The sequence below is a fragment of the Campylobacter sp. IFREMER_LSEM_CL908 genome (genome assembly GCF_025771545.1).
In the GTDB taxonomy this organism is placed as follows: domain Bacteria; phylum Campylobacterota; class Campylobacteria; order Campylobacterales; family Campylobacteraceae; genus Campylobacter_D; species Campylobacter_D lari_D.
Map to the genome: position 1 here is coordinate 1 of NZ_JAKMQK010000008.1, position 57,671 is coordinate 57,671.

General features: G+C 29.5%; 53 protein-coding genes, 6 tRNA genes, 1 other RNA gene and 2 pseudogenes (1 of these 62 running past the window's edge). 30 read left to right on the plus strand and 32 right to left on the minus strand.

The annotated features are described in order from the left end of the window. Positions 1 to 81: 81 nt before the first annotated feature. The 16 genes from L8U04_RS04175 to tig all read right to left on the minus strand — a co-directional run bounded on the left by L8U04_RS04175 (position 82) and on the right by tig (position 11,235). Positions 82 to 822, minus strand: coding sequence for a hypothetical protein (locus L8U04_RS04175; RefSeq protein WP_263709506.1), 741 nt, complete (start codon positions 820 to 822; stop codon positions 82 to 84). A gap of 199 nt (positions 823 to 1,021) precedes the next feature. Continuing rightward, positions 1,022 to 1,106 (minus strand) — tRNA-Leu (locus L8U04_RS04180). Positions 1,107 to 1,111: 5 nt separating this feature from the next. Next, positions 1,112 to 1,188 (minus strand) — tRNA-Arg (locus L8U04_RS04185). Between the two features lie 26 nt (positions 1,189 to 1,214). Further along, positions 1,215 to 1,291: transfer RNA gene (locus tag L8U04_RS04190), tRNA-Arg, on the minus strand. Between the two features lie 3 nt (positions 1,292 to 1,294). Continuing rightward, a tRNA-His gene (locus tag L8U04_RS04195) sits at positions 1,295 to 1,371 on the minus strand. Between the two features lie 12 nt (positions 1,372 to 1,383). Next, positions 1,384 to 1,461 (minus strand) — tRNA-Pro (locus L8U04_RS04200). Between the two features lie 88 nt (positions 1,462 to 1,549). Beyond that, complete coding sequence (locus L8U04_RS04205; RefSeq protein WP_263666675.1) at positions 1,550 to 2,272, minus strand: TerC family protein; 723 nt, start codon at positions 2,270 to 2,272, stop codon at positions 1,550 to 1,552. Positions 2,273 to 2,315: 43 nt separating this feature from the next. Beyond that, positions 2,316 to 2,888, minus strand: a complete 573-nt coding sequence (gene purN / locus L8U04_RS04210) for a phosphoribosylglycinamide formyltransferase (protein ID WP_263666674.1) — start codon at positions 2,886 to 2,888, stop codon at positions 2,316 to 2,318. Beyond that, on the minus strand, positions 2,879 to 4,225 hold the full coding sequence (locus tag L8U04_RS04215) for an NAD(P)H-hydrate dehydratase (protein WP_263709507.1): 1,347 nt from the start codon (positions 4,223 to 4,225) through the stop codon (positions 2,879 to 2,881). The genes purN and L8U04_RS04215 overlap by 10 nt, the downstream gene beginning before the upstream one ends. Continuing rightward, the gene (gene rmuC / locus L8U04_RS04220; RefSeq protein WP_263666672.1) at positions 4,209 to 5,549 is read right to left on the minus strand and encodes a DNA recombination protein RmuC; all 1,341 of its coding nucleotides are present in this window, start codon (positions 5,547 to 5,549) and stop codon (positions 4,209 to 4,211) included. The genes L8U04_RS04215 and rmuC overlap by 17 nt, the downstream gene beginning before the upstream one ends. A gap of 2 nt (positions 5,550 to 5,551) precedes the next feature. Then, positions 5,552 to 6,238, minus strand: coding sequence for an NYN domain-containing protein (locus L8U04_RS04225; protein WP_133318989.1), 687 nt, complete (start codon positions 6,236 to 6,238; stop codon positions 5,552 to 5,554). A gap of 8 nt (positions 6,239 to 6,246) precedes the next feature. After that, a complete protein-coding gene (locus L8U04_RS04230; RefSeq protein ID WP_263709508.1) occupies positions 6,247 to 7,755 on the minus strand; it encodes a YifB family Mg chelatase-like AAA ATPase in 1,509 nt (502 codons plus the stop codon). Further along, on the minus strand, positions 7,752 to 8,276 hold the full coding sequence (gene def / locus L8U04_RS04235) for a peptide deformylase (RefSeq protein ID WP_220566472.1): 525 nt from the start codon (positions 8,274 to 8,276) through the stop codon (positions 7,752 to 7,754). Before def ends, L8U04_RS04230 begins: the two co-directional genes overlap by 4 nt. Continuing rightward, a complete protein-coding gene (locus tag L8U04_RS04240) occupies positions 8,273 to 9,313 on the minus strand; it encodes a GGDEF domain-containing protein (RefSeq protein WP_133318992.1) in 1,041 nt (346 codons plus the stop codon). Before L8U04_RS04240 ends, def begins: the two co-directional genes overlap by 4 nt. A gap of 12 nt (positions 9,314 to 9,325) precedes the next feature. Then, complete coding sequence (clpP, locus tag L8U04_RS04245) at positions 9,326 to 9,916, minus strand: ATP-dependent Clp endopeptidase proteolytic subunit ClpP (RefSeq protein WP_263709510.1); 591 nt, start codon at positions 9,914 to 9,916, stop codon at positions 9,326 to 9,328. Further along, positions 9,916 to 11,235 carry a trigger factor gene (gene tig / locus L8U04_RS04250; RefSeq protein ID WP_263709511.1) on the minus strand — a complete coding sequence of 440 codons (1,320 nt, stop codon included), beginning with the start codon at positions 11,233 to 11,235 and terminating at the stop codon, positions 9,916 to 9,918. The genes clpP and tig overlap by 1 nt, the downstream gene beginning before the upstream one ends. A gap of 109 nt (positions 11,236 to 11,344) precedes the next feature. Here tig and folE point away from each other — a divergent pair, with 109 nt between their 5' ends. The 10 genes from folE (at position 11,345) to L8U04_RS04300 (ending at position 20,040) form a co-directional block, all read left to right on the plus strand. Then, entirely contained in the window at positions 11,345 to 11,917 is a 573-nt protein-coding gene (gene folE / locus L8U04_RS04255) for a GTP cyclohydrolase I FolE (RefSeq protein WP_133318995.1), read from the plus strand. Next, positions 11,917 to 13,224 carry a flagellar protein export ATPase FliI gene (gene fliI, locus L8U04_RS04260; RefSeq protein WP_220566469.1) on the plus strand — a complete coding sequence of 436 codons (1,308 nt, stop codon included), beginning with the start codon at positions 11,917 to 11,919 and terminating at the stop codon, positions 13,222 to 13,224. The genes folE and fliI overlap by 1 nt, the downstream gene beginning before the upstream one ends. Before the next feature lie 56 nt (positions 13,225 to 13,280). Then, positions 13,281 to 13,769, plus strand: coding sequence for a hypothetical protein (locus L8U04_RS04265; RefSeq protein ID WP_133318996.1), 489 nt, complete (start codon positions 13,281 to 13,283; stop codon positions 13,767 to 13,769). 53 nt (positions 13,770 to 13,822) lie between these two features. Then, entirely contained in the window at positions 13,823 to 14,002 is a 180-nt protein-coding gene (locus tag L8U04_RS04270; RefSeq protein ID WP_133318997.1) for a putative motility protein, read from the plus strand. A gap of 79 nt (positions 14,003 to 14,081) precedes the next feature. Next, positions 14,082 to 15,227: a hypothetical protein gene (locus tag L8U04_RS04275; RefSeq protein WP_133319187.1), complete on the plus strand. Its 1,146-nt coding sequence runs from the start codon at positions 14,082 to 14,084 to the stop codon at positions 15,225 to 15,227. 126 nt (positions 15,228 to 15,353) lie between these two features. Then, the gene (locus tag L8U04_RS04280) at positions 15,354 to 16,532 is read left to right on the plus strand and encodes a NifS family cysteine desulfurase (RefSeq protein WP_263709512.1); all 1,179 of its coding nucleotides are present in this window, start codon (positions 15,354 to 15,356) and stop codon (positions 16,530 to 16,532) included. A gap of 10 nt (positions 16,533 to 16,542) precedes the next feature. Beyond that, complete coding sequence (locus L8U04_RS04285; protein ID WP_220566466.1) at positions 16,543 to 17,514, plus strand: iron-sulfur cluster assembly scaffold protein; 972 nt, start codon at positions 16,543 to 16,545, stop codon at positions 17,512 to 17,514. An 85-nt stretch (positions 17,515 to 17,599) separates the two neighbouring features. Further along, entirely contained in the window at positions 17,600 to 18,760 is a 1,161-nt protein-coding gene (gene nhaA, locus L8U04_RS04290) for a Na+/H+ antiporter NhaA (protein WP_133319000.1), read from the plus strand. After that, a complete protein-coding gene (gene nhaA, locus L8U04_RS04295) occupies positions 18,757 to 19,911 on the plus strand; it encodes a Na+/H+ antiporter NhaA (protein WP_263659575.1) in 1,155 nt (384 codons plus the stop codon). Before nhaA (L8U04_RS04290) ends, nhaA (L8U04_RS04295) begins: the two co-directional genes overlap by 4 nt. A 54-nt stretch (positions 19,912 to 19,965) precedes the next feature. Next, a tRNA-Glu gene (locus L8U04_RS04300) sits at positions 19,966 to 20,040 on the plus strand. 190 nt (positions 20,041 to 20,230) lie between these two features. On the opposite strand, the gene L8U04_RS04305 is transcribed toward L8U04_RS04300, so the two are convergent. From L8U04_RS04305 to L8U04_RS04330, 6 genes are read right to left on the minus strand one after another with little or no spacing between them, the layout of a single operon-like run. After that, positions 20,231 to 20,857, minus strand: a complete 627-nt coding sequence (locus L8U04_RS04305; RefSeq protein ID WP_133319002.1) for a trimeric intracellular cation channel family protein — start codon at positions 20,855 to 20,857, stop codon at positions 20,231 to 20,233. Between the two features lie 29 nt (positions 20,858 to 20,886). Then, the gene (locus L8U04_RS04310) at positions 20,887 to 21,930 is read right to left on the minus strand and encodes a Cj0069 family protein (protein ID WP_133319003.1); all 1,044 of its coding nucleotides are present in this window, start codon (positions 21,928 to 21,930) and stop codon (positions 20,887 to 20,889) included. 54 nt (positions 21,931 to 21,984) lie between these two features. Then, positions 21,985 to 23,073, minus strand: a complete 1,089-nt coding sequence (gene aroC / locus L8U04_RS04315; protein WP_263709513.1) for a chorismate synthase — start codon at positions 23,071 to 23,073, stop codon at positions 21,985 to 21,987. Further along, positions 23,070 to 23,738 (minus strand): ribonuclease III, encoded by a 669-nt coding sequence (gene rnc / locus L8U04_RS04320; protein ID WP_220566461.1) that lies wholly within the window; start codon positions 23,736 to 23,738, stop codon positions 23,070 to 23,072. The genes aroC and rnc overlap by 4 nt, the downstream gene beginning before the upstream one ends. Next, positions 23,731 to 24,171 carry a ribonuclease HI gene (rnhA, locus tag L8U04_RS04325; RefSeq protein WP_133319006.1) on the minus strand — a complete coding sequence of 147 codons (441 nt, stop codon included), beginning with the start codon at positions 24,169 to 24,171 and terminating at the stop codon, positions 23,731 to 23,733. The genes rnc and rnhA overlap by 8 nt, the downstream gene beginning before the upstream one ends. Continuing rightward, on the minus strand, positions 24,168 to 25,130 hold the full coding sequence (locus L8U04_RS04330; RefSeq protein WP_263709514.1) for a hypothetical protein: 963 nt from the start codon (positions 25,128 to 25,130) through the stop codon (positions 24,168 to 24,170). Before L8U04_RS04330 ends, rnhA begins: the two co-directional genes overlap by 4 nt. A gap of 74 nt (positions 25,131 to 25,204) precedes the next feature. Between L8U04_RS04330 and dnaG the strand changes: the two genes are divergently transcribed. After that, complete coding sequence (gene dnaG, locus L8U04_RS04335; RefSeq protein WP_263709515.1) at positions 25,205 to 26,992, plus strand: DNA primase; 1,788 nt, start codon at positions 25,205 to 25,207, stop codon at positions 26,990 to 26,992. A gap of 65 nt (positions 26,993 to 27,057) precedes the next feature. Then, entirely contained in the window at positions 27,058 to 28,041 is a 984-nt protein-coding gene (locus L8U04_RS04340; protein WP_214135261.1) for an MnmA/TRMU family protein, read from the plus strand. 25 nt (positions 28,042 to 28,066) lie between these two features. On the opposite strand, the pseudogene L8U04_RS08350 reads toward L8U04_RS04340, so the two are convergent. Both L8U04_RS08350 and L8U04_RS08355 read right to left on the minus strand, forming a co-directional pair. Beyond that, a pseudogene (locus tag L8U04_RS08350) lies at positions 28,067 to 28,447 on the minus strand (methyl-accepting chemotaxis protein); the annotation flags it as partial. A gap of 1,077 nt (positions 28,448 to 29,524) precedes the next feature. Further along, positions 29,525 to 30,148 (minus strand): annotated as a pseudogene (locus tag L8U04_RS08355) (hypothetical protein); the annotation flags it as partial. Between the two features lie 355 nt (positions 30,149 to 30,503). Between L8U04_RS08355 and L8U04_RS04350 the strand changes: the two are divergent. Beyond that, positions 30,504 to 31,187 (plus strand): hypothetical protein, encoded by a 684-nt coding sequence (locus L8U04_RS04350; RefSeq protein ID WP_263709516.1) that lies wholly within the window; start codon positions 30,504 to 30,506, stop codon positions 31,185 to 31,187. A 16-nt stretch (positions 31,188 to 31,203) separates the two neighbouring features. On the opposite strand, the gene pbpC is transcribed toward L8U04_RS04350, so the two are convergent. Both pbpC and L8U04_RS04360 read right to left on the minus strand, forming a co-directional pair. After that, positions 31,204 to 33,408 (minus strand): penicillin-binding protein 1C, encoded by a 2,205-nt coding sequence (pbpC, locus tag L8U04_RS04355; protein ID WP_263709518.1) that lies wholly within the window; start codon positions 33,406 to 33,408, stop codon positions 31,204 to 31,206. After that, complete coding sequence (locus L8U04_RS04360) at positions 33,405 to 38,690, minus strand: alpha-2-macroglobulin family protein (protein ID WP_263709519.1); 5,286 nt, start codon at positions 38,688 to 38,690, stop codon at positions 33,405 to 33,407. The genes pbpC and L8U04_RS04360 overlap by 4 nt, the downstream gene beginning before the upstream one ends. A 101-nt stretch (positions 38,691 to 38,791) precedes the next feature. Between L8U04_RS04360 and L8U04_RS04365 the strand changes: the two genes are divergently transcribed. Together L8U04_RS04365 and L8U04_RS04370 are read left to right on the plus strand one after the other, a co-directional pair. Then, on the plus strand, positions 38,792 to 39,154 hold the full coding sequence (locus L8U04_RS04365; protein ID WP_263661615.1) for a hypothetical protein: 363 nt from the start codon (positions 38,792 to 38,794) through the stop codon (positions 39,152 to 39,154). A gap of 31 nt (positions 39,155 to 39,185) precedes the next feature. Beyond that, positions 39,186 to 39,500, plus strand: coding sequence for a hypothetical protein (locus tag L8U04_RS04370; protein WP_263659567.1), 315 nt, complete (start codon positions 39,186 to 39,188; stop codon positions 39,498 to 39,500). Here the strand turns inward: L8U04_RS04370 and L8U04_RS04375 are convergent. Both L8U04_RS04375 and L8U04_RS04380 read right to left on the minus strand, forming a co-directional pair. Next, a complete protein-coding gene (locus L8U04_RS04375; RefSeq protein WP_133319016.1) occupies positions 39,497 to 41,368 on the minus strand; it encodes a mechanosensitive ion channel family protein in 1,872 nt (623 codons plus the stop codon). The two genes, L8U04_RS04370 and L8U04_RS04375, sit on opposite strands and share 4 nt — an antisense overlap. Further along, positions 41,365 to 42,003: a carbonic anhydrase gene (locus L8U04_RS04380; RefSeq protein ID WP_133319017.1), complete on the minus strand. Its 639-nt coding sequence runs from the start codon at positions 42,001 to 42,003 to the stop codon at positions 41,365 to 41,367. The genes L8U04_RS04375 and L8U04_RS04380 overlap by 4 nt, the downstream gene beginning before the upstream one ends. Positions 42,004 to 42,163: 160 nt before the next feature. Here L8U04_RS04380 and L8U04_RS04385 point away from each other — a divergent pair, with 160 nt between their 5' ends. The 10 genes from L8U04_RS04385 to L8U04_RS04430 all read left to right on the plus strand — a co-directional run bounded on the left by L8U04_RS04385 (position 42,164) and on the right by L8U04_RS04430 (position 49,316). Beyond that, the gene (locus L8U04_RS04385) at positions 42,164 to 42,865 is read left to right on the plus strand and encodes a Bax inhibitor-1/YccA family protein (RefSeq protein ID WP_039629164.1); all 702 of its coding nucleotides are present in this window, start codon (positions 42,164 to 42,166) and stop codon (positions 42,863 to 42,865) included. A gap of 102 nt (positions 42,866 to 42,967) precedes the next feature. Next, positions 42,968 to 43,312, plus strand: a complete 345-nt coding sequence (gene secG / locus L8U04_RS04390) for a preprotein translocase subunit SecG (RefSeq protein WP_133319019.1) — start codon at positions 42,968 to 42,970, stop codon at positions 43,310 to 43,312. Between the two features lie 14 nt (positions 43,313 to 43,326). Continuing rightward, positions 43,327 to 43,884: a ribosome recycling factor gene (gene frr, locus L8U04_RS04395; RefSeq protein WP_039668941.1), complete on the plus strand. Its 558-nt coding sequence runs from the start codon at positions 43,327 to 43,329 to the stop codon at positions 43,882 to 43,884. Positions 43,885 to 43,886: 2 nt separating this feature from the next. Further along, entirely contained in the window at positions 43,887 to 44,495 is a 609-nt protein-coding gene (gene pyrE / locus L8U04_RS04400) for an orotate phosphoribosyltransferase (protein ID WP_133319020.1), read from the plus strand. Further along, entirely contained in the window at positions 44,495 to 44,911 is a 417-nt protein-coding gene (locus L8U04_RS04405; RefSeq protein ID WP_263664901.1) for an RDD family protein, read from the plus strand. Before pyrE ends, L8U04_RS04405 begins: the two co-directional genes overlap by 1 nt. Then, positions 44,908 to 45,930 carry a ribonucleotide-diphosphate reductase subunit beta gene (locus L8U04_RS04410; protein ID WP_133319022.1) on the plus strand — a complete coding sequence of 341 codons (1,023 nt, stop codon included), beginning with the start codon at positions 44,908 to 44,910 and terminating at the stop codon, positions 45,928 to 45,930. The genes L8U04_RS04405 and L8U04_RS04410 overlap by 4 nt, the downstream gene beginning before the upstream one ends. Before the next feature lie 169 nt (positions 45,931 to 46,099). Further along, positions 46,100 to 46,222 (plus strand): dihydroneopterin aldolase, encoded by a 123-nt coding sequence (locus L8U04_RS04415; protein ID WP_318529485.1) that lies wholly within the window; start codon positions 46,100 to 46,102, stop codon positions 46,220 to 46,222. A gap of 10 nt (positions 46,223 to 46,232) precedes the next feature. Continuing rightward, positions 46,233 to 47,750: a disulfide bond formation protein B gene (locus L8U04_RS04420; RefSeq protein ID WP_263709521.1), complete on the plus strand. Its 1,518-nt coding sequence runs from the start codon at positions 46,233 to 46,235 to the stop codon at positions 47,748 to 47,750. Positions 47,751 to 47,840: 90 nt separating this feature from the next. Beyond that, positions 47,841 to 48,470: a protein-L-isoaspartate(D-aspartate) O-methyltransferase gene (locus tag L8U04_RS04425; protein ID WP_263666695.1), complete on the plus strand. Its 630-nt coding sequence runs from the start codon at positions 47,841 to 47,843 to the stop codon at positions 48,468 to 48,470. Positions 48,471 to 48,575: 105 nt separating this feature from the next. Then, complete coding sequence (locus L8U04_RS04430) at positions 48,576 to 49,316, plus strand: carbonic anhydrase family protein (protein WP_263709523.1); 741 nt, start codon at positions 48,576 to 48,578, stop codon at positions 49,314 to 49,316. Between the two features lie 11 nt (positions 49,317 to 49,327). Here the strand turns inward: L8U04_RS04430 and L8U04_RS04435 are convergent, their stop codons facing one another. Further along, the gene (locus L8U04_RS04435) at positions 49,328 to 49,960 is read right to left on the minus strand and encodes a poly(A) polymerase (RefSeq protein WP_263665669.1); all 633 of its coding nucleotides are present in this window, start codon (positions 49,958 to 49,960) and stop codon (positions 49,328 to 49,330) included. Further along, positions 49,960 to 51,768, minus strand: a complete 1,809-nt coding sequence (gene typA, locus L8U04_RS04440; RefSeq protein WP_220567072.1) for a translational GTPase TypA — start codon at positions 51,766 to 51,768, stop codon at positions 49,960 to 49,962. Before typA ends, L8U04_RS04435 begins: the two co-directional genes overlap by 1 nt. A 127-nt stretch (positions 51,769 to 51,895) precedes the next feature. Between typA and L8U04_RS04445 the strand changes: the two genes are divergently transcribed. From L8U04_RS04445 to L8U04_RS04460, 4 genes are read left to right on the plus strand one after another with little or no spacing between them, the layout of a single operon-like run. Then, a complete protein-coding gene (locus tag L8U04_RS04445) occupies positions 51,896 to 52,234 on the plus strand; it encodes a hypothetical protein (protein ID WP_133319030.1) in 339 nt (112 codons plus the stop codon). Between the two features lie 3 nt (positions 52,235 to 52,237). Then, positions 52,238 to 53,911 (plus strand): flagellar hook-length control protein FliK, encoded by a 1,674-nt coding sequence (locus L8U04_RS04450; protein WP_263709524.1) that lies wholly within the window; start codon positions 52,238 to 52,240, stop codon positions 53,909 to 53,911. A gap of 50 nt (positions 53,912 to 53,961) precedes the next feature. Further along, entirely contained in the window at positions 53,962 to 54,969 is a 1,008-nt protein-coding gene (locus L8U04_RS08360; protein WP_263670295.1) for a flagellar hook capping FlgD N-terminal domain-containing protein, read from the plus strand. Between the two features lie 4 nt (positions 54,970 to 54,973). Then, positions 54,974 to 56,599, plus strand: a complete 1,626-nt coding sequence (locus L8U04_RS04460) for a flagellar hook protein FlgE (RefSeq protein WP_133319032.1) — start codon at positions 54,974 to 54,976, stop codon at positions 56,597 to 56,599. A gap of 10 nt (positions 56,600 to 56,609) precedes the next feature. Here L8U04_RS04460 and L8U04_RS04465 read toward each other — a convergent pair whose 3' ends face one another. Further along, the gene (locus tag L8U04_RS04465) at positions 56,610 to 57,053 is read right to left on the minus strand and encodes a hypothetical protein (RefSeq protein ID WP_133319033.1); all 444 of its coding nucleotides are present in this window, start codon (positions 57,051 to 57,053) and stop codon (positions 56,610 to 56,612) included. 52 nt (positions 57,054 to 57,105) lie between these two features. Between L8U04_RS04465 and ffs the strand changes: the two genes are divergently transcribed. Continuing rightward, positions 57,106 to 57,203, plus strand: an RNA gene (gene ffs, locus L8U04_RS04470) — signal recognition particle sRNA small type. 3 nt (positions 57,204 to 57,206) lie between these two features. Here the strand turns inward: ffs and L8U04_RS04475 are convergent. Further along, positions 57,207 to 57,671 carry the 3' end of an HD domain-containing protein gene (locus L8U04_RS04475; protein ID WP_263660640.1) on the minus strand. The gene runs 759 nt beyond the window's last position, so only the last 465 of its 1,224 coding nucleotides appear in the window; its start codon lies beyond the right edge, outside the window; the stop codon is at positions 57,207 to 57,209.

Consider the following 57,671-nt stretch of genomic DNA (forward strand, 5'->3'; position numbering starts at 1 on the left):
TAGAGAGTTAAATTTTAGTAAAACACAAAACAAGTGATACTATAACTTTAACCAAGTAATTCCATAGCATCTTTGTATACACTAACTAGCGAAGCTAAAGTAACAAAAGCACCGATAATTAAAAAAAATCATTTCAATTTTTTTTCTTTTATTCTCTTTTATTTTTTCCTTTTTATCTTCTTCTTGATTTTGCTCAATATGCAAAATATCAACAAGATTTTCTATTTGAATTTTTAATTCTTGATGTTGCTCTAAAATATTATAATAATGAAATACAATTTTCCATATTGTGTGTTTTTGTTGGTAGTTATAATGTATTGGGTTGCTAAAAAAATATTTCAAATTAAAAACATAAAAATCTTTTTTAATATCAATAACATCATGGTAGTTTTCTTTATCTATAATACTTGAAGTCAAATTCAAATAATACTCCATTTTCTCACGATAAGCCAAAGAAAGTGCAAACATAGTCATTGTATCTTTAAATTTACTTTCACAATTGTTAAATTTAGCCTGAAACAAAAAGCCTTTTTCTGAAAACACAACTTTAATATCTGGATTATCATAACAATTTGATTTATCTATTTTTAATGTAAAACTACCTCTTAATAGTTGCGATATTTTACCATCATTCATATTTTCATCAGTATATGCAACTATATAATCTATCACACTTTTTTTAAATTGACAATACTCTTGACCTACGAAAACTCCATCTTTTATACATATAATACATATATCAAAAATTTTATATATTAGTATTGTACCTTTGGCATAATTTTGATCTTCTATATTGGTATAAATTTCTAAATTTTGCGCCAAAAAGATATGAAAAAAATCCTTTAGCCTTGTATCTTTTTTTAAATTTATCCTTGCAAAAATTTTCGATAATTTTAACTTGATATATATTTACCATGATATCTTCCTAATATTTGCAATATATTTTAATTAAAATATTATTATTGTGCAACTAAAAATAAATTATATATAGGTTTTCATATTTGAGTAAAATCTAAATTAGTGGTGCGGATGAAAGGACTTGAACCTTCACGCATTGCTGCACCAGATCCTAAGTCTGGCGTGTCTGCCAATTTCACCACATCCGCAAAAGTGGTACGCTCAAGAGGATTCGAACCTCTGACCTACGGCTTAGAAGGCCGTTGCTCTATCCAGCTGAGCTATGAGCGCAAAAAAATAAAAGTAACAATGGGCTATGGTGCGCCCGATAGGAATCGAACCCATAACCTACAGATCCGAAGTCTGTTGCTCTATCCAGTTGAGCTACGAGCGCTGATGGGGTGAGTGATGGGAATCGAACCCACGACCCTCAGGACCACAATCTGATGCTCTAACCGACTGAGCTACACTCACCATTTATAAAAATGGTCGGGGTGAAAGGATTCGAACCTTCGGCCCCTTGGTCCCAAACCAAGTGCGCTAACCAGACTGCGCTACACCCCGATATATAAAAATAAAGCGTTATTCTACATAAAAAAATATTAAAAGTCAAGATAAATAAGAATATTTAGCATAAAAAATGCTAAATATTTTAAGAATTATTTGTTTGTTTTTTTTGTGAAATGATGTTTAAAATTTCAACTACCAAAGAAAAGGCCATAGCTACATAAATATAGGCCTTATCTATATGAATATCAAAACTTTCACATACTAAAACAAAACCTATCATTACTAAAAATGCCAAAGCTAAAATTTTAATGCTTGGATATTTTTCTACAAAATCTGCAATTGGTTTAGAAGCAAAAAGCATTACTAATACTGCAATAATAACAGCAATAATCATAATCTCTATATCTTGAGCAATACCCACAGCAGTAATAACACTATCTAGAGAAAATACTATATCTATCACAGCTATTTCAGCAACTACAATCCAAAGTTTATTGCTGATTTTTATATTACTTTGACTTTCCTCTTGATGTGTTATACTTTCTTTGATTTCTTTGATAGATTTAACTATCAAAAACAAACCTCCAAGCAAAAGCACCAAATCCCTACCTGAAATTTCATTGCCTAATATACTAAATAAAGGTGTAACAAGTTTCATAACCCAAAACAAAGACAATAACAATAAAATTCTAGTAATCATCGCAAAAGCAAGGCCTAAAACTCTACCCTTATCTCTATGTTCTGGTGGTAATTTAGAAACCAAAATAGCCAAGAAAATGATATTATCAATCCCTAGCACAATCTCTAAAGCTGTAAGCGTAAGCAACACTACCCACGCATCCACACTAAAAATCCACTCAAACATTTAACTTCCTTAAAATAAAAAGCGTAATTATAATGATAAAAAATTAATCATTTTCAAAAATTTCAACAATAGTTGCAGGTAAAATTTCATACTCTAATTTATGAATTTTATCTTCAAATTCTTCAAAGCTTAGTTTAGCTTTTTCAAACGCCTTTTGAGCAATGATTTTACCACCATCAAGCTCTTCATTAACCCAATGCACGCTAACACCCGCAACTTTCATATCGCTCTCATAACTTTCTTTGATAGCATGAGCACCTTTAAATAAAGGAAGCAAAGAAGGATGAAGATTAACAGCTTTTATATTTTGAGTGAAAATAGGACTTAAAATTCGCATAAATCCTGCTAAGATGGTCAGATCTGCTTGACTTTCTTTTATAATTTTTACTAATTCTGCATCAAATTCTTCTCTTGAAGTAAATTTTTCATGCTCTATAATTTGAGTATTAAGGTTATATTTTAAAGCTCTTTGTATACCATAAGCTTCTTTTTTATTGCACACGCATAAAACCACTTCAAAGGTATTTTTACCAAAAGTTTTTTTATGTAATTTTGCTAAAATATTTTCCAAATTACTTCCATTACCACTAAATAAAATTGCTAATTTTATAAGCATTTTAACCCCTTTATCAATTTTAAAGCATCAAAACTAATTTTGTTTTTCTTATAATTTTTAGCTACTAAAGCATGAGCTAATGCTGCATTTTTAGCAGCCTCTAAAGCATTAAATTTAGATCCAAGCAAAGCTGCTATCATACCACTTAGCACATCCCCGCTTCCACCTTTTGCTAAAGCTTCATTGCCACAATTTACTATAAAAAATTTTTCTTTTTGAGCAATAATAGGATTAGCTCCTTTTAATACCAAAACACATTGAAATTTAGAACTAAACTTTCTTGCATAAAAAAAGCGTTTGTTTTGAATTTCTTCTACGCTTATATCCTCATTAAAACAAAGTTTTAAAAGCATACAAAATTCTTTAGGATGAGGGGTTAAAACAACATCTTCTCTAGCAAGATATGAAAGTAAATTTTCACTTTGAAAGCAATTTGCGTCTAAGACTAAAGGAATGTTTTTTAATCTTTCATCTTTTAAAATACTTAAATCATCAAGTCCCATACCTATAGCAGCTGCATTTATTTTGCTTTCAATATCATCTTTTAGCATAATCAAAGGTGAAAAACTTTCTTTAGCCACTAAAGATACAAGTCCTGCTCCAAATTCTAAAGCACCAAGTCCTGCTAGAGTACCTGCACTTTTATTTGCAAAAATATAAATATGGCCAAAATCGCCTTTATTTGAGTTAATCTTTTTTGTAATAAGTTTTAAATCTTTTTTTTCTAGTAAAAAACTTGAAGTATTTTGCATATAAGGTTTTAAACCCAAATTCGCAATTTTAATTTTACCTGCAAATTCTTTTGCAAAATCTTCTAATAAAATTTCTTTAATCACTCCCATGCAAAGAGTGTAATCAGCCTTAAAACATAGCTCTTGTCCAAGCCCGCTAGGAACATCACAAGCTATTTTTAAAGCCTTACTTTTAGCAATTTTTTTAAAAATTCTTTGCAAATTTTCATCTAAAGCTTTATTTAAACCACTCCCAAAAACACAATCAACAATGATGTCAAAATCTTTAAATTTAGGTTCTTTTTTTAAAAATTTAAAACCTATATTTTTTAAAATTTGCTCTTGCTTGATAAACATTGTATTTTTTTTATATGGCATAACAAAAGCAAAAGCTTTTTTTAAATGCCTTATAGCCACAAGTCCATCAGCTCCATTTCCACCAGTACCGAGCAAAAATAAAATTTTGGCATTTTTTATGTTTTTACTTTTTTTCTTAATCAAATTTGCAAGCTCTATGCCTGCATTTTCCATCATTAAAAACTCATCCAAACCTTTTTCAATAAGTTTTTTTTCATAAGAAATATTATCTTTAAATACTGCTTTCATCGCTCATCTCACATTTTATAAATTTTTGAGTTTTAGCGCCTAGCTCTTTAAGCTTTATCACTCTTGAAGCGATATTTCCACTTCCATGAGTAAGCTTTGTTTGCATATTATCTACATTTGTGTTTAATCTTTTAACATTTTCTTTGATTTTTTCAAAATCATCCAAAACGCCTGCAAATTTATCATGAAATTTACCCAGTTCATCAAAAGCTTTTAAGATATTTTCATTACTTTGTATATTTTTCCATGAAATATTTATAGTATTTAATGCCATAAAAAGAGTGTTTGGTGTAGTTAAATAAACCTTTTTTTTGTAAGCGTATTGATAAATTTCAAGATCTACATTTAAAATCAAATCTAGAATATTTTGATAAGGTATAAAAAGCAAAACAAACTCATAAGTGTGTTTATCATACTGCATATAAGGCTTTTTAGCTAACTCATCAATCCTTGATTTTAGATTATAAGCCAAATCAAGACAGGCATTTTTACTAATATCTTCAAAACTAAAATCACTTGGTAGAGAAAATTTTGCATCTATAACTATACTTTTTTGTTTATCTAAAAACACAACCGCATCAGGAATGTAAGTTTTACCCTCATCTTGAAATCTCTCTTGCAATTTATACTGCACACCCTCTACTAAACCACTATTTTCTAAAACTGATTTTAGTTGTAATTCTGCAAAATTACCACGAATTTTTTTATCTCCTTTTAAAATTTTAGCTAGCTTATCTGCATTTTCTCCCATATTTTGACTAAATTTAAACATATGATCAATTTGTGTTTTAATGCTAACTTCATTTTGACTGAGTTTTTCACTATATTCTTTAACACTTTTTTTCACAGGCAAGAAAATTTCTTCTAAGATTTTTTTTGTATCTTCATTGAGCATAAGTTTGTTTTGATTTAAAATACTAGCATTTTGTTTTTGGAAATTTTGCTCTAGCTCTTGTTTTAATCCCGCCAAACTTTGTTTATATTTTTCTTCTAATTTTATTAAGGTTTGAGTGTATTCTTCTTTTAAATTTGCACGCTCTTTTAAATGCATATTTAAAAGTTCTTGTTGAGTTTGTTCTTTTTGTGCTAATTTTGCCTCTAAAGCTTCATTTTTAGATAAATACGATATTTTTTCATCTAAAAGTTTGGAATTTTTTTCCATAAGTGCAGTTTTTTCAAACTCTAAATTAGAAAGTTGATTTTGCAAAGTCATATTGTTTTGATTTAAAAATTCTAACTTTACTTTTTCTTTCTGACTTTTAAATACCACCCATACAAAAGCTAAAATTACAACAGCCAAAAAAGCTATTAAGATATTTTCCATTTTTAAGCCTTTGCTTTTTCAAGGAAATAAATATTTTTCTCATTTGCTTCTTTAAATTGTTTCATCTTTGGTAAAAGTTCTTTCATCAAAGCTTTAAAATTTTTAAAGCCGAAATTTTGTGGAATAAAATTTGCATGTTTTCTGTTCATATTGGTACGAATTTGAGCATATTCTGCGCGACCTTTTTCTTCTATCAAAGCCTCTGCGATATTGATTAAATCTTTGATATATTCTTTTTCAATTATGACTTTTGTTTTTGATTTATCTTGATCTAAATAAAAAAATTCACTAAAGGAATTCACATAAGATTTTACAGCTTGCTTTAAACCCATGCCTATAACTTGTTTTTTATTTTCTTTTAGCTTCTGTATCAAGCTAGTATAATCACTATCACTTGATACAATAACAAAAATATCAATATCTTTTTCATAAAAAACACTCATAATATCAGTAATTAAATACATATCACTTGAATTTTTATTAGCTAAAAAATTAAATTGTTGCATAGCAATGATAGAATATTGTGCGATTTGTTCTTTCCAATTTTGTATATTTTTTTGAGTCCAATCTCCATAAATTCGCTTTATAACAATTTCTCCATAATCAGAAGCAATACCAAAAATCGATTTTGCGTATTTTGAAGGAATATTTTCCGCATCTATAAAAATTGCTATGCTTTTATTTTCCATTTTTGCTCCTAAATATTTCTCATTCTAAAACTTAATGCTTTTAAAATATGAGTTTTTAAAATCAACTCACTTTGCTCTAAATCTGCAATGGTTCTTGCTACTTTTATAGTTTTATTTACCCCTCTTTGAGAAAGATTATATGAATTTATAGCCTTTTGCAAAATTTCATTAGCAGAAGAGTCTAAAATACAAAATTGTTTCATCTGCTCATCATTTAATTTAGCATTAAACTCTTCTTGCTGTCTTTGTTTTTGAAATAAAAATCCTTTAAATACCATCTCGCTCATTTGCTCTGATGTTAAACTCATTTTATCCTTATGTGAAATTTCATCCATAGCTACATAAAGATCAATCCTATCTAAAATTGGAGATGAAATTTTGTTTTTATATTTTTTTATTTCTATTTCTTGACAACGACAATTTTGATTTTTAGAAAATAAATTTCCACAAGGACAAGGATTTTGCGCACAAGCAAATAAAAATTTAGTTTCATAAATCACTTTGGTATTAACTCTTGAAATAAGAATTTTAAAATCCTCTAATGGCTCCCTTAAACTTTCTATGATTTGTTTTGAAAAATGAGGAAACTCATCAAAAAATAAAACTCCTCCATTTGCAAGTGCTATTTCTCCTATCTTGGCATTTTTAGTTCCTCCACCAAAAATACTAGCCCTAGTACTTGTATGATGAGGACTTCTAAAAACCCTAATAGCGCTAAAATCATCATCTAAAGAATTTAATGACTTATAAGCGTTTTGAGCTAAAATTTCTTTCAAGCTTTGCGGTGGCATGATAAAAGAAAGTCTTTTAGCACACATACTTTTACCGCTACCTGGACTACCTTCAAATAAAATATTATGCATTCCTAAAGCTGCTATTATACAAGCAAATTTAGCATTTTCTTGGCCTTTAACTTCCTTAAAATTATAAGGAAAGCTAGTGTTTTTTATATATTTTTCCCCATTAAGTTTTATAGCATTTTCAAATAAAGGATGAGCATTGCATATATGATAATTCTCATATTTTTTTTCTTTAAAAAAATCTACAGCCTGGGCTAAATTTTCTAAAGCATAAATTGTTAAATTAGGTATCATTGAAGCTTTTTGTGCTATGGCTTTTGGTACTACTACTTTAGCATTTTGTATTTTTGTACTTAAAAAAAGCAAGATAGAAAATAAACTAGCAGTGCTTTTTATACTCCCATCTAATCCAAGTTCTCCAAAAACAAAAAAATCATCTAAAATTTCTTTTTGAAATAAAATCAAAATTGCAATAGCTAAGTCAAAATGAGAACCATTTTTGGGAATATCCGAAGGACTTAAGTTGATAGTAATTTTTTGTGCTGGAAAGCTAAAATTCTGACTTAACAAAGTTGCTTTAATTCTTTCAGTGCTTTCTTTGATGGTAGAGTTTGCAAGACCCACTATGCTAAAGCCTGGCAAACCTCTTGTGAAAGTTGATTCTACATCGATGATATCAAGTTCTGTAGAAAAACTTGCACATTTTAGCTTTTTCATTTATTTTTTTTGGATTTTTTCTTAAAGTCTTTATCAAATTTTTGACGCTTTAAAAAAGAAAGTTTTTCTATAAATAAATGTCCATCAAGATGATCAACTTCATGTTGGATAGCCACTGCTAAAAACTCATGTGCTTGCAAACTTTGTGGCTTTCCAAATCTATCTTGATAGTCAAGTTGTATATTTTTATAACGCATTACATCTTCATAAAAGCCTGGTATGCTTAAACAACCCTCATTACAAGAAATTCTTTCATCATCTAAAGGTGTTATAATGGGATTGATGATTTCTAAAAGAGTTTGTTTGTCTTCTTTTTGCTCACCTTCTTCATCACCAATATCTACAAGTAAAGCTCTAATTGGCACATCAACTTGGATAGCTGCCAAACCTACACCTTTATTAGCTATCATTGTTTCATACATATCATCTAAAAGTATATGTAAATCTTTATCAAAATTTTCTACTTTTTTTGATTCTAAAAATAATCTTGGATTAGGATAGGTAATTATCTTTCTTATCATTTTTCTTTTTCCACTATTACAAAAGGTTCTAAATTTTTTCCCGAGTCTTTTAAAGCTTCAATGCATTTTTCTATTAATTCTTCACCTTTGCTGTCACTATTAACTGCACTAATAGCAACCTCCACATCTGCCTCTATTTCTTTATCTGCTAAGAAAAAATTTGAATTTTCTAAGGATTCTAAAATTTTATTGCATATTTCTTGTGCTTTTTCTAAATTAGTATGAGAGATCATTATAGCAAAAATATTATTTCCACAATGTGCTACTATATCACTTGAAGAAACATTTTTACTAAAAATTTTACAAACACTTTTTAAAAAGGCATTTTTCTCTTTTTGAGTATAAGTTTGCTCTAAAATTTCCTCTTTTACTCTAAAGAATATCAAAGAGGTATAATAATTATATTTAGCATTACTCTCTATGCTTTTTTCCAAATTTTCTAAAAAATATTTTTTATTAAAAACTCCAAATTTAGAGTCAAAATCACTCTGCTCTTCTATATGTTTATAAGTCTGTCTAACCTCATCAAAATTTTCTTTAATCTCATCTGAATACTTATCCAAAATGCTAGAAAATCTTGAAAGGTCTGTTTCAAGGGCATGGATTACATTAGAAACAGCTAAATTTCCTGTACTAATAGCAAGTTCTGAATTACGCCTTTTTAGCATATCTTTAACTGTTTCAAGATGCCTATAAATCATGGCAATATATTGCAATAATGCCGAAGTAGAATTAAAACTTTTCTTTATTTCTTGTTCTATATTTGCACGCTTAAGACCATCATCATTTTGCTCAAATTCCATAATCTCACCAACTTTTTTCTTAAAAGCTCCTGGACGCTCTTCAAGCATTTTTTGAAAATAAACCCCATAATTAGTAGGAGTTGGAGGCACATTATCTTTTACAAGTTCAGTTAAAATAGATTTCGCAAATTTCTCAAATTCGCCTCCACTAATTTTTTGAATTTTTGGAGCTTCTTTGGCTGGAGTTGGATCGCTATTTAAATTTAAATCAGCAAATAAATCATCATCTAGCATTGCTTTGTTTCCTTATTTAAAACTTTTTTCCAAAACCTTATCTATTAAACCATATTCCTTAGCCTCTGTAGCACTCATAAAAAAATCTCTATCGGTATCTTTTTCTATTTTAGAAAGTTTTTGCTTAGTATTTTTTGCCAAAATATCATTTAAAATCGCTTTTAATCTTAGAATTTCTTTTGCCTGAATTTCTATATCTGTTGCTTGTCCTCTTGCACCACCTAGTGGTTGGTGGATCATAATTCTTGAATTTGGCAGAGCAAATCTTTTCCCTGGAGTACCACAACTAAGCAAAAATGCACCCATAGAAGCAGCTTGACCAATACAAATAGTACTTACATCAGCTTTAATATAATTCATCGTATCATAAATACTAAATCCACTTGTCACAACCCCGCCTGGTGAGTTAATATAAAGATAAATATCTTTTTGAGGATCTTCAGCTTCTAAAAACAAAAGCTGTGCCACGATAGAAGCAGCAAGATCATCATTGATCTCGCCACTTAGCATGATAATCCTATCTTTTAAAAGTCTTGAGTATATGTCATAACTTCTTTCGCCTCTGCTTGTTTTTTCAACTACATAGGGTATATATGAACTCATTATTTTTCACTTTCTTTTTCGGTTTTCTTTTTATCATTTTTTTTAAAAATATCAGCAAAAAGTTTTTCTTCAATTAAAGACATTTTAATGGCAGGTAATGCACCTTGCTTTTTATAATTATCTAAATGTTCTTGTGGGTTAAAACCATATCTATAAGCTTCAAAATAAATTGCTTGGATTAATTCTTGATCGCTTACTGTAACATTTCTAAGTTTTGCTAGCTCGTCTATAATGAAAGTTAATTTTACGCTTTTTTGCGCATCTTCTTTGAAGCTCTCTCTTTTTTCTTTATATTTAGCCTCATCTTTAAATTCTTTTAATTCCTCTTCGCTTAAAGTTCTTAAAGAGCTTCTAAATTGCATATCTGTTTCTTGCTCTACTATATTTCTTGGCAAAACAAAGTCAAACTTAGCTACTAAAGCTTCTGCAAATTGATTTTTAAGCTCATCATTAATAAGTTTAAAGATTTTTTCATTTTTTAGTTGTTCTTTTAATTTTGCGTCTAATTTTTCAACACTTGGCTCTTTTTCTTCAGGAAGTAAGTTTTTTAAAAGCTCTTCATTTAATTCAGGTAATTTAAGTTCTTGAATTTCATGAATTTTTACTTTAAATACCACATCTTTTCCTGCTAAATGTGCTGCACCATATTCTTTTGGAAAAGTTACATTAATATCTTTTTCCTCACCTGCTTTTAAACCAATCATACCTTCTTCAAATCCTGGTATAAATTGTTTTGAACCAATCTCTAAAACATAATTTTGAGCTTTTCCGCCATCAAAAGCTTTACCATCAACAAAACCCTCAAAATCAAATTTAGCAAAATCGCCTTCTTTTAAAGCTCTTGCCTCTTTAATCGCTTCAGGAGTAGCAAATCTTTTTAATAATTCTTCTTTTTTTGCATCAATTTCTTTTTGAGTTACTTTTGGTGTATTATAAGTTGGAATTAGTTCTTCATATCCATCTAATTTTACTTCTGGCTTAAAAGATAATACCATTTGAGCTTCAATATCGCCATCTTTTCTATCAAATTTTTCAAAATATGGCTCACCTACTAAATCTTTAGCCTCTTTTTTAACTTCTTTTAAAGCACCATCTACAGCATTTCTTAAAAGATCTTGCTCCGCATCTCTTGTAAGCTCTTTTTCATATCTTTTAAGTATAGCAGCAACAGGAACTTTTCCTGCTCTAAAACCATCCATTTTCATAGTTTTAGATGCTTTTTTAGCTAATTTTTCAACTTCTGCTTTAATAGCTCCTTGAGCAATTTTCACAGTAGCATTTGCATTTGCAAAATCAATTAGTTTTGCTGTAACTTCCATAATATTTTCCCTTTTTAAATAAAATTTCTTGATAATATACCAAAATTTTCCTTATCACTTTATATAAAAATAAAAATATGTTAAAATTTTAATTTTTGATGGAGAAAAAATGCAAGAAAAATTTGAACAATCAGTAAAAAATATGTTAGAAATTATCGGGGAAAATCCGCAAAGAGAAGGACTTTTAAAAACTCCTACAAGAGTTTTTAAAGCTTTTGAATTTTTAAATAGTGGTTATAAACAAGATCCAAAACAAATACTAAATGATGCCTTATTTGAAAGCTCAAACAATGAAATGGTTTTAGTAAGAGATATAGAATTTTATAGTCTTTGTGAACATCATCTTTTACCTTTTTTTGGGCGCGTACATGTTGCATATATACCGGATAAAAAAGTCGTAGGTCTTAGTAAAATTCCACGCCTTGTGGAAGTTTTTGCAAGACGCTTGCAAATTCAAGAACAACTCACAGAACAAATCGCAGAATCTTTAATGGAACATGTAGGTGCAAAAGGTGTTGGAGTAGTTATTGAAGCAAGACACATGTGTGTTGAAATGCGTGGGGTGCAAAAAGCAAATTCTACTACTAGCACTTCAGCACTAAGAGGTAGCTTTTTAAAAAGTGAAAAAACAAGAAAAGAATTTTTCACTTTAATTAACTCGGCAAAACAGGTTAGATTTTAATGGGTTTAGAAAAACTTCGTAGTAAAATTGCTTCACAAAATCTTGCTAGTGTTTTTGGTCAGATTACTAAAATTTCAAGTACTAGTATAGAAATAAATGGCTTAAAAACTAGCATAGGTGATATCATTAAAATAGTTTCTAGTGAAGATGAGAGTAAAGAAGCTATGGCTATGGTGGTAGAAGTAGATGAAAATTTAAGCTATTTGAGTCCTTTTGGTTTTGTGGAAGGTTTTAAAATAGGCGATCGTGCTTTTATTAACGATGCAGGTATGCAAATAGGAGTTAGTGATGAACTTTTAGGAAGAGTAGTCGATCCTTTTATGCGACCAAAAGATGGTAAAGGACCTATTGAGGCAAGTAAATTTATGCCTATTATGCGAGCACCTATTGATGCAATGAAGCGAGGTTTGATAGAAGAAGTTTTTCCAGTAGGTGTTAAAACAATAGATGCACTTTTAACTTGCGGGGTAGGACAAAAGCTTGGGATTTTTGCAGGAAGTGGGGTTGGTAAATCAACTCTTATGGGTATGATAGTGAAAAATTCCAAAGCTCCTATTAAAGTTATAGCTTTAATAGGAGAGCGCGGTAGAGAAATTCCTGAATTTATACAAAAAAATCTTGGTGGTAAACTTGATGATACTGTCATCATCGTTGCAACAAGTGATGATAGCGCGCTGATGAGAAAATACGGAGCATTTTGTGCTATGAGTGTGGCTGAATATTTTAAAGAACAAGGTAAAGATGTGTTATTTATCATGGATAGCGTAACGCGTTTTGCTATGGCTCAAAGAGAAATAGGTCTTGCCCTAGGTGAACCACCTACAACAAAAGGTTATCCGCCAAGCGTTTTAAGTCTTTTACCTCAGCTTATGGAAAGAACAGGAAAGGAAGAAGGTAAAGGCACCATAACAGCTTTTTTTACCGTGTTGGTTGATGGGGATGATATGAGTGATCCAATAGCTGATCAAAGCAGATCTATCCTAGATGGGCATATAGTGCTTAGTCGCGAACTCACTGACTTTGGAATTTATCCACCTATAAATATACAAAATTCAGCCTCAAGGGTTATGGGGGATATTATTAGTGATGAACATAAGCTAGCTGCTAGAAAATTTAAGCGTTTAAATTCTTTGCTTAAAGAAAATGAAGTGCTATTGCGTATTGGTGCTTATCAAAAAGGCACCGATAAAGAACTCGATCAAGCTATTGCTAAAAAAGATTTTATGCAGCAATTTTTAAGTCAAAATCCTGAAGAAAGTTTTGAATTTGAAGATACGATTAATATGCTTAAGATGATTGATACATAATAGTTGGAATATTTTTTGCTTTTTTTGATAAAAAAGTCATGAAAAAAGGATAGATCATGTCAAATATAGCATTTTTAGATCATCAACAAAGCTTAGGTTTAAAATATACCGATATTTGTCAAAATATTTTTGAAAGAGAAATTTTTACACATATGTTTTTAGAATGCATAAGTTTTGTTTTACTAGAAGATAAAGCAAAATTAAAATATTTAAAAATTATCGCTTCAAAAGAAGATTTTATAATCGAATTTAAAATCAATAATCAAAAAAAATCTTTTATTATTAATAATAAAAAAGTTCTAAATGAAGAATTCAGTGCAAAAAGAATGACTCAAGATGAATATGAAAGAGAAGTGGCGAGAATTTATCAAATCGAAAGATATTTAAAAGCCCAAAATAATCTTCAAAATTTTTCTAATGAAATTAGCACTACAATGAAAAATCTTTTTAAAGATATGGATGAATTTAAAAATTATATCGATATGCTTGAAGCAAAAGAAAACACCCACAATCATTACTTATCAAAAATTTATAATATAGCTTAATATTTACCAAACTTTGCCGATAATACCTTTGATCCAAACAAAAGGAGTATGTTATGGGCGAAGTTACAAACAATCAAGCAAACTTAATGCTTAACATTGCAACTACTATGATGAAAAAAACCATAGAAGTTAATGAAAATGCAGTAATGCAAGTACTTGAAGGCGTAAATGCAAACCCTGCTCCAACTACTACTCCTACTGCTAGTTCAGGATTACTTGACATTTACGCTTAAAATTTTTCTCTTCAATTCAAAAATTTTGGCATAGCTTTTGCTTTTTAAAAGTTAAGCAATATTTTTGAAGAGAAGAGTTATGTTTGTAAATTCTAATGTTAATCCGTATCAGAATTTTGCAAATTATCCTTTTGCAAAAACTGGACACATAGAAGAAAAAAAAGAAAATACTAATATTAAAAGTGATTTACTTGATATCAATGGTTCTAATTTAGACTATAAAATTACTTATGCAAGTGAATTTGGTTTTAGAATCAATGAGCAAGGTTTTTTTGAAAAAGATCTTAATAAAGCAGCTGCTTTGCCTCTTGATTATGATATTAATATAAAAAGTATAAGAGAAATTTCAAAACAACTTATAAAGCTTGATGAGAATTTAAATTATAACAAAATAGATTTACCAAGACTTTTAAACACTTATCACAACACATTAAAAACTATAAATCCACAGTTTCAAAACAATGACAATGATTTTTTAAGTAAAGCTCAAATTTCAGAGTTAAATCAAGGTTATAGTTATACTTATGAGGGTAAAATTTTAAAAGTTTATGAAAATGCTAAAAATTTACAAAATGCAAAAGAATCAAATAAAAATTTAAACACCTTAATGCTTGATAATAAAATAGGTGATTTTGCGTTTAACGCAAGCATAGAAAATACAGCTAGTAATCCTGTTATCAAACCTTATTTAAATAAACAAGGGGAGGTTTCTAAAAGTGGATTGCTGCTCAATTATATTTATCATGATTTAAAAGAACAAAATCACAATAAAGCTAATTTTTTTCTATCGCCTATTGAGTTGGATATGTCCTCTAGTGTAAATTTTCAAAAACTCATGAGAGGTCAAATGAGTATGCAAGATTATATTAATGAAAACAACAAAGAAAAAATGAGTTTTGATTTATATTTATATATCAATGGAGTAGATAAAAACAACACTTCAGAAGATAAGCTTTCAGTTTTCTTTCAACAATATATTAACTATCAACATAGCATTAACATGAAAGAATTTGCCAATTCAAGTTCTATTTATAGTCTTTATAGCGAGCAAGTTAGTAAAGAAATTGAAGTTTTAAAAGAAGAATTCAATCAAAACAATCCTAATATTGATCTTGAAAAAATCAATACTCAAAAAGAACTTTTAGATACTCAATTTTTAGAAAATAGAAAAAAACAAGCTAGTATTAACAAAATTTTACATTCTTATTTAAATGCTATGGCTTAACTTGTGCTAAAATAATAATGTAAATTATTACACAAGTTAAAAACTTACTTGATTTAATATTAAATTTAATATTTTAGTGTATATTAACAAAAAAGATAAAAATTATCCTAATTAAAGGAGTATAATTTGAAAGTATATTTAGATAACAACGCAACAACACAACTTGCACCAGAAGCTTACGAGCTTATGAAGCCTTTTTTAAAAGAGCATTTTGGAAACCCAAATAGTCTTCATCAATGGGGTAGTGCAACCCATCCTGCCTTAAAAGAAGCTATGGATAAACTTTATATAGGTGTAGGAGCAAGTGATTTAGATGATATTATTATCACTTCCTGTGCTACAGAAAGTATCAATTGGGTGTTAAAAGGTGTGTATTTTGATAAAATTTTAAATAACGATAGAAATGAAGTAATTATTTCTAGCGTGGAACATCCCGCAGTAGCTGCTAGTGCTATGTTTTTAAAATCTTTAGGGGTAAAAGTTATAGAACTTGGTGTTGATTATGAGGGTGTTTCTAGCATAAAAGATTTAAAAGAAGTTATTTCAGATAAAACTGCCCTAGTGAGTATTATGTGGGCAAATAATGAAACTGGTATGATTTTTCCTATAGAAGAAATGGCTCAAATTACTCATGAATACGGAGCGTTATTCCATACTGATGCAACCCAAGCTGTTGGGAAAATCAAAGTTAATTTTGCAAAAGCTGGAGTTGATTTTGCTTCATTTTCTGCACATAAATTCCATGGTCCAAAAGGAGTTGGTGGGCTTTATATTAAAAAAGATATAGAACTAACTCCACTTTTACATGGTGGTGAGCATATGGGTGGCAGAAGAAGTGGAACTTTAAATGTGCCATATATTATAGCAATGGCAGAAGCTTTAAGAATTGCAAATACTATGCTTGACTTTGAAAATTCACACATTAGAAGATTAAGAGACAAACTAGAAGATTTAATTTTAGCAATGCCTGATACAAGCGTAGTTGGAGATAGATCAAGAAGAGTTCCAAATACAATTTTAGCAAGCATTAAAGGCGTAGAAGGTGAAGCTATGCTTTGGGATTTAAATAAAAATGGCATAGCAGCAAGCACTGGATCAGCCTGCGCTAGTGAAGCACTTGAGAGCAACCCTATCATGGAAGCAATTGGTGCTGAAAATGATTTAGCTCATACTGCCCTAAGACTTTCTTTATCTAGATTTAACACAGAAGATGAAATTGATTATACAGCAGAGCAGATAAAAAAAGCAACGCAAAGACTTAGAGCAATCTCAAGTACTTATGCGTATAAGCCTGAAAATATTTAAAGGATAAAAAATGGCAAAAAATAATTTAATTGGCGGATCTATTTGGGATGAGTATTCTCAAAAAGTACAAGATAGAATGAATAACCCTCAACATATGGGCGAATTTACACAAGAAGATGCACAAAAAGCAAATGCAAAACTTATTATTGCAGATTTTGGAGCTGAAAGCTGTGGTGATGCAGTTAGACTTTATTGGCTAGTGGATGAAAAAACAGATAAAATCATTGATGCTAAATTTAAAAGCTTTGGCTGTGGAACAGCAATAGCAAGTAGTGATACTATGGTTGATCTTTGCATAGGTAAAACCGTGGATGAAGCTGTTAAAATTACAAATTTAGATGTTGAATTTGCTATGAGAGATAATCCGCAAACTCCTGCGGTTCCACCTCAAAAAATGCATTGTTCGGTTATGGCTTATGATGTTATCAAACAAGCGGCAGCGCATTATAAAGGTGTTAATCCTGAAGATTTTGAAGATCAAATTATAGTTTGTGAGTGTGCTAGGGTAAGCCTTGGAACTATCAAAGAGGTAATTAAACTAAATGATTTACATACAGTAGAAGAAATCACACAATTTACAAAAGCAGGAGCTTTTTGTAAATCTTGTGTTAAACCTGGAGGACATGAGAAAAAAGATTATTACCTTGTAGATATTTTAGCTGAAACTAGAGCTGAAATGGAAAGAGAGAGATTAAAAGATCAAAGTAAAGCAGATATTGCTTTTGATGATATGACCATGGTTAAACAATTAAAAGCAGTAGAGGCTGTTTTAGATAGCGATGTGCGTCCGATGCTACACGGAGATGGTGGGGATTTGGAAGTAATTGATATACAAAAAAGTGAAAGTAAAAATATAGATGTATATATACGCTATCTTGGGGCTTGCAGTGGTTGCTCAAGCGGAAGTGGCGCAACTTTATATGCCATAGAAAATATCTTACAAGAAGAACTTAGTCCAAATATACGCGTTATACCTGTTTAAGCAGTTTTTCTGCTTAAACTTTTAAATTTCAAGCCTTTTTATGTTAAAATAACGCATTAATTAAAAATTTAAAAAGGCTATTTATATGCAAAGACTTCAAACCTTTGTTAAAAGCGAAACTTTTCCGGGTGTTTTGCTAATATTTTTCACTTTACTTGCATTAATTTTACAAAACAGCTCTTTAACAGATCAATACACCAACTTTTTAAATATTCCTTTTGGGTTTCAAGCAGGAAGTTTAGAAATTTTCAAACCTTTGCTTTTATGGATTAATGATGGACTTATTGCGATTTTTTTCTTTGCAATAGGGCTTGAATTAAAATATGAAGTAACAAGAGGACAACTAAATAGTATAAAAGCTATGTCTTTACCTGTATTTGCTGCACTTGGTGGTATGATAGTACCTGCATTGATTTTTGCATTTTTTAATTATAAAGATGCTTTTGCTTTGCAAGGTTGGGCTATACCAACAGCAACTGATGTGGCTTTTGCAGTAGGAATTTTAATGCTTTTAGGTAAAAAAGTACCTACTTCATTAAAATTATTCTTGCTTTCCTTGGCTATTTTTGATGATTTGGGTGCGATTATTGTGATTGCTTTATTTTACACAAGCGAGCTTTCAGTATTTGCTATGATCGCTGCTTTGGTATGTATATTAGCACTTTATTTATTAAATCATTTTCATGTTACTAAAAAATCCTTTTATATCATTATAGCTATAGTATTTTGGATAAGCATGCTAAAAAGTGGAGTGCATGCAACTTTAGCGGGTGTGATTACTGCTTTGTTTATACCACTTGAAACAAAAAATGGAAAATCTTTTTTAAAAGAAATCGAACATGATTTAGCACCTTGGGTAAGTTATTTTATTTTACCTATTTTTGCCTTTGCAAATGCAGGTGTTGATTTAAAAGATATGGATCCAAGCTTTATGTTTTCTTCGGTTAGCTTAGGTATTATTTTAGGTTTATTTTTAGGAAAACAAATAGGTGTCTTTTTATTTTCATATATTAGTATAAAACTAGGCTTAGCAAAACTTCCACAAAATGTTAATTTCAAACAACTCTATGGAGTTTGCATACTCACAGGTATAGGTTTTACCATGAGCTTTTTTATAGATGGCTTAGCTTATCAAAATAGTGATATTTTTGCATATTCAGATAAGCTTGCTATTTTAATAGCCTCTTTGTTAAGCGCTGTGATTGGCTATGTTTATTTAAAACTCATTTATAGTTTCAAAAAATGAAATTTAAAAACCTCCAAAGCTTTTTATCTCTTGAAATTTTAGGAGGATTGTTGCTTTTAATAGCAACAATCTTTGCTTTATTACTCAAAAATAGCCCTTATGGACAACACTATATGAATTTTTTAAGTGTAGAAATGGGTATAAAAATAGGAGCTTGGGAGCTTTTTAAACCTTCTTTGTTATGGATTAATGATGGACTGATTGCAATTTTTTTCTTTGCAATAGGACTTGAATTAAAAAAAGAATTTGTTCAAGGAGAATTTAAAACTCTTAGCAATATTACTCTACCCTTAATAGCTGCTATAGGTGGTATAGTAGTACCTGCTTTGATATTTTGTGCTATTAATTTTAATGATACTTATGTTTTAAAAGGTTGGGCTATACCAACAGCAACTGACACTGCATTTGCTCTAGTTATACTTGCAATGCTAAAACAACGCATACCAAGCTCTTTAAAAATATTTTTAGTTTCTTTGGCGATTTTTGATGATGTAGGAGCTATTTTAATCATTGCTATTTTTTATACAGGTGAGCTTTCAACTTTGGCTTTTTTTGTTGCCTTTTGCTGCATTGTTGGCTTGTTTTTACTTAATCGCTTAGGTAATGAAAGAAAATCATTTTATTATATACTTGGTGCTCTGCTTTGGCTTAGCGTATTAAAAAGTGGAGTACATGCGACTTTAGCAGGTATTATTACTGCTTTATTCATTCCTGTATATACAAAAAACAATCATGCTTTATTAGAAGAAATTGAGCATGGTTTAAAATTTTGGATAGCTTTTATAATACTACCACTTTTTGCTTTTGCAAACGCAGGAGTTGATCTTTCTAAAATAGAATTTCATATGCTTTTTAGTGGTGTAAGCATGGGTATATTTTTGGGACTTTTTGTTGGAAAACAACTAGGTGTATTTGGCTTTGCCTATATGGCGATTAAATTCAAACTTGCAAAACTACCAAAAGATGCAAATTTTAAACAACTCTATGGAGTTTGCATACTCACAGGTATAGGTTTTACCATGAGCTTTTTTATAGATGCTCTTGCTTATGAAGTGAGTGATATATTTAATTTTGTAGATAACTTTGCAATCTTACTAGCCTCATTAACTTCTGGTGTATTTGGCTATTTTTACCTGCGTTTTATTAAATAATTAAGCTTTTTTTAAATTAAATAAGATATAATTTCATTTCTTATTTAATGTTTTGGCCCATTCGTCTAGCGGTTAGGACATCGCCCTTTCACGGCGGTAACACGAGTTCGAGTCTCGTATGGGTCACCACTCTTTTAACTCCTAAATAAAAATAGCATAAACAATAGTTTCAATATTTAAGCTTAATATAAATTTAATATATCAAATATATATTCTAAAATAAAATATAAATAAATATTGCTTACTAGCAGAGCTCGCAGGGATTTTATAAAAACATTATAAATAGCAAAACTTGCATTTTAAAATCTAAAAAATAAAATTAGCTTTCTTTATTTTCTCCATCTTTAAAAGAAAATATAGGCAAACTTAAACCATAATATATCGCTAAAAGTCTTGCTATAGTTCCTACAATCAATGAAGCAAGAATTACCCATAATTCATCTATGCCTAAAATATGTAATATATAATACAAAGCTCCTGTTAATATGGCCACACCTGCATAAATTTCTTTTTGAAATACAAGTGGTATCCTAGCACATAATATATCTCTTAATATCCCGCCAAATACACCTGTAATCACAGCTGAACTCACAGCCACTATAAAACCATACCCCATTTCTATTGCAATTTGTGCCCCTAAAACACTAAAAACAACCAAACCTATAGCATCTAAAATTAAAAAAAGTTTTTCAAGTCTTATAACATATTTAGCAATTTTTGTTGTAATCATAGCCGCAACACAAATCAAAATGACATATTCAGGAGTTTTAATCCAAGTTAATGGATGATGATCAAGTAAAATATCTCTAATAGAACCTCCACCAATAGCTGTTACCAAAGCTATAAATATCACTCCAAAAAGATCCATTTTGTGCCGTCCTGCAGCAATAGCCCCCGTCATTGCATCAACAGTAATTCCGATAATATAAAGTATAGTTAAAAGCATAATGAGTTAAAACCCTTGTTAAACAAGGGTTAATTTTTACTCACGATATTAATGATATTTTGAGCTACTTTTTTAGCAATAGGCTCAACAAATTCAGCAGGAGAAGTAAATCCTACGCAAGAGCAGTTAATCTCACCTAAAACATATTTATCTTTACCATTTTCATCTGTATCTAAGATAAAATCGGCAGTCCAAATTAAAGGAATATCGTAATTTCCAAGCTTTGAACGAATTTCTGGTAAGGTTGCTAAAAACCAATCTATCAATTCTTGCCAATCTTTTGGCTCATCATATCTATATTTTGCACCTGAAAAGAGTGTAGCAGAGAATGCATCAGCACCTTCTGCAGGCTTTTTATGCACTACATAAATTGGAGTATGATAAAGCATTAAAATTCTAATTTCACCTTCTTTAATACGCGGTAAAAAAGTCATATCTACAAGCATACCATTATCACCCACAATGTATTGCTCACAAAAATCCATAAATTCACCAAGCTCTCTTTCTTCTGTATGATTGTCTTTTGCTTCTGTGCATTTGATTTTTGCATTTAATGGCACACTTGTAGTCCCTGCTGGCAGTTCATCTATTAATCTCACACGCCAAATTCCCTCACCTGTTGAACCACGATTTTGCTTCAAAACCCTCTCGCCTTTTGCTAAGGTTTTTACAAAACTTTCTTTAAAAGTTTTAATATCATAATACGCATAAGTATCTTCAGGCACTAAAGCTGTTTTATTAAGCTTAGTAAGTGCATCTTTAGCGCCATATCCTATCATCGCATCAGGATGAGGCATACCTATAACACCATTTGCACAAAGTTTTCTTAACATATCAAAGTATTCATTTTCTTCTTTTAAATTTCCTGGGTTAATTCTAGAAACATAAGCATCAGCATTGTTTTTTACATATTCATAAATTTCGTCTTTTTTTTCAACTTCAAAAAAGATAACCTCAGCGTTCCAACCTTGCTCTTTTAAAGCATTTACCATAGGCATGGTGTCTTTTCTATGGCCATCTTCACCTTTATCGCTACCACCTCTAACTTCAAAAAATACGATATTTTTTTTCATATTGCTCCCTTTTTAAAGATATTTTATCATCATATCAAAATAAGTATTAAATTTTTATTTATTTTTTCCATAAATACATTGTAAATTTTGCAAATTTGAACTTGCATTTAAAAGTAAAGCATCGGCCATGCATATAGCTATCATAGCATTTACTACAACACTGCCTCTTATACCCACACAAGGATCGTGTCTACCTTGTAACTCGTGTATAATATTTTCTCCTTGAATATTTTGTGTTTGTTGGGGTAAAAATATAGAAGGAGTTGGTTTAAAATATGTTTTTATATCGATAAAATTTCCATTAGAAATTCCACCCAATATACCTCCGCTATGATTGCTTAAAAACACCCCATCTTTTAGCTCATCATTATTTTGACTTCCATACATATAGCTACTTTGAATACCGCTTCCTATTTCTATAGCTTTAACCGCATTGACTCCCATAATTGCATGAGCAAGTTTAGAATCAAGCTTATCATACAAAGGCTCACCTAAGCCTATGATAGGGTTTTTCACTCTAGTAAAAACTCTAGCGCCTATGCTGTTTTTAGCTTTTTTAGCTTTTAAAATTTCATCTTTAAAACTTTGCTCTAAATTTTTATCTAAAGCATAAATTTCACTATTTTTAGCATAATTAAAATCGAACTCATCATTACTAAGTTTGCTATCAATACTTCCTACCCCAAAAACTCCACTCATTATTTCTATATCAAACTCTTTTAAAAGCATACAAGCTAACGCCCCTGCTGCCACTCTTGCTACACTTTCTCTAGCGCTAGCTCTTCCACCACCTCTATAATCTCTAATGCCGTATTTGTGATAATAAGTAAAATCAGCATGTGCAGGACGAAACACATCTTTTTCATAATCTTTTGAGCGTGTATTTTCATTATACACCAATACACTTATAGGAGTTCCTGTTGTATAACCCTCAAAAACCCCACTTAAAACTTGAGCTTTATCTTCTTCTTTTCTAGGAGTGCTAAATTTATTTTGACCTGGTTTTCTTTTATCTAACATTTCTTGCAAAAAATCAAAGTCAAACTTCACCCCTGCTGGCATACCATCTATCACACAACCTATAACTTGACCATGAGATTCGCCAAAACTTGTAAATTTAAATCTTTTTCCAAAGCTATTCATAGTTTTCCTAATTTTTCAAGTGCTATTTTGGCACATTGTTGTTGGGCTTCTTTTTTACTACCTGCTATAGATCTTGCTACTTCTATACCTTGAATTTTTACTGCAATTTCAAATTGCTTTTTATGATCAGGTCCAAAAGCTTTCATCACTACATACTCGGGTGTGCCTGCCATATTTGCTTGTGTAATTTCTTGAAGTCTTGTTTTATAGTCTTTAAATAAACTTTGTGTATCAATATGCGGATAAACTTCATTGAGTAAATTTAATGCTATGTTTTTAGTTTTTTCAAAACCTATTTCTAAATACAAAGCTCCCATTAAAGCTTCAAAGGCATCAGAAAGTATAGAAGGTTTATTGCGTCCATCATTATTTTCTTCTGCAATAGACATAAAAATACATGCTCCAAGATCAAGTTTTTGTGCTAAGGTTGCAAAAGATTTTTCATTTACCAAAGCTGCTCTAAGCTTAGAAAGGTTTCCTTCTGAATCTTTTTGAAATTTAAAAAACAAAAACTCCCCTACTACTAAATCCATCACAGCATCACCCAAAAACTCTAATCTTTCGTTATTATAAGGCTTTTTATAGCTTTTATGTGTCAAAGCTTCGATGAGCAATTGCTCATTTTTAAAATGATAACTTAATCTTTCTTGGAGTTTTTTAAGCATTTATCAACCTTTCTTCTTGGAGTTTCAAGGCTGCATTTCTTGCTAGTTCATCACAACGCTCATTTAATTCATGGCCATTATGTGCTTTGATCCAAAAAGCAGTTATTTTATGATCTTTAGCAACATTTAAATACTCTTTCCAAAGATCAATATTTTTTTTACCTTTAAAATCTTTTTTTATCCAATCTTTAAGCCATTCATTAATACTTTGCACCATTAAATTTGAATCTGTGTATAATTTTACCTCGCATGGCTCTTTTAAAGCTTTCAAAGCTTGTATAATAGCCATTAACTCCATACGATTATTTGTTGTATTCTCACATGCCCCGCTTTGTTCTTTTTGATGATTTTTATAAGTTAAAACATAAGCCCACCCTCCAAAACCAGGGTTATTTAAACACGAGCCGTCTGTATAAATTTCAATATTTTTCAAGCTTTTACCTCATAATAAATCTCACATTTTCCAAATTCATAACAAAATGGACAATGATAAAAAAACAAAGGACTTTGATTTTTGCAATTATTACACACATAAGTAAAGCTAAGATTAGCACTTAGCTTATTATCATTTAAAATTTTTAAAATTTTTAGTTTATGATTTTTTATAGGAATAGATTTTGTACTTAAATTTTTTGCATAAAAAAACTCATGGTATTTTTCATCTTCAAGATTAAGCGGGCTTTTACATTCATTAAGTAAATCAATAACATTTTCAAATTTAGGCATTTGAGTAAGTTTATCTTTATAGTGTAAAAAACAAAATCTTAAAACATACTCATTATCTTTGCTAAAAATTAAAATTTCTTTAATCTTTTGCTTTTGCTCTTTAGAACTTGATTGAATTTTTAAAGCCTTTATCAAAGCTTTTTCTGCATATATATTTTCTCCAAGCTCAAACAAACATTCTAAAACATCTAAAACCTTATCATAATCTTTAAGTTTTAAATACACAATTTTTAAAAGTTTTAAGCTTTCTTTATTGCGTGCTTTGATTTTTAAAGCATTTAACAAAGCTTCTACGCTACGCTCTAAAAATCCTGCTTTTAGATAAACTTGTGCTAATGAAAAAAAGATAAATTCTTTTTGATTAGCCTCATTTGTCTTTTGCAAAGCTATGAGATAAATTCCCACAGCTTTTTCAAATTCACCACTTTTGGTAAAAATTTGAGCTAGGAAATTTAAATTTTCTATACTTAAATTGGCATTTTTTAAAATCTGCTGATGGGTAGAATTGATTTCAAATTTTTTTACAAAACGATCAAGCTTGCTTTTTTGATCTTTGCTTGCAAAAAACCGCCATATATAATGTGAGCTAGCAACGATAAAAATCAAAGCCGTCAAAACAATAAGACCGAATAAAGGATCGCGGTATTCTACAAAGAAAAAATCCATAATCTTGCAACTTAACTTTCAAATTTATAACAATTATAGCTAAATGCTTATATAATTTTCTTTAAGGTTTAAATATGATAGAACAAGCAAGTATAGAACAACTTTTACAAAAAACAGATATTGTTGATATTATAGCTCATTATGTTGAAGTAAAAAAACAAGGTTCAGGCTATGTATGCGTTTGTCCTTTCCATGATGATAAAAATCCTAGCATGCATATTAATTCTATTAAAGGATTTTATCATTGTTTTGCATGTAAAGCTGGGGGCAATGTTTTTAAATTTGTAATGGATTATGAGAAATTAAATTTTGTTGAAGCGGTAGAAAAGGTTGCTTCGTGGAATAATTTTTCACTTACTTACACCTCACAAAAACAAGACAATAAAAAATCTATCACTCACATCTTACCTACTCTTAATGCTTTTTATAAGCAAAACTTAGCTAAAAACAAAGAAGCTTTAACTTATCTTTATAAAAGAGGTTTAAATGATGAGGATATTAGAACCTTTGAGCTAGGCTTTGCACCAAGTTCTAATGAAACACTAAGACTTTTACAAAATGAGCAAATCACTCAAGAAGAAGCCTTAGAGGTTGGCGCAATAAAACAAAATGAAAATGGTGCTTATGCAAGTTTTATCAACCGCATTACTTTTAGTATTTATGATCATAAAAATTTACTCATAGGCTTTGGTGGTAGAACTTTAGATGAAGCAAATATGGCAAAATATGTTAATTCACCTCAAAGCAAACTTTTTGATAAATCACGCGTTTTTTATGCACTCAATTTAGCAAAAGATGCCATTTACAAACAAAAAGAAATGATAATTTGTGAAGGCTATATGGACGCCATAGCCTTTCATAAGGCAGGATTTAAAAATGCTGTAGCAGTTTTAGGAACAGCTTTAGGTGAAAATCACATACCTTTGATAAAAAGATTAGAGGCAAGAGTGATTTTATGCTTTGATAATGATAATGCAGGACTTAATGCTGCCGTGCGTTCAGCACATTTACTAAGTTTAGCAAAAATTGATGGAAAAGTAGTTTTAATAGAAGGCGGGAAAGATCCGGCTGAACTAGTGGCTACTCATCAAGAAAAATTGCTTTTTAATATTTTAGAAAAAGGTATAGAACTTGGAGAATTTTATATAAGAAATTTGATCACAAATTTTGATTTAAGCTCAGCACTTAGTAAGCAAAAGGCTTTAGAAGAGGTGCAAAAATATACTTTTAACCTTGAACCTTTAATAGCAAATTCCTACACTACCTTAGTAGCAAATCTTTTGGGTGTAAATATTAATGATATAAAACTTTCTAAAAATACTAGAAAAAATATAAATTTTTTTACTCCTACAAAACAAAATAAAATCAACAACATAAGCGAGTTGGAACTTTTGAAATTTTTATATGAAAATCAAAAAGCCATAGGACTTTTTAAACTTTTAAGCACAAAAGAATATTTCTTACATCAAGATATTGCTAAGGCTATTTTAGAACAAAAAGACTTTAATGATCCTAGCATAAGAGAACTTTATGAGATCGAAAATATTAAAATTTTAAGTAATTTAGAAGAATTTTTATATGCTATTTGCAAAATTAATTTTGCTCATTTTAACAAATTAAAAAACTTAAATTTAAAACAAGCCTTTAAAAAGCAAATTTATAATTTGCTCAATCAAAATTTAGAAAAAATCAAAAAAAACTATCAAAATGATGAAAATTTTTTTAATCATTTAATGGAAGTTTTAAAAAATGTCCAATTTTTAGATGATGAGGAAAGTTTAGAATTATTTTTAAGTAGATTACAAAAAAATATAAAAGATAAAAAAGCAATTCATTATAACTTTGAAGAAGAAGTTTTTTAAATAAAAACTTACATAAAAATTAAAAAATATTCACTACAATATGCCAAAAATTTCGAAAGGAAAAAATGAAAGCATTAGCACTTTTTAGTGGTGGCCTTGATTCTATGCTTGCTATAAAACTTATAAGCTCTCAAGGCATAGAGGTAAAAGCTTTAAATATCAATATAGGCTTTGGTGGCACAAGCGATAAAAGCGAACTCATGGCAAAACGCGCTGCTATGGCAGGGGCTAGTTTTGAAATGATAGATGTAAGAAATGCATATTTGCAAGAAGTTTTATTTAACCCTCAATATGGATATGGAAAACATTTTAACCCTTGTATAGATTGTCATGCTTTTATGTTTAAAACCGCTCTTTCTATGTTAAAAGATGAAAACGCAAGTTTTATCATCACAGGAGAAGTAGTTGGTCAACGCCCTATGAGTCAAAGAAATGATGCTATGGCTAAGGTAAAAAAATTAGCACTTGATGAAGAAGATTTAATCTTGCGTCCAATGTGTGCTAAAAATTTACCTTTAACCAAACCTGAGCGTGAAGGTTGGGTTGATAGAGAAAAGTTAGAAAACATCAGCGGAAGAAGTAGAAAAAGACAACTTGAACTAGCTGCCAAATTTGGTTTTGAAGATTTTGAAAGTCCGGGTGGTGGATGTTTACTCACACTTGAGAGTTTTTCAAATAAAATCAAAGATTTTATTAAATTTGATAAAAATATGCAAGTTAATGATGCACAACTTTTAAAATATGGACGCCACTTAAGACTTCCAAATGGCTCTAAAATGATAGTAGGTAGAAATGAGCTAGAAAATCAATTTTTAAAAGAATTAAAAACTCAAAAATATGAAGAATTAAAACTCTTTGATTTAATCGGTGCTTATTCTTTGGTAGATGAAAATATCAATCCACAAGATCTTGAACTTGCTCTAAGCATAGCACTAACTTATGCTAAAACTCAAAATAATACAAAATACAAAATAGGTTTTAAAGATAAAATTTTCCAAAGTATGGCTTTTGAAGATAAAAATAAAATTCAAGAGTATTTTATAAATTAAACTACCCTTAAAAAGGGTAGTTTTTTTAGAATTTCTTTCTTCTAACTTCTGCTACAATATCAGCCGACATAGAATCAACTTCATTTGCTACAGAATTAGTTGCATGTGCAATTTGTGAGTTTTCTTTAGTTAAACCATCTATTACTGAAACAGATTGATTAATTTGTGAAATTCCTAAAGCTTGCTCTTTAATACTCTCACCCATTTCATTAATAGATTGAACTAAGATATTAGTATTAGCTTCAATCTCACCTAAAGACTTTTGAGTTCTTTCTGCTAAGTTTCTAACTTCATCAGCAACAACAGCAAAACCACGACCATGTTCTCCTGCACGAGCTGCTTCAATAGCTGCATTTAATGCAAGTAGGTTAATTTGATCAGCAATATCTCTAATAACATCAGTTACATCTTTAATATCGCTACTTTGTTTAATAACCTCTTCAGTTCTTGCTGCTACTGCGTTCATAGAAGCACTCATTTCTTCAACAGCAGCTGCGCTTTCTTGTAAAGAATCAGCTTGTTTTTGTGCGCCATCATTAAGCTTTAAAACACTCTCTTTTAAAGCATCAGCTTTAGTTTGAAGCATTTCCCCTTGTTTTAATGAAGCTTGAAGCATTTTTCTTATTTCTTCTCCGACTGCATTAAGCGATTTTTCTATCTCACCATCAGCATACTCAAGCTTATCTGAAAAATCAAGATTTTTAAAACTTTTAAAAACTCTTTCTATTTCATTTAAATCTTTACCAATTTTCATTTGCATATCATCAAGCATTTTATTTAATACTTCTTTTAATTCCACAAGTTTTGGATTAACAGGATTTGCTTTTATTCTTTGAGTAAAATGTCCTTTTTCTATATCACAAGATACTTCTAAGATATTTTGCACAGTTATGTCATCTTTTTCTAAACAAGTATGTATATATTGAACATTATCATTAATCATTAATGCCATTTTTCCAAGTTCATCATTATATCTAGGAATTAAAACCTCAACGGTTGGAAGCTCATGATTTAAGTATCTAAAAAATTTCATTAAATGATCTTGAAGTCTTTGCACTCTTATAGAAACTATTCTTTTTACCGAAGTACCAATCACAACTACTATAACAATTATTGCTATAATAGAATTAATCAAAATAATATTTCTTAAATCCACAATAGAAGCATATACAGATTCATTTGGGACAATAGCCAACATAGCCCAATAAATTCCTGTATTTGGCCATATTTCAAATACTCTTATAGCACCATGATATTCACTACCATCATCTGCTTTATAATCAATAGCTCCTGCATGGATAGTTTTTTGTGCTTCTATTATATGAGCTGTATTTTTATTAACCTCTGTAATCTTTTTTGTAACAAATTCAGCATTTGGATGTGTAGCTATAACACCATTACTTGCTATTAAAATCCTTCTTGCTCCTTGATAAATAGATCTTGAAGAATCATTTAAAAAATCAGCCGTAGGTTTAAGGTCAAAAAGCATACCAACAACACCTATAGCCTTTCCTTTTTTATCTGCAATAGGCGCAGCTACATGAACACCTAGAAATTTATTTCCATGTATGTTATACCATCTTGGTTCTCCAAAATATAACTTACCCCCCCCCATCAAATTTTTTATAGCATTCGTTTTAGCAATCTCTTCACTTGCTGCTAAAGTTTGCATACCGCCAGCATTGTTAATGTCTACATCTCTCATTAACACCATAAATTCATTATTATTTGAAAAATATTTTACATCAACACCCAAATTTTTATATGCAGTTCCGTCTTTTAAATAATAATAACCATAAGCTATATCTCCATTTGCGTCAATGGCTTCTCCGAGGATATTTTCTATCCTTTTTGGGTTTATAGCACCTTCTGAAATAAGATTGTTTAAAGTTCTTTGTGTACCAATAGTACTGACGAATAAAGACCTAATACTCGCTTCAGCTTGATTTCCATAACGATGCACAGAAGCTGTGAGTGTATTTTCTATTTGTGTATTTAAAATAGCTGTGGATCTGTTTATAATCAAAAAAGATAAAATACTTAAGATTAAAACAACCGTTATAATAGCTATTGCAACTATTTTAGCACCAAGACTCCAATTACGCATTTTTTCTCCTTTAGTTAATAAATTATAAATTTTTATAATTATAAAAACTTTTCATTAAATAAAAATTAAAATTTATTAAAATATTAAATATTTTATAAACAATAAAAATTATCAAGTTAAAGCTAAAGAATTGAGTAGTTTTTACAAAGAAAATTTGAAAGTTTTTATAAATTTAGTAGGAATTAAAAAATTTCGACTTAAAATATAATCAAGTAAAAAATGTTTTATAATATTAAACTTGAATTTAGTTCAGCAAGGATTAATTTTACTCGTTAAAATTGACTAATATTTATAAAATCACTATTGTTATAATAATGGCAAACAAATGCAAAAATACTCTCAAAGGATCTAGAATATGATAATATTTCCATTAAGCTCTTTTAATAAATATTTTGGAAAAAATCCATCAGAAACACTTAATAAAATAAAAAATGAAAGTATAAAAAATGCAAATCCTGAACTTACAAAAAAACAAAGAGAAAAACTAGGTAATGATTTAATAAAATTATATAAAAATTCTAAAAAATTTAGCGATAAAATAGGATTAATCGAGGGTTCAATAGAAGATAAGCTTAGAAAAAATGAATTATCAAAATCAGAAGTTGAAGATTTATTTAAATGGATGAATGAAAATGCCAAATCACCTAGTTGGCTGAGCGTAAATGGAATAGATTATGATGAAGCTTATGTTAAAATTTTTCACACAAGTAAAAGCATAGATGAGTTTAAAGAAAAATACCTTGAGCTTCAAAATACATACTTTGTTGATTTTAGTAAAAAGAACAATGAACCTCAGGAAACTTTAGAAAAAGACAAAGAAAAATCTTTCAAACCTATACAAGGTAAAAGCAAAAATAAAGAAACCTACAAAGATGATAATACAAAAAATGAACTTATAAAAAAACTTTTAAAAAATAAATTTAGCACAAGAGAAGAATTAGAAATTCTTTTTGGTATGAAATTTAATGATGATGTGGGAGAATTTAACCAATTTCTTTCTCAAAATATCACTCCAAAAATTATAGATATTAAAGTTTAAAAATATTTTTATAATATTAAAATATATTAAATTTTATAAAATCATTAGAGCCATTTTCACTAATAACATTAATAACATATTTACCTTTTTTTAAATCCAAAGATAAACTTTCTTCTTTTCCTTCAAAAATCAATTCTTGATTTAAATACCAAAAAAGTTTTTCTTTTTTAGGGTTTATAAGTTTAATTAACAATTTTTGCTTACTTTTTAAATCTTTTGGCAAAATGATATTAAGATTATTTAGTGGATATATGATTTTTAAATTTTGATTAGAGCTTTGTAAATTTTGCTTTTCTTTTGCAAAAAATGCTTGTGCATTGGAAGGTAAATTTAATATAATCTTTTTCTTTGCATGGATGAAATTTTCATCTAAAGAATCAACTTCTTTATTTTTATACATAAAAACTTCTTTTAAAAATGGTGAAGTTCTTAAGACATTTGCACTTTGCGGGTAAAGCACTTCTTTAAAGTCAAATTTATAATCATATCTATATCCTGTTTGATTTTCAATTTTGATAGAAACTAAATCATTAGGCTTTTCAAATTCTAAATTAACTCTCTCAAGTAAGGCTAAAAGTTCAAAAAACAATTCCCCTGCTATGCTTACACCATATAAATTTGCATTTGCCTCGCCATTAAAATTTCCAACCCACACTCCTAAAGTGTATTTTGGAGAAGTTCCTATAGCCCAGGCATCTTTTCTACCATAACTTGTGCCTGTTTTCCAAGAAATAATAGTATTAAAATCATATTGTCTTAAACCTGCTCTATCTAAATCCTTTAAAGTTTGTAAGGTTAAAAAGCTTGCTCCATCGCTAATAAGCTTTTTATTTTCTTTAGTAAATGCATTTTCTTCATATAAAAGCTCTTTAAAATTTCCATAATTTCCAAGTCCTAGATAGATTTTTACCATATCTTCTAAACTAAATTCTTTTGTGCCCAAAATCAAAGAAAGTCCGTATTTTTTAAAATTTTCATCTTCAAAATCTAAAATATCTTTGAGCTTATAAAAAAACTTCTCATACCCATATTCTGCAAGTAAGCTTACAAAAGGAACATTAAGTGATTTTTGCAAAGATTCTTTTGCGCTAATAAAACCATGGTATTTTTTATTTGCATTTTGTGGAGCAAAGTTAGAAAAAAATGTAGGTACATCAAGCATTAAAGATTCAGGCACTATAAGTCCCTCATCTATGGCAAAAGCAAAAAGCAAAGGTTTTAAGGTTGAGCCCACACTACGCTTTGCTATCACCCCATCAACTTGACCAAAACTTGCAAAATCATAAAAATCATTAGAGCCTACATAAGCTAAAACTTTATTTGTTTTGGTATCTGCTAACAATATAGCTAGATTTTTTATGCCTTTTTGTTGTAGTTTATAAGAATATTCTTTAGCTTTTTCTTCAAATTTAATTTGAATTTTTTTATCTATACTAGAAACGATTTGTTCTTTATCTGCTAAAAGCCTACGCGCTAAATGTGGAGCCAAGTTTTTCCTTGTTTTAAAGCTAGGAAGTTTTTCAGCCTTTGCAAGAGTTAAAATATCTTTAGAAAAATATCCCTTTTCAAAAAGCCTATCAAGCAAAGCATTGCGTTTTTTTAAAAGTCTATCTTTGTTTTTTTCAAGATTAATTAAACCTGGATTATTAGGAAGCACAGCAAGCAAGGCTGCTTCACTCCAAGTAAGATCTTTTAAATCTTTTTCAAAATAAAATAAACCAGCACTTGCAACACCTACTAAATTTCCTCCATAAGGAGCATTATTTAAATAAAGTCTTAAAATTTCTTCCTTATCATAAACGCTTTCTAAAGCAAAAGCTTTGATGATTTCATTAAATTTATTAAAATATGTGCGTTTGTTTTGCTCTAGAAGTTTGATTGTTTGCATAGAAATTGTACTTGCACCACTTCTTTTACTTGAAAAAAGATTATTTTTAAAAGCTCTTATAATCGCTAAAAAATCTACTCCATAATGAGAATAAAAATTTTTGTCTTCATATAAAAGAACTGCGCTTTTTAATTTTTGCGGTATAAACTCACTCTCTAAATGCCATTGTTCGTTAGAATCTAAAAATACACTAAGAATTTCTTTATTTTTATCAAACAAAACCTTACTATAAGTGCATTTAAATAAATCCTTACTATCAAAGCTAAAATAAATTAAGCCTATGTAAAGACATAGACTTAAAAAGCATATTGCAAGGCTTATTTTGATTTTCACTGCACTACTTTGACTCTTTTACTCTCACTTAAAGCTCTATAAGCATTATCATACATTGCTTCAGCATAAGCTCCACTCAAAGTATAAACACCTGGAGTAACAGCACTTAATTTCACAAAAAATTCTCTTGACTCATCAGAGTATAAAGGAAAGAAATACATGATTTTATCATCTCTTATATCTACAAAATCATAATAAGAATTTTTCACAAAATTAGGAGTTTCATCATCTAAAAGATCATGTACTATCTCCCATCCACTTGGTAAAATTTGAGTTAAAGCTATATTAGAAGTGCCCGGATAATTTTTATTTGATATTTTTAATTTCATATAAAAAATTTGAGAGCTTTTTATAGCACTTTCATCTATTTCATTTCCATTTTCATCATAAAAACTTCTTTCTATATACATACGCTGCGCAAAAGGTTCGACAATGCCTTTTTTAATTCCCTCTACTCCAAAATGCACATAAGTATCTTCTTTAGCTTCTATCAAAGCGCTGCCTTGATTAAACTCAAATTTAGAAAAACTTGCATTGAGCTTTTTACTCTCACCATTAATTTTTACACTTGCATTGATAGTTTTAGGATTTTCATCACTAAAGCTATTTGCCAAAGCATATAAAGCATAGCCTGTGCTTTGAGTGCTAAGCCAAGCTTGACTTTCTAAAGTTTTTTTAATATCATCTAATAATTCATCATTATTTTTACCATAAATTATTTTATACGCATTTGCAATAATAGCTTCATCTCTTAGAAAAGATCCATAAGTATGAGTATAATTAGCTTTTTCATCAGGCTTTGTACTTAAATTTTTAGCTATATTTAAAGCTACCTCATCAAAACCTGCTAATTTATAAGCTGCACTAAGTTGCCAAAGACTTACATTGTTTAAGCTTTGCAAATAAGTACTATCTTCATAAATAGCATTCATTATGCTTAAATTTGGCTCTTTGGCTAAAGCTAAAAGATATAAAGAATTTATTCTAATTTCTTTATTTGTTTGAGCTTTTAAAACATAGCGTTTTTGATAATCAAGCCATGCTTTAAACATTCCCTCGCTCACATAATAGCCTCTTTCTTTGGCTAAAATCATAAACATACCTGCATAATTACTTCCCCATGCATCAGAATCTTTAAGTCCTTGCCAATAAGCAAAACCACCATTGGAAGTTTGAAAATTTGCGTATTTACTTAACAATGCATTGATATTGTTAATATTTTTTTGTTCATTTGCTCCTTGATCAAGTTTTTGTAAAAAGAGTTGCGGTAAAACTGCTGAAGTACTTTGCTCTATACATCCATAAGGATAATTTTGCAAGTATTTTAATCTATGATTTATATTTAAAATAGGCTTAGAACTCACACTTAAAAACGCCACTGGGTTGATATAATCTTGTGTGATTTTAAACTCCATAAAAGTATTTGCAGGAATTTTAAAAGATTTTCCCTCATAAGTAATCGTATTTAGTGCTTTTATGTCAATTTGAGTATTTTGAGTATAGGTGTAATCTTTTGCATTTAAACTTAACTCTATTTCTTCCACCCCAAGCTTGCTTGAATTTACTCTTGTGTTAATATAAATATCTTTTGTTTTTTCATTACCAAAATCAATTAAAATTTCATCTTTTTCAAAATTTATGAGTGAATTTTTTGTTTTTAGTTTAAGTTTTGCATTTTTTACATCATCATCTACTTTAAATACCTGCACCAAAAGCTTAAACTCATCATCAAGTCTTAAAACCCTTGGCAAAGTTTCAAGCATTACAGCAGGTGCGCTAACTTGGATATCTTTAGAAGCACTGCCAAAACCTGCTAAGTTGTTCGCCACTACCATAACTCTAACCGAACCTAGATACGAAGGCATATTAAATTTTAATTTTGCATAACCATTTTCATCACTTTGTACTGGCTCTTGAAACAACACAACAGGTTTAAATCGTCTTGCTTTTTCATCGTTTTTACTTTTATTTGCCCTACTTTCTAAGAAAACATCACCACCTGTAGTTAATACCTTGGAAGCATTAGAAATATTTTTAGCAATGATTTTATCATAGGTATCATATATGCTCATGTTAAAGCGAATTTTTTGATAAAAATATCCCCAAATATCTGGAGTTTTAAAAGCATTCACATCAAGCAAACCCTCATCTACAATAGCTATGGTATAAGTATAACTTTGCTTGTTTTTACTTTGAATTTCTACTTCAAAATCTTGTTTTGGCATGATTTTATCCGGTACTTTTAAATCAAGCTCGATTTTACTTTGTTCATCTACTACATTCAAAGGCACTACACCAAAAAGTCTTAAGGCTCTATCGTTAGTGTATTGATTATAATCTTGAAGCAAAATCACACTCACATACACATTTGGCTTATATTCTTTAAGAATAGGAATTTCAACCTTTGTAATATCTTCATGCGTATCTATCACAAAGCGTTTTAAAACCTTTACATTATCATTTAAAGTAACGATGGCTTTTGCACCCTTAACACTTTCAAATTCAATAAAAGCTGTTTCGTTTGGTTTGTATTCTTTTTTATCGCTTTTTATTTTTAAAGAACTCACTATATCAGCATTACTTGGCGCACCAAAACTACTAATATAAAAAAACTCTCCTGTGCTTGTTTTACTTTGTGTATCTTCAAGCTCTATAAACATTTCACCATGGTATTCTTTGGGATCAAATTCTATTTTAACCGGTTTATCCTTACTTAAAATAGTTCCTTGGGTAATGATTTGTGTGTTTTTATCTTTTTTGAGTGATTTTAAAAAATCATCATAATTATCATAATCCCACCACCAAGAATAATCATTTGCATAAATAGTATATTTAATCTCCCTATTTGCTATCAAATTCTCATCTAAATCACTCACAATAGCTTCAAAATTAATTGTAGAACCCGAGCTTAAATAGTGATTTTTTAAACGCTTAATACCCACAAAATACTCATGCAATATCACTTGTGAATTCACAAGCGCTTCAACCGATCTTGAACCTTTTTCAAAAACCCTAGCCCTTATGTTAGCTTCAAGATTATATGGAGTATTTTTAAAAAAATCTTTTAAAGCAAATTCTTGCTTTACAAAGCCACTTTCATCTAAAATGCCTTTTAAATTATCTTGATATTTTTGCACTAAAACACTAGGATTTGAAAAAATATATTCTGGATATTTTGAATTTTTATATTCTTTTTTACTTACAAATAAATCAGCTTGATATTGTAAATTACTTGCTGGTGTTCCAAAAAGATATTTTGAGCTAATATTAAAATCTAATTTTTCATTTTCTTTTATACTTTTTGGAGCTTGTATAGATACTTTTATACGATTTGACACTATATTTTGCACTAAAATTTCTTTATCAAAAATAGCATTTGCAAATTCTACTCTAGCTAAATACACTCCACTTAAAGCTTGTTGATCAAGTGAAATCTTTTTATAAAAAGTTCCATTACTCAAAGGATCAAGTTTAATTTTATCTAAAAACTTTTTATTGCGTGGATCAAAAAAACTCAAAAATATAGGGTGATTAACAGCTCCTTTATCATTTCTTGCAACCATAGTTAAATGTATATCATCACCTGGTCTATAAACCCCTCTTTCTGTGTAAATAAACACTTTGTTTTGAGAATTTTGCTCTAAACCATCTACATCAAAACCATCATATAATAAAGGCGAACTTAAGCGTAAAATAGAAGCTTGCTTATCTTTTGAAGCAATGATAAATAAAGCTCTTGACTCATCAATATCATCAAAAACAGCCAAACCATTATCATCGCTTGTCTTAGAAGCTAAAATTTGATTGCTTTTGCTAATTATATCAACCCTAACCCCACCCAAAGCCTTTTGCGTGGTAAAATCTCTCACATCGACAAAAAGTTTTTTATTTAAATTTTGAGCAATTAAAGCTATATCTGAGAAAATCAAATTTTTACTAATCTTTGCTTTTTGATCGAAAAATCTTTGCTTTTTCCAACTCTCCATACCCTCATCAAAAACATAATCAATATCTTCTTCTTTAAAATAAAGCTTAACTATAAACACACCACTTAAATCTTTTAAACCATCTAAAGCTATCTCATTTTCTTGCCATTGATTTTTAACATTTTTAATATCAAAGTCTTTTTTTAATACTACTTCACTAGTATAATCACTCTCTGAAAAAATATCACTATCATAATCACTTAAATTTTTAGCACCTTGAAGATTTTTATATCTTAAATATTCACTTAAATTATTTGAAAATACCTGATGAACTTCTAAATGGATCTTTTTAATATTTAAACTTTTAAAAGCTATTTTTTTACTCGCTTTGCTAGATAAAAATACCCCTTGATTTGTAAAACTTATAGCAGGCTCATAGTCTTTTAAGCTCACTTGAGTTTTATAGCTTTCTTTTGTACTAATTCCATCAGCGCTTTTAATCCCTTGAGCAAGTTGAATTTTATAAGTTTTATTTGGAGTAAAATTTCCTATGAGCTTGATTTTATTCCCAAATACCAATGCTTTAAAATCTACTTTGGGTGTAATAAAAATCAACTCTTTTAAATTTTGATCTTGCGAAATACTTTGAGAAAAAAGTAATTCTATGTTTTTATTGATTATATTTGCATTTTGAAATACAAATTCGTTCTTTGCAAGTAAAATATATTCTAAATCTATATTTTTCTCTAAACCTAAAATTTCTTTATCAAAAACTACTTTTATATTAGTGTTTGTATTTTTAATTTTTAATGGCTTAGAATACACACTTGCTATATCATCTTGGATGATAATTTTATCTATTTGAATTTCTTTTTCTTGTGCATTAATTTTTACAGCTTTTAACAACTCATCTTTATCAAAAGCATAAAAACTTTGAACATTTAAAATCAACACACTCTCATCATTTGATATATTTTGAAAATATCCTTTGACATCTAGTTTTTCAAAAGGAGTTTTTACTTTTAATTGTATTTTTTCATCAGCTACAATATCACTTAAGTCTATAAAAATATCATAATTTTGATTTGCTTTTAAAGAAGTGTATATGTTTAATCTTGTGGAAGTTTCAAGTTCATACTTTGCTTTTATTTTTTGATTATTAATAACAATTTCTCTTTCTTTTACAACACCTATGTTTTCTGTAATGATATTGGTATTAAATTCTATAAAAATACTATGCGTATTTTCATTAAAACCATAAGATCTTATAATAGAACTCTTATCTTCATTTTTAGAACATGCAAACAACAAGCTTGCAAGCAAAACAATAAAAAAATAATGTAAAAATCCTTTCATGGGTTATCCTCTTTTTGGTAAATTTTTCAAATTATATCTAAATTCACTCTTGCTTCACTCAAAAAATTATATAATTCTTACATAAAAATAAAGGAGAAAAAATGAAAAAGAAAATCGCTGCATTATTAACAACTTTAAGTCTTTCAAGTCTTGCTTATGCAGATGGAATTTATGGTGTGATAGTAGATGTAAATGATGGTGCAAAGACTATTTTAATCGATACTACCTATGGAGAAAAAATGAATATAAAAATTCTACCAAATACAGAAATTGACATGGATGATTGTGGTATTTTTGGTATGGATAAATATGGCACTTTTAGAGATTTAAAAGTAGGAACTTTTATAGAAGCTGAAGTTTTTCATGGCTATACTCAAACAACACCAAACCCACAAACACCAAATCAAATTCAAAATATAACCGCTAAAGAAATTAAAATAGAATGCAAAAAAAGAGCTTATTAAGTAAAATAACTCCTAAAAAGGAGTTATTTTAATGCGTTTTTTTCTTATATTAATTTGCATTAGCACTTTTGTATTTGCTTATAAAATTCAAGGTATTTTAAAAAACACTACTACACATACAATAAGTATTCAAACAAGTTTTGATAATAACTTAATTATTACCATTTTACCCCAAACACATATAGATATTTATAACTGCGGAATTTTTGGTAGCAATAAAAAACAAGCCAATGTACAAGATCTAAAAAAAGGAAGTCTTGTTAAAGTTAAAGGCAGTAAAAATGGAAGCATTATCATTGCTGAAAAAATTATAGTAGAGTGTGATGATCAAAGAAGAGCTTATTAAGATAATAACTCTTCTTTATCGTCTTTATTGATTTTTTCTATATAAAGACTTTGTGAAGGAAATGCAAAACTTAGTTTATTTCTTTCGACAATCTTCATTAATTCAAGTAAAATACTTTGTCGTGCTTCTCTAAAACCTGCAGCATCAACTGCTTTAGTATAAAAATATACTTCTATATCAATAGAACTTGCGCTAAAGCCACTCACAGCCACATAAGTATTATTTTTATATCCTTCTAAATCATTCACTGAAACTAAATTTTGTCTATATCTAGCGCGGGTTCCACCATGATTTAGCGCACTATCATCAACTTGAGCTATCAAAGGACTAGTAGCTAATAAATATCTTATATCTTCTACACATTGCTCAAGTTGTTCAGGTCTTGCATCGTAAGTTACACCTATAAATAATTTTACATGGCGTCCTATTTTTCTTTTACTCCAATTTTTTATATTAGTTCCCATAATAGTTGAATTTGGTAAAAACACCAAAGAATTATCAAAAGTTCTAATAGTAGTTTTTCTAAGCCCAATTTCTACTATAGTTCCTTCTATACCTGAAATTTCAACCCAATCGCCTTGATTAAAGCTGTTATCAAAAAGCAAAAGCACAGAAGCAAAGAAATTTGCAATAATATCCTTAGCTGCCAATGCCACAGCCAAACCACCAATACCTAAAGATGCAATCAATGCTGAAATATTAAATCCTAAATGTGATAAAACAAATAAAACAGCTATTACTATAATAATAAAATATAAAATTTTAATAATTAAATTAACCACTTCGCGTTTGCCACTTTTTTCAGCAAGCTTTGCCACAATTACCATACCATAACTATCAAAAATATTTATCACAAGCCAAGCAGTTAAAATAACATAAACAATTGATAAAATATTACTAATTCTTATATCTACAGGTGCAGGATAGTAAAAAATAGTAAAACAAATTCCAATAGCATAAGCAAACAAAAACCAACCCACTGGTCCTTGGAGCTTTTCTAAAAAGTGAGTTTTTATTTCTACATTTTCTGAATTTTTTCCAAATAAATGTATCAATACAAAATACAAAATTTTTGCAAGATAAAATTTCAAAGAATAAAACAAAACAATGACAATAATAGAAATAACTATTTTTCCAACATTTACACTACTAATAGAGGTTTGTTTATTAATATAATTAATGGCATTTTGCAAGCCCAAGCCCGTAAATAAAAAATTAGTTTCAAGCAAATTTGCATTATTTCTTAGATATACCAAAATTTCATTATATGACTTGATGGTATTTCTTAAATTATTTTCACTAAGCTCTAAAGTTCTAAGTTGAGTAATATCATTAATTTTCTCTTTATCTAAAGCAAAATTAAAAACTATATCTTCTTTTAATGAGTCAATGCTTTCATCAATAATTTTTTTTATTTTTTGACTTTGAGCACCTTCTATAAAAACTTTTTCTAATTCAAATATACAAAGATAAAAATGTTCTGCAGAGGTTAAATTTAAAAGTTTGATTTTATTATCCACATAATCATAATATCTTTTTTTAGCTTGAGCATTTTCAACACTTTTTTGTAAAGCATTCTTAGTTTTTAAAAAATCTTTTGCTTCTTTATCATCAATCTTTTGAGATACCATTTTTAAAGGTAAAGTAGTCAAAAGAGCTGTTTTTTGTTTTTCTATTTCTTTGATATTATCTTGAAATTCGGTGCTATTTGTATCACCGGTTTTAAAACTTTCCAAAAGTAAATTAAGCTCTATATAATCTTGTACCAAAGCAAAAATACTGTTCTTATCTTCTAAAGCATTTTTTTCCTGTGCATTCAAAGTGCTAATAAATAAAAATAATAAAATAATATTAACAATCTTTTTCATACTTTTTTCACCCTCTCTTGTATTAAAACAAAATTTTCAAAATTAAAATCATACTCATAAATTTCACCCGTTTCTATGATGTAATACCAAGCATGAAGTTCTATTTCTTTTTTATTTAAAGCTTCTTCTATACCTGGATAGGTTAATAAATTTTGCAAAGAATTAACCAAGTTCATTTTTTCAGTCATCCAAGATCGCATGGCTAAATCACTGCCTGCAACTTTTAAAACCTTATTTTTAATAGGCTCGAGCAAGGTAAGCCATTTTCTCACATTCGGCATACTCTTTAGCTCATTTTCATTTGCATATAAAGCCGCACAGCCACCACAATTACTATGTCCGCAAACTATGATATTTTTTATATGTAAAGAACTAAAAGCATACTCAATAGCTGAAGTAGTTGCCAAAAAATCATCTCCTACTCTATAAGGTGGAACTATATTGCCTATATTTCTTACAACAAAAAGCTCTCCTGGGCCTGTATTAGTAATTAAATTTGGTATAACTCTTGAATCAGCACATCCTATAAAAAGCGTGTGGGGATTTTGTTTATTTTTTAAACTTTCAAAAAGTTCTGCATGCTCTTTAAAATCTTCTTGCATAAATTTTAAAGCACCCTCGATCAAGTCTTTCAAAAAAAGTCCTTTTTTGCATTTTAATAAAGCATTATACTAAATTATTTTTACTTAAAATAAATCTATAAATTTATTTTTTGTTATATTTTTATACAATTTTAATCTTTTATTTATCTTTTTTTTGTAAATTTTAATTTTTAAAAATTATTGGAGGATTTTAATGAGTCTTTATGATAGAGATTATTCTAACTCTAAAACTCAAGAATTTGAAGGTTATGCTAGAAGTGATTTGAGCATTTTTATAAAACAAACTTATCAGCTTTTTGCTGCTTCATTATTAGCTGCAACAGCAGGTGCTTACATAGGAATTTTTGCCTTAGCACATTTATTTGCACAATCTCAAGCAACTTTTTGGATTTTATTTATCGTAGAAATTGGCTTGTTATTTGCATTACAATGGAAAAAAAGAGAAGCTCCGCTTAATTTAGTTTTACTTTTTGCCTTTACTTTTGTTTCAGGACTTACTTTAACACCACTTTTATATTCTGTTTTAGCACTTCCTGCAGGAGCTAGCATTATCGCTCAAGCTTTTGCTTTAACAACAGTGGCTTTTGGTGCTTTAAGCGTTTTTGCTATGAATACAAAAAGAGATTTTACTATGATGGGAAAAATGCTTTTTATAGCTTTAATTGTTATCGTAGTAGCTTCTTTAATTAATATCTTTTTTCAAAGTTCACTTTTAAGCTTAGCAATTTCTGGTATTGGTGCAATTTTATTTTCTTTTTACATTCTTTATGATACTCAAAACATCATTAGAGGAAATTATGAAACACCAATCGAAGGTGCAGTTGCGCTTTATCTTGATTTTATCAATCTTTTCATCTCTCTTCTTAATATTTTAAGAAGCTTTAATAGCAGATAAAAATTTGCGAGAAAAATTCTCGCAAATTTTCTTTACCTCTTTCAAGTTTTTATCAAACTTTTTAAGTTAAAATACTCATTTTATTTTCAATAAGGAAAATTCATGACTACTCTTTTAATTATTTTGCAATTTGCAATTGTTGTGATTATTTGTATTGCTGTTTTATTACAAAAAAGCTCAAGCATAGGACTTGGAGCATATAGCGGAAGTAATGAAAGCTTGTTTGGAGCAAAGGGTCCTGCAGGGTTTTTAGCTAAATTTACTTTTGTGATGGGTGTTTTACTTATCGCTAATACAATTGCTCTAAGTTATATGTATAATAATGCTAATTCTAACTCACTTGCTGAAAAAGCAGAACAAATTTTACCAAAGGCACCTGAAACAAACACAACTAGCATTCCAGTTGCACCAAGTGCTCCAATTAGCGAAAGTAATACTAGCAAATAAAAAAAGGAAATACCATGCTAAATGAAATTTATACCAAGCAAAAACAACAATCAGACAAAAGCTTAGAGGCCTTAAAAAAAGATTTTACTACCATAAGAACTGGCAAAGTAAATATAAATATACTTGATCATATTCATGTAGATTATTATGGTAGTGCAACTCCATTAAATCAAGTAGCAACAGTTTTAGCAACCGATGCTTCAACTATTAGCATTACTCCTTGGGAAAAATCAATGCTAAAAGCCATAGAAAGTGCTATAGCTGCGGCAAACATTGGAGTAAATCCAAATAATGATGGTGAAAGTGTTAAATTATTTTTTCCTCCTATGACAAGAGAACAAAGAGAAGAAAATGCTAAAAATGCTAAAGCTATGGGCGAAAAGGCTAAAGTTGCTATTAGAAATATTAGAAAAGATGCAAATGATGCGGTAAAAAAACTAGAAAAAGATAAAGCAATCTCAGAAGATGAAGCTAAAAAAGCTTATGATGAAGTACAAAAACAAACCGATAATTATACAGCAAAAGTAGATGAGTTAGTTAAAAACAAAGAAGCGGAACTTTTAAAGGTTTAAAAATGAACTTAGAACAAATTTATAAAGATTGTGGAGCATACCTACAAGGACATTTTTTACTTAGCTCAGGGAAACACTCTGAGTTTTACCTTCAAAGTGCTAAAGTTTTAGAAAATCCAAAACTAGCAGGTGAGCTTTGTGATGAGCTTGCAAAAGTTATTGCTAGTTTTAATATTGAATTTGATAGTATTTGCTCGCCTGCCTTGGGTGGAATTTTAGCAGGTTATGAACTTGCTAGAGCTTGCAACAAACGCTTTATTTTTACTGAACGCGTAGAAGGAGTGATGAGTCTTAGACGCGGTTTTGAAGTAAAAAAAGGTGAAAAATTTATCGTTTGTGAAGATATTATTACAACAGGTGGCTCAGCACTTGAGAGTGCAAAAATCATCGAGAATTTAGGTGGAGAGGTAGTAGGTTTTGCAGCTTTAGCAAATCGTGGTTTTTGTGCTGTAAAAAATTTAAACAATCCAAGAAAAGAAAATGCAAAATTACCACAAAATTTACCACTTTTTGCACTAGGAAATTTTGAATTTGATATTTATGATGCAAATACTTGCCCACTTTGTGAAAAAGGCACTAAAGCTATCAAACCTGGTAGTCGTGGTAACTAATGAAAACTAAAGCAAAAATAGCCACTCGCTTTTTAAGATTTAAAGCCTTTTTGATTGATCTATTTTTGCTTTATGTGCCCATTTTGTATTTGTTTTATTTTACTCTTGGCTCTAAAGAAGCTTTTTTAAGCAATCAACTTATAATTTTTTTGTGCCCATTGCTTTTTGGATTTTTACAAGCATTATTTTTAGTAAAAAAAGCTCAAAGTCCTGGACTTAAAGCTTATGATTTATACTTGATTGATATTAAAAATGGACACAAACTTAATTTTTTTAGAATAATCCTACGCTATGTAATTTTCATTATAAGCTTTGGCTTGTTGATTGGCTTTTTGGTAAGCTTTTTAAGAAAGGATACCTTAGCCTTGCATGATATTTTAAGCCAAAGCGCTATTGTAACAAAGGTGGAAAAATGAATAGAAAAAGAATTTATAATCCAAAATCAAATGAAACTTTAAATGATAGAAAAGTATTTAACGGCAACCCACATGGTATTTTAAATTTTACTAAAGCAAAATACACATGGGCTTTAAAACTTTGGGATTTAATGGAAGCAAATACTTGGTTTCCAAAAGAAGTAGATACAACAAAAGATGCACTAGATTATCGTTGCAATCTAACCGTAGCAGAAAAAAGAATGTATGATCTAGTTTGGTCTCAACTTATCTCAATGGATAGTTTTCAAACAAACAATCTTGCTGATAATATCAACCCTTATATCACAGCACCTGAAATCAATGCGGTTTTAGCAAGACAAGCTTATGAAGAAGCAAATCACTCAAAATCTTATGCAGTGATGGTTGAAGCAATCTGTGAAAATACAGACTTAATTTATGAAATGGAAAAACACGATGAGACTTTAAGAGAAAAAAATGATTTCATTTCAAGTATTTATGAAGAATTAGCTGGCGAAGTAGATGATAATAAACTTTTACTTGCAATGGTAGCAAATCAAATTCTAGAAGGAGTGTATTTTTATAGTGGTTTTACTGCTATTTATGCTTTAGCGCGTGCAGGAAAAATGCTAGGTTCAGCACAAATGATACGCTTTATACAAAGAGATGAAATTACTCATTTATTATTATTTCAAAATATGATTAATTCTGTGCGTAAAGAAAGACCTGATTTGTTTAATGATATCAATATAAACAAAATTTATGATATGTTTAAAAAAGCAGGTGAACTTGAGATCAAATGGGGTAAATACATCACTCAAAATCAAATCATGGGTTTTACAGACGATATTATAGAAGAGTACATTCACTATCTTGTTGATCAAAGACTAATAGCTATTAATCTTGATAAAATTTATAATGCAAAACATCCTATTAAATGGGTAGATGATTTTTCTAAATTTAATGATCAAAAAAGCAATTTCTTTGAAAGCAAGGTTACAAACTATTCTAAAGGGAGTTTGAGTTTTGATGACTTTTAAGTCACAAAACTACCCATATTTTACATTTTTTTAAACTAAAATTCTCTTTTTATTTAATATTTTATTTTTATTTATTTCATTATTGTAAAATCCGCCATTTTATTTTATTAGTAAAGGGGTGATTATGGAGTTTTTAGAACTTTTGCTAGTCTTTATTGCCATAGTTCTCATGATAATTAAGCCTGAAAAAGAAAAACTAGCTTTTTCTATACTTGTAATTTCATGGGCTATTATGGTATTTGACTATTTAGGTCGCAAATCAGGCGCAATCTTAGGCCTAATGAATCTATAAGGTGGCAAATATGTGTGATATTAACAAAACTAAATTTTTTTATTTTTTAATGTGCTTGGCAGGTTTTTTAATCATTTTAATGCCTGTTGGAATTGCAAATTTAATTTTTGGTTATATGCTAGGTGATAGCCCTTGTACTTCTTGTTGGGGCCAAAGAGAATCAATGATTTTCATTGGTGTTGCAGCTTTATTTATCGTACGTTATGGTATGAAAGGTAAGTTCTTAGCTTTTCTTTTAATTGCAACTGCATTTGGTTTATGGCAATCATTTAATCATATAAGCGGACATGCACATCGTGATCTTGATCAAGGTTTTGGTTTGCCTATTTTTGGTTTGCATACTTATTTTTGGGCTGAAGTAGTATTTTGGGCTGTAGTTTTATTACTTGGTGTAATTTTTGCTTTTGCTCCAAAATTTGGATCCTTTGAAAAAGAAATGGAAGGAGTTAGTTTTAGAAAATTAACTAAATTTAACCTAGCTGCTATGGTTATTGTTGCTTTTATCGTAGCTTCAAATGTCTTCCAAGCTTTCGTAAGCACTGGTCCTATCCCATATAGCGGACAAGGTGATCCAGTTCGTTTTAGTTTAAATCCAAAATATATTATTTGGGATGATTCAGGCTGGAATAAAAGTTGGAAAAGCATTTCTTTCTTAGGAAAACGCGATGTTAAAGAACCTGATTTTGCTTTTGCTCCTGCTAATGAAAAACTAGGTATTGAATTTGATAATAATATCAGTAATGCTCCATTTACAAATATCGATGATAATCTAAAAATCGTAAATGAAACAAAAATTGATTTTCCTAAAGCTATCAATACACTTGATTATATCAATGGAGAATATGTCGCAAGTTCAAAATGGGAAGTATTTTTCCTAGATGATAATTTTAGTACTAAAACAGATTTTCTATTAGACCCATATTTTTCAGCCACAATTAATCCTATCATAGGAATTATTCCTTATTTGGACAACAAATACATCTTAATGGGCTCTAATAAAACTTTCTTAAGATTTGCTCAAAATCCTAATGCAGATGAAGCTTTACAATATGCTGATTTTATTAGAGGGGCAAATAATTTTGAAGGACAAGGTGAAAACCTTGGTCGTGGTAGAATTGACACAGTTAGAGCTAAATTCCATCATATTTTAAGCACAACTACTGATGGAAAATACATGTATCTTGCTACCGTTCCAAACAATAAGGATGCTAAAACTTTTGTAATTTCTAAAATTTCTTTAGCAGATAGAGTTCTTTCAGCTGAATTTACTCCTAAAGCTGAGTTAAAAGAAGGAAAAACTTTGGGCGATCTTTATACAACTTCAATGGCTTTTAAAAATGGTAAAATTTATGCATTAAGTAAAAAGCATAATGTTATTGCTGTAATTGATCTAGACAAAGAAGAAGTTGTAAAAACTATTTCGTATCCAGAAAATATAACTAACGCAAGAAGCTTATTCTTCAAAGATGGTAAAATGCACATCTTATCTTATCAAGATGGATCAAATATCCTTTATACACTTGATTAATCTTAAGGCGTTTTTACGCCTTAAGGATTTTAAAGCTAGATAAATAAAATTTAAGATAAAATAACACTTTTTATCAAGGAGTGCTTATTGATTCATATATTTGAACAAAAACAATGTCAAACTATGGCAGAAGAAATTCGCAAAAACACTTTCATTAATGAAGAATTATTTGAAGCTTTTTGTTCTACTCCAAGAGAAATTTTTTCACCTTTAAAAATGCATGCTTATAGACTTGATGCGCTTCCTTTAATGGGTAATCAATGGATAAGCTCACCTTTAACTGTGGCCAAAATGACTATGGCACTTGATTTTAAAGAAGCTGATAGTGTTTTAGAAATAGGTTGTGGTAGCGGGTATCAAGCTGCGATTTTAAGTAAGCTTATTAGAAGAGTTTTTACCATAGAACGCATTGAAAAACTTGCAATTAGTGCTATAGAAAAATTTAAAAAACTAAACTATGCTAATATTCATGTAAAATTTGATGATGGGCAAAATGGCTGGAAAAATTATGCACCTTATGATAGAATTTTACTCTCAGCTTATATAGAGCATATTCCAAATGTATTATTTGATCAACTTGAAAACAATGGAATTTTAGTAGCTCCTTTACTCATAGGAAATCAACAATTCATCACTAAATTTACCAAAAAAGATGGCAAGATTAGCAAAGAAGTTTTAGATGAATGCCTTTTTGTGCCTATTAAAGATGGTAAAGAATAATCTTGCTAATTTTTAAGATAAATATTTAATTTTAATATAATTATTTTTAAACATAAGCTTTTTATAGGGGATGTTTTTTTATAATTATGCTAAAAAAGGAATATTATGAGTTTTAAAAAAATACTTTTTGGTTTATTTACCACTAGCATACTTTTTGCCTATGAGCAAATGCCTCAAAATGCCTCACATGGAAATTTCATAGACAAAGACAAATGGAAAAATTTAGATAAAAACTGGATTTACTGTGAAAGTGGGTTAAATCAAGATTTCATCAATATAAACAGTAAAAAGGTTACAAATAAAAATCATTCTTTAGAATTTAACTACTCAAATGATTCTTTTGGCTTAATAAATGATGGTTATACCATAAAAATGCATTTTGCAAGCAATGGAAGCCATATCGTGCTAGATAATACAGCTTATAATTTATCTCATTTTCACTTCCATAGTCCATCAAAAATTTCTATTGATAAAAAATCTTATCCTTTAGAAATTCATTTTAGTCATGTAAGTCAAAAAGGCGATATAGCAGTGGTTGTGCTGTTTTTACAAGAAGGTGTGGAAAATCCTTTTATTAAAAAAATCATTCGTGCTTTTCCTAAAAAAGAAGGCGATAAACTTTATGTTCAAGGCTTAAGTGCTAATGAGTTATTGCCAAACAATCTTCAATCTTTTTATATCTTTAAAAATAAACTCAACAAGCCTTGTAATCAAAAAATCACTTGGATAGTTTTAAAAGACATAAGCTATGCCTCTAAAGAGCAAATCCAAACTATACAAAATTTAATGGGAAAAAATGAGAATTTAAAAATACAAGAAATTAATAATTTAGAACAAAATGATTAAGTAAGCTAAACTTAATCATGTATAAAAGCTTGAATTTTTTCTAAATTAGCTCTAAAAAGTTTAAAATTTAACTCGCTTGAAATTTTTAAATCAGCAAAAAAAGGATTTTTCAAACTAGCTATGAGCAAATAATCATCTTTTTTCAAAACTCTTTGTGTAGAAAATTCTTTATCCTTTACTTTTTCAAAAATACTTTCATTTGACTTAATATCTTCTTTTAATTTCTTACTATAAAGCAAAATTCCACAAAAGAAATTCCCAAATTCATCTTTAAATTTCACATCATAAAGAATAAAATCATCAAAAATAAAAGAATTTTGAGAATGATAAGTTTTTAAAGAAAAATCAAAAGTAATTTTTTCAAAATCTTTTTGATCAAAGCCTTGTTTGTCAAATTTAGCATTGTTTTGCTTTAAAAATTCTTCACACATTTTAAATACAAGCTCATTGCGTCCCCACATAAGCTTTCTTCCTAAAATTCTAAAAAACAAAACTCCTGCTAAAACAGCAAAAAACAAAGCTATAATCACATCCTTGCTAAATTGAAAAGCAAGAAAAAATATAACCAAAGCTTCAGCAAATGCTAAAATTTGTAAAGCTTTGAGTCTTTTATTTAAAGCTTGCCTTATGGCTTCAAAATCCATTAAGACTTAGCCTTTTCCATTCTTTTTCTTTGAGTAGGATCAAGATATCTTTTTCTAACTCTAATATTTTGTGGAGTAACCTCTACAAGCTCATCTTCTTCTATCCACTCTAATGCTCTTTCAAGGCTTAATTTTCTAGGCGGTACAAGCTTAATCGCATCATCGCTTCCACTTGCTCTAACATTAGTTAAATTTTTACCTTTAATAGGATTAACATCTAAATCATTTGGGCGTGAATGCTCACCTATAATCATACCTGTATATACTTTTGTTTGAGGATCGATAAACAACACCCCTCTATCTTGTAAGTTAAATAAAGAATACCCTAGTGCAACACCATTTTCCATAGAAATTAACGCGCCATTATTTCTTTTTTCAACTGCTCCACTAAATGGACGAAACTCTAAAAAGCTATGGTTCATAACACCCTCGCCTTTAGTATCTGTTAAAAATTGTGATCTAAATCCTATAAGCCCACGCGCAGGAATTTCAAACTCAAGTCTTGTTTGACCATCTCCAGTTGGTGTCATAGTTTTCATTTCAGCTTTTCTTTTACCTAGTTTTTCAATCACTACTCCGGTAAAATCATCAGGCACATCAATCACTAAATGCTCAAACGGCTCTGTTTTAACCCCATCTTCTACCTTAACGATAACTTCAGGTCTTCCCATACAAAACTCAAAACCTTCTCTACGCATATTTTCAGCCAAGATAGTTATTTGAAGTTCGCCTCTTCCGCTTACTTTAAATTTACCCTCACCTGTGCTTTCATATTTCATGGCAATATTAGTTTTCATTTCAGCTTCTAAGCGTTCTGCGATTTTATTTGAAGTTACATGTTTACCTTCAGTACCCGCTAAAGGACCATCATTTACTGAAAATACTATACTTAAAGTTGGCTCTTCTATATGTAAAGGATCAAGTGGCATAGGGTTGTTTGGATCTACCACGCTATCTCCTACATCTAAAGCTTCAAAACCTGCAATCGCTACAATATCGCCTGTCCCTGCTTCTTCAATATCCATTTTTTCTAGACCCATAAAACCAATAAGCTTTGAAATTCTTCCATTGATTTTAGAGCCATCTGCTTTAGCAAGCATAACATTTTGATTTTTCTTTACTTTACCATTAAAAATTCTTGCAATACCTATTTTACCAACGAAATTATCATAACCTAGAGTAAAAACTTGAAGCTGTAAAGGATTTTCATCACTACCACTTGGAGCAGGCACACGCTCAAGTATAGTCTTAAACAATGGTTCCATGTTAGTGCTTTCATCTTCAAGTGCAAGTTTTGCATAACCATTTTTAGCAGCTGCATAAACCACTGCAAAATCAAGTTGTTCATCATTTGCCTCTAAAGCCACAAAAAGATCAAAAATTTCATTGATTACTCTTTCAGGATCAGCAGCTGGCTTGTCGATTTTATTAATAACAACAATAGGTTTAAGCCCTAAAGATAAAGCCTTTTTTACCACAAATTTAGTTTGAGGCATAACCCCTTCTTGTGCATCAACTAAAAGCAAAACCCCATCAACCATTTTTAACACACGCTCAACTTCACCACCAAAATCAGCATGGCCTGGAGTGTCTATGATATTTATTTTTGTGCCTTTATAATTAATAGCGGTATTTTTAGAAAGTATAGTAATACCTCTTTCTTTTTCTATATCATTACTATCCATTACACGCTCTGCTATTTGTTCACGCTCATTAAAAGTTCCTGATTGTTTTAAAAGCTCATCTACCATTGTTGTTTTACCATGATCAACATGAGCTATAACAGCTATATTTCTAATATTATCCAAGTTTTTCTCCAAAGTCTTAAATTTAAAATCTAATATTATATAAAAAAAATGCTTAAAAATTAAGATTTAAAAATTGGAACACTTGTTGCTTTTGTCTTGAGTAAGAATTATTTTTAAGGAGAAAAATATGTCAAACCTAAATACTCAAATCTTTAACGCTAACTTAGAAAAACAAGGAACTTCAGTTTTAAATAGTAAGCATTTTATGGAACTTTTAAATTATTTAGAAGTTATAAATTCAAATGAAGAAAAAGAATTAAATTATGCAAAACTTTCAAGTAAAGTAAGTGAAATTTTAGATGATGCTCAAAATGAAAATGCGGTTTTAAATGCTAAAAACATAGAAGAATTATTAGTGATATTTAAAAATTTTAATCTTACTCATGAAAATTTAAAACTTGATTGTGCAGCACAATTACAAAATTTATTTCCAAATTTAGCAAAAAATAATTTTTTAGTAGGTTAATTAATGTCTAATATCCAAGCTAGTGATGCTTTAAACTTACTAAGCATCACTCCACAAAATGAAAACCCAAGTAAAGAAAACGCTAGCTCACAAAGTGATGGCGAGGAATTTTTAAATTCCTTATTGCAAGCAATAAATGAAAAAGATGGAAGTTTACCAAAAGATTTCAAGACTCCACAAAAAGATGATAAAGTTAATGATAAAATTTTAAAAGATGATGTCAAAGATAAAATACCGCTGGATGAAAAAGATGCTTTGAAGCTTTTTGAGGGTGCAAATTTTATGCAAATTCTTTCTTTATTGGAGGTTTTACAAAGCGATAGCAAGGATATAAAACTAAACAAACTTGTCCAGGATAATACTGCTATTTTAGCTCTTGAAAAAAATCTACACAAGCTAAAAAATATAAAAAATATTAATGAGCTTTTTAATGTGGCAAAAGAGCTTGGATTAAACATCAAAAATATAAAATTTGAACAAATTAAAGATTTAAAAGAAGCCTTTCCAAATCTTGATAAAAAAGGTTTTTTTGAAATACCAAAACAAAATAATAATACTAATGTTTTTCAAGATTTAATCAATCAAAAAATTACCAAGCTTTTAAAAGAAGAACCAAATACAAGCAAAAATATAAAAAGCAAAGAAAACGAAGGTGTGTCTTTGCTTTCTTCTGCTTTAAAAAATATAGAACTTCCAAAAAAAGATATAAAAACACAAGCAAAAGAAAACATTCAAAACATAGATTTTAAAGAAAAATTAGTAGAAAAAATTCAAATTCAAGATGAAAAAGAAATAAAAAACGCAAAAAATATCCAAAATACAACAACAAAATTCAATGAAAAACTAAATGATATTGAGTTAATTAATCTTACTCAAAACACAAACCTAAAAAAAGATATTAAAGAAAAAGAAAAGCTAGATTTTAAAGAAATATTAAAGAATGAAAAACTAACTACTAGCGAAGATATCTTTAGTAAAAAAATAAGTTCTGTTTTAGAAAATTCAAAAGATTTAAAAACTGAATTAACAAATATAAAAAATACTCAAAATATACAAAATCAAAATCAAGATTTAAAAATTAACTTAGAAAATCAATTTGCCCCTCAAGATAAACATTTAAAAATAGATAAAAGTAATCAAAATATAGATAATTTTAGTGATATTTTTAAACACACAAAAGAGTTTTCAAAAGATGAAAATGATCATAGTGAAGAAAATTTAAATTCTTATGTAAGGGAAATGAATAGGGTTTCTAATAATTTTATAAAAAATCAAAATATTCCTATGAAAGAAACTTTCAATGATTTTGCTCAAGAATTTAAAGAAAAACTAGAAAGCTACAAAGCACCTATAACTCGCTTTAGTATAACTCTTAATCCACATAATCTTGGAGAAGTAGAAGTAACTTTAGTCCAAAGGGGTTCAAATTTAAATATTAGCTTTAACTCTAATCAAAATACCTTAAATCTTTTCATACAACATCAAGCTGAGTTTAAAAATGCTCTTGTAAATATGGGATTTACAAATTTAGAAATGAATTTTAGTAATCAAGAAAGAAAAGAACAAAGCAATCCGCAAAGACAAAAAAACAACAATAGTAAAGAAGATAAGGTGAATTTTGAAAAAGAAATTCAAGAAAAACCAAGCTTAGAAATGGTTTTAGCAAAATATTTTTAAATGGAATATTTTTTGCTTTGAGCTTTAAAAATATATAAAAAAGGATTTTTATGTCAAATATAAACACACAAACCCTTCAAGGTCCTTTAGCAACGCTTAATACTAAAGATATGCCAAATACTAAAGGAAGCACTAGAGCCGGTGAAGGTGATAGCGGGTTGATCTACAACCCTGGGGCAGAACTTGACAAGGATGCGTTTTTAAAGCTTCTTTTAATAGAACTCCAACATCAAGATCCAACAGATCCTATGGATACTGAAAAAATGCTTACCCAAACGGCACAACTTTCAGCACTTGAAATGCAAGATAATACTAATAAAACCATGACTCAACTTGTAACTGCGATGACAAAACTACAAAATTCTATTGCAGCAAGCACAGGTATGAGCGCACTAGCTGCAGTTGGAAAGCTTGCAACAGTTAAAGATAATTACCTTGTAGTGGCAGATGATGATATACAATTTCAAATTAATATGTATTTACCACAAGAACCACAAAAAGGTAAAAAGACTGATATTGATATTGAAGGTTTTGAACTTAAGAAAAATGGCGAAGATAAACTAGATATAACAGGTAAAGTTGATAAAGAAATAGCTGAACCTGGAGAAACTATACATATAAAATTAAAAGATGACAAAGGTCAAGAAGAAACGGTTCAAGCAGTAGTTGGAGAAGATCAAACATTTAAAATAGTAGGACATACCCCAAGTGTTGATATCAAAACAGCAAAGATTGATTCAGCTTATAAATCAGACAGCACACCTGTAACATTTACTATTTATAATGAAGCAGGAGATCCTGTAAGAACAATGAGTGTTAAAGATATGAGTGCTGGTATGAAACAAATCGTTTGGGATAGAACAGATGATAGTGGAAGTCCTGTACCATCTGGAAAATACTATGTAAGAGCAAGTTATATAGGTGAAGATGGCACAACAGTTAATTCAACTTATGGTGCTTATCCTATCACTGGAGTTAAATTTGAAGAAGGTGAAGCTCTAGTTGGTATGGGCGGTAGCTGGGTTAAATGGGAAGATATTAAAGAGATTACAGGATAAAATCATGTTTACAGCATTTTACAATGGAGTAAATGGAGTAAAATCCCAAAGTTATGGTATAGACAATACCGCTCATAATATAAGCAATGTCAATACAGTCGGTTTTAAATACTCTGATGTGGCATTTAAAGATGTATTTTATAGCACCATAACAACACAATCATATAACAAAGGTCAAACTGGTTATGGTAGTGTAGCAGGAGCTACTAATGATATTTTTGAACAAGGTCCGTTAGTTTCTACTGATAATGAATTTGATGTAGCAATTGCTGGAAAAGGCTTTTTTGGTGTAAGTAATGCCAATGGGGTTTATTATACTAGAAATGGTGCTTTTAAACCTGATGCAAATGGATTTTTAGTAGATTCAAATGGAAATTATGTACTTGGAACTATGAATCCATCATTACAAGAAATTCAACTAAGCGATAGAGTTTCTAATATGTTTGGTCAGATTATGGGACAAAAAGTCACTACAGCTTGGAGTGGAACACCTGGACAGAATTTACAAATGGGCGGAGTTAATACTCAAGGACCTATTTCTGTACCTAAAAATCTTTACTTACCACCTCAACCAACGCAAAATATAACTTGGAGTGGAAATTTAGACACAAGCACCAAAACAGAAGCAGTAAATGTAGATGTAGATGCTTCTAAATTTGAATTTAGTAAAAATGAAGATGGTAGTGTAAAAATTTCAGGTAGTGTAAAAGATGAACAAATTTATGGTATAAAACCTGGCGATACTATATATTTTAAAATCACTGATGAAAAGGGTGCTAGTCAAACATTACAAGCTACTTTAGATGAAAATTTAGCTTTTAGTATCGACAATCAAAAACTAGATAAAGTCGATTTAGAAACAGCCAAATTAGAATCATCTCACTTAAGCGTTGAAAAAGAAGTAGCTGATAGCACAGAACTTTCTGCAAAATTAATAAATCCTGATGGATCTATTAGTTGGGTAAAAGTTAAATTAGATAGAGTTTTACCGCAAAATGGTACAGATTTAGAATACAAAGCCGTTGCACAAGTGTATGATAATGATGGCAATAAAATAGGTGGAACAACTGAAGGTTTAATCACTTTTAACGAATCTGGAGCTTTAGTATCTAACACCTTAAATTCGGTAGATAATAATGGCACAAGGGTTAATATAAATCTTGGTTCTTATTATGATCCAAATATACCAAATTCAGGCTATGATGGGCTTCATGCTTTACAAAACAAACAACCTTCAGTGCATACACAAACAGATGGTAAGGGCGAGGGGTTTTTAAATAATTATTCTATTAACACAGATGGTACTATCATCGCCACTTTTACCAATGGAGATCAAATAGCTATGGCAAAACTTGCTTTGTTTAATTTTACAAACGAACAAGGCTTGGAAAAGCTAGGGGAAAATCTTTATGGGCAAACAGGAAATAGCGGTAATCCAACTTTTTTACTTGATGCTAATGGAAATTTCAGCACAGCAACTTTTAAAGGTTCTTATTTAGAGCAATCTAATGTAGATTTATCGGTAGCTTTTACTAACTTAATCACTCTACAAAAAGCTTATGATTCAAGTAGTAAAAGTATCACAACAGCCGATCAAATGATACAAAAAGCAATCAACATGAAACGCTAATTTTAGCTTTTCATGTTTTATTTATATTTTTTTGCTCTAAGATATATTTTACCTCTTGCTCAAAAAATTCATACACCCTAAGCTGAACCAAAGATTCTTCTTCATTTTTATCTATTAAACGCTCAAGTTTATCAAATTTTATCTTTTGTATATATCTTGGATTTTTTTTCAAAAGCAAAGCAATATTTTTAAGTAAAGTATCCAAACTAAGCTCACTTTTTAAAACTCTATCTACATATTCTTTAGAAGTTTGCACCAAAATTGCTTGCCTGCTTTTATCTTTTGGATAAATTTCACTAGCAATATCAGCTAAAACTTGCCAAATTTCTGCTTTTATATTTTTATTTGCCACAATAATAGCCGCAAAAGATTTTGCTCTAAATTCTAAAGACAGATGACTAGGAACAAAAAATTCTCTAAATTTAGATAAAAAATTTGCAAATATACTCAACATACTTCACCTCAATGTTTTTTAAGATATTTTAAGATATTATTTCAACTGCCTTCTCTTAGACCTGTGCAATGCTATTTTTAAGCACCGCTTCAGGGTGGGAACACAGCAGAGCACTTAGACTTAGTGTGTGCCGCAGTCATCTGGGAGAGGGTTTTAAAGTTTAAAATACCCTTTAATATCCTCACAAATTCTAAAGAAATTTACCCCATTAATAGTCGGATTTGTTTTAAAATACTCATACATTCCCACAAAACCGCTTTCAAGCTCTTTAGACTTTACTCCATAGCTAATCGATAAAGCCGCTTCTATAAAAGCTGCTAGCTTATCACAATATTTCAAAGCCTTTCCATCAATAGCCTTAAAACGATCCTCATTAACCGCATCCAAACTACCGCTATAAACACTTGGCTTGTTATTAAAAATACGATTTTCAAATTCATTTTTTACAAAGGCACTTTCTTCATTTTGTCCTTCTCTAATACCAAGTATATAACTAAATTCTTCTCTAAAAGATAGTGGTATAAAAGGTAAAATTTTCTCATTAATAAGCTTCATTTCATACTCATTGATGATTTCATTTAAACCATCTATGCCATATTTTACCGGAGAGATGATATC

Coding starts and splice junctions, on each gene's coding strand:
- L8U04_RS04205 (WP_263666675.1), bottom strand. CDS start 2,272: ATGTTTGAGTGGATTTTTAGTGTGGATGCGTGGGTAGTGTTGCTTACG.
- purN (WP_263666674.1), bottom strand. CDS start 2,888: ATGCTTATAAAATTAGCAATTTTATTTAGTGGTAATGGAAGTAATTTG.
- L8U04_RS04215 (WP_263709507.1), bottom strand. CDS start 4,225: ATGAAAGCAGTATTTAAAGATAATATTTCTTATGAAAAAAAACTTATT.
- rmuC (WP_263666672.1), bottom strand. CDS start 5,549: ATGGAAAATATCTTAATAGCTTTTTTGGCTGTTGTAATTTTAGCTTTT.
- L8U04_RS04225 (WP_133318989.1), bottom strand. CDS start 6,238: ATGGAAAATAAAAGCATAGCAATTTTTATAGATGCGGAAAATATTCCT.
- L8U04_RS04230 (WP_263709508.1), bottom strand. CDS start 7,755: ATGAAAAAGCTAAAATGTGCAAGTTTTTCTACAGAACTTGATATCATC.
- def (WP_220566472.1), bottom strand. CDS start 8,276: ATGATAAGAAAGATAATTACCTATCCTAATCCAAGATTATTTTTAGAA.
- L8U04_RS04240 (WP_133318992.1), bottom strand. CDS start 9,313: ATGCTAGATGATGATTTATTTGCTGATTTAAATTTAAATAGCGATCCA.
- clpP (WP_263709510.1), bottom strand. CDS start 9,916: ATGAGTTCATATATACCCTATGTAGTTGAAAAAACAAGCAGAGGCGAA.
- tig (WP_263709511.1), bottom strand. CDS start 11,235: ATGGAAGTTACAGCAAAACTAATTGATTTTGCAAATGCAAATGCTACT.
- folE (WP_133318995.1), top strand. CDS start 11,345: ATGCAAGAAAAATTTGAACAATCAGTAAAAAATATGTTAGAAATTATC.
- fliI (WP_220566469.1), top strand. CDS start 11,917: ATGGGTTTAGAAAAACTTCGTAGTAAAATTGCTTCACAAAATCTTGCT.
- L8U04_RS04265 (WP_133318996.1), top strand. CDS start 13,281: ATGTCAAATATAGCATTTTTAGATCATCAACAAAGCTTAGGTTTAAAA.
- L8U04_RS04270 (WP_133318997.1), top strand. CDS start 13,823: ATGGGCGAAGTTACAAACAATCAAGCAAACTTAATGCTTAACATTGCA.
- L8U04_RS04275 (WP_133319187.1), top strand. CDS start 14,082: ATGTTTGTAAATTCTAATGTTAATCCGTATCAGAATTTTGCAAATTAT.
- L8U04_RS04285 (WP_220566466.1), top strand. CDS start 16,543: ATGGCAAAAAATAATTTAATTGGCGGATCTATTTGGGATGAGTATTCT.
- nhaA (WP_133319000.1), top strand. CDS start 17,600: ATGCAAAGACTTCAAACCTTTGTTAAAAGCGAAACTTTTCCGGGTGTT.
- nhaA (WP_263659575.1), top strand. CDS start 18,757: ATGAAATTTAAAAACCTCCAAAGCTTTTTATCTCTTGAAATTTTAGGA.
- L8U04_RS04305 (WP_133319002.1), bottom strand. CDS start 20,857: ATGCTTTTAACTATACTTTATATTATCGGAATTACTGTTGATGCAATG.
- L8U04_RS04310 (WP_133319003.1), bottom strand. CDS start 21,930: ATGAAAAAAAATATCGTATTTTTTGAAGTTAGAGGTGGTAGCGATAAA.
- aroC (WP_263709513.1), bottom strand. CDS start 23,073: ATGAATAGCTTTGGAAAAAGATTTAAATTTACAAGTTTTGGCGAATCT.
- rnc (WP_220566461.1), bottom strand. CDS start 23,738: ATGCTTAAAAAACTCCAAGAAAGATTAAGTTATCATTTTAAAAATGAG.
- L8U04_RS04330 (WP_263709514.1), bottom strand. CDS start 25,130: ATGGATTTTTTCTTTGTAGAATACCGCGATCCTTTATTCGGTCTTATT.
- dnaG (WP_263709515.1), top strand. CDS start 25,205: ATGATAGAACAAGCAAGTATAGAACAACTTTTACAAAAAACAGATATT.
- L8U04_RS04340 (WP_214135261.1), top strand. CDS start 27,058: ATGAAAGCATTAGCACTTTTTAGTGGTGGCCTTGATTCTATGCTTGCT.
- L8U04_RS04350 (WP_263709516.1), top strand. CDS start 30,504: ATGATAATATTTCCATTAAGCTCTTTTAATAAATATTTTGGAAAAAAT.
- L8U04_RS04360 (WP_263709519.1), bottom strand. CDS start 38,690: ATGAAAGGATTTTTACATTATTTTTTTATTGTTTTGCTTGCAAGCTTG.
- L8U04_RS04365 (WP_263661615.1), top strand. CDS start 38,792: ATGAAAAAGAAAATCGCTGCATTATTAACAACTTTAAGTCTTTCAAGT.
- L8U04_RS04370 (WP_263659567.1), top strand. CDS start 39,186: ATGCGTTTTTTTCTTATATTAATTTGCATTAGCACTTTTGTATTTGCT.
- L8U04_RS04375 (WP_133319016.1), bottom strand. CDS start 41,368: ATGAAAAAGATTGTTAATATTATTTTATTATTTTTATTTATTAGCACT.
- L8U04_RS04385 (WP_039629164.1), top strand. CDS start 42,164: ATGAGTCTTTATGATAGAGATTATTCTAACTCTAAAACTCAAGAATTT.
- secG (WP_133319019.1), top strand. CDS start 42,968: ATGACTACTCTTTTAATTATTTTGCAATTTGCAATTGTTGTGATTATT.
- frr (WP_039668941.1), top strand. CDS start 43,327: ATGCTAAATGAAATTTATACCAAGCAAAAACAACAATCAGACAAAAGC.
- pyrE (WP_133319020.1), top strand. CDS start 43,887: ATGAACTTAGAACAAATTTATAAAGATTGTGGAGCATACCTACAAGGA.
- L8U04_RS04405 (WP_263664901.1), top strand. CDS start 44,495: ATGAAAACTAAAGCAAAAATAGCCACTCGCTTTTTAAGATTTAAAGCC.
- L8U04_RS04410 (WP_133319022.1), top strand. CDS start 44,908: ATGAATAGAAAAAGAATTTATAATCCAAAATCAAATGAAACTTTAAAT.
- L8U04_RS04415 (WP_318529485.1), top strand. CDS start 46,100: ATGATAATTAAGCCTGAAAAAGAAAAACTAGCTTTTTCTATACTTGTA.
- L8U04_RS04420 (WP_263709521.1), top strand. CDS start 46,233: ATGTGTGATATTAACAAAACTAAATTTTTTTATTTTTTAATGTGCTTG.
- L8U04_RS04430 (WP_263709523.1), top strand. CDS start 48,576: ATGAGTTTTAAAAAAATACTTTTTGGTTTATTTACCACTAGCATACTT.
- L8U04_RS04435 (WP_263665669.1), bottom strand. CDS start 49,960: ATGGATTTTGAAGCCATAAGGCAAGCTTTAAATAAAAGACTCAAAGCT.
- L8U04_RS04445 (WP_133319030.1), top strand. CDS start 51,896: ATGTCAAACCTAAATACTCAAATCTTTAACGCTAACTTAGAAAAACAA.
- L8U04_RS04450 (WP_263709524.1), top strand. CDS start 52,238: ATGTCTAATATCCAAGCTAGTGATGCTTTAAACTTACTAAGCATCACT.
- L8U04_RS08360 (WP_263670295.1), top strand. CDS start 53,962: ATGTCAAATATAAACACACAAACCCTTCAAGGTCCTTTAGCAACGCTT.
- L8U04_RS04460 (WP_133319032.1), top strand. CDS start 54,974: ATGTTTACAGCATTTTACAATGGAGTAAATGGAGTAAAATCCCAAAGT.
- L8U04_RS04465 (WP_133319033.1), bottom strand. CDS start 57,053: ATGTTGAGTATATTTGCAAATTTTTTATCTAAATTTAGAGAATTTTTT.